This window comes from Pseudomonas sp. NFPP04 (assembly GCF_900113815.1).
GTDB classification, from domain to species: Bacteria; Pseudomonadota; Gammaproteobacteria; order Pseudomonadales; family Pseudomonadaceae; genus Aquipseudomonas; species Aquipseudomonas extremorientalis.
Genome location: NZ_FOQS01000006.1, coordinates 172245 through 229915, shown reverse-complemented (window position 1 = coordinate 229915; position 57671 = coordinate 172245). Strand labels below are relative to the sequence as shown.

Sequence of the window (57671 nt, the reverse complement as noted above, 5' to 3'; positions counted from 1 at the left end):
GCCGGAGCCGGCGATGAATAAAGTCCAGCGACTGCGCAGCCAGGCCCGGGTGTTCTGGAGCGGCCTGGCCCTGCGCGAAAAGCGCATGCTCGGTGGCGCCGGCCTGGTCCTGGCCAGCTTGTTGACCTGGCTGGCGCTGGTGCAACCCGCGTTGAAGAAGATCGATTACTGGCAGACCGAAACCCCCAAGCTGCGCGCTCAGGCCGCCGCCTTGCAAGTGTTGTTGCAGGACGTCGCCGCGCCCAGTCCGGGCGACGAAGCCGCGCTGCGCCAGGCCCTGGACAGTGCCGGTCTGCAGGGGCATTACCAGTTGCAGGCGCTCGAACCCGCTGGGTGGCGCCTGACCTTGGACAACGCCCCGGCCGATGCGGTGGTGGGCTGGCTGCTGGGCAATGCCCGTTCGTTTTCCCTGGAGGTGTCCGAGGCGCATTTGCAGCGCGTGCTCGATACCGTCGACAACTCGGCCGGCACTGTGTCCGGGACCGTTCGCATGGATCAGGCGCTTGGCGCTAAGGAAGCTTCATGAAGTGGTCAGTCCCCCCTTTCCGTATGGTCGCGCCGTTGCTGGTGCTGGCCCTGAGTGCGTGCAGCAACCAGGACGCGTCCAAGCCGCTGCTGGTGGACAGCGAACTCGGCCAGCCCCTGGCGGGCACCCGTCGCAGTGGCGAGACCGTTCTCGACCGCCAGAGCCAACCCGCCCCCAAAGCGCCGGTACAGCACCGCGTCACCAACAGTGCTCGCGGCCATGCCCCGGCAACCGTCAAGGCCCGCAACCCGCTGGGTGACCAACCGGTGCAGCTCAACTTTGTCGACGCCGACATCCAGGCCGTGGTGCGCGCACTCTCCCGCGCCACCGGCCAACAATTCCTGGTCGACCCGCGTGTGAAGGGCAACCTCACCCTGGTCAGCGAAGGCCAGGTGCCGGCGCATCAGGCCTACGACATGCTGTTGGCGGCGCTGCGCATGCAGGGCTTCAGCGTGGTCGATGTGGGCGGCGTCGCCCAGGTGGTGCCCGAGGCCGATGCCAAGCTGCTCGGCGGGCCGATCTACAGCGCTGGCAGCAGTGGCATGCAGACCCGCACCTTCCGTCTGCAATACGAAAACGCCGTCAACCTGATCCCGGTGCTGCGCCCCATCGTGTCGCCGAACAACCCGATCAATGCCTACCCCGGCAACAACAGCATCGTCATCACCGACTACGCGGAAAACCTGGCGCGGGTGGCGCAGATCATCAACGGTATCGACACCCCCAGTGCCATCGACACCGATGTGGTGATGGTGCAGAACGGCATCGCCGTGGACATCGCCGCCATGGTCTCCGAGCTGCTGGACACCCAGGGCGCCGACCAGACCCAGAAAATCAACGTGGTCGGCGACCCGCGCTCCAACTCGATCATCATCCGCTCCGGCAGCCCGGAGCGGACGGAACTGGCGCGCAACCTCATCTATAAACTCGACAACGCCCAGAGCAACCCCAGCAATATGCACGTGGTGTACCTGCGCAACGCCCAGGCGGGCAAGTTGGCCCAGTCACTGCGCGGCTTGCTCACCGGCGAGAGCGATTCCGGCGTGAGCGACGATGCCCGGGGCAAGCTCAGCGCCATGGGCGGCAATGGCAAGAACACCGCCCAAGGCGCGAGCAATGCGCAAAACAGCAGCGGCACGCCCACCGGCAGCGGCGTGCAGTCGGGTTATGGCCAGGCCACCGGCTCGACCACCGGCACCAACGGCACCCCCAAGGACCAGGACACCGCGTTCAGTGCCGGCGGCGTGACGATCCAGGCCGACGCCACCACCAACACCCTGCTGATCTCCGCGCCGGACCCGTTGTACCGCAACCTGCGCGAAGTCATCGACATGCTCGACCAGCGCCGTGCCCAGGTGGTGATCGAAAGCCTAATCGTGGAAGTCGGCGAGGACGATGCCACCGAGTTTGGCGTGCAGTGGCAGGCCGGCAACCTGGGGGGCAAGGGTGGGTTTGGTGGCGTGAACCTCGGCGGTAGCGGCGTGAATGGTAAGCCCAATAGCCCCACCAGTATTGATGTGCTGCCCAAGGGGCTGAATGTGGGGGTGGTCAATGGCACGGTTGATATTCCCGGCATCGGCAAGGTGCTCGACCTCAAGGTGTTGGCCCGTGCGTTGAAGAGCAAGGGCGGCACCAACATATTGTCCACGCCCAACCTGCTGACCCTGGACAACGAAGCGGCGAGCATTTTCGTGGGCCAGACCATTCCGTTTGTCACCGGCAGTTATGTGACCGGCGGCGGGGGCACCAGCAACAACCCGTTCCAGACCGTGCAGCGTGAAGAGGTGGGGCTCAAGTTGAACGTGCGGCCGCAGATTTCCGAAGGCGGCACCGTGAAGCTGGATATCTACCAGGAGGTCAGCACCGTGGATGCGCGGGCGTCGGTGGAGGCGGGTACGGTGACCAACAAGCGCGCGATCGATACCAGTATTTTGCTGGATGACGGGCAAATCATGGTGCTCGGTGGGTTGCTGCAGGATGGGTATAGCCAGAGCAATGATGCGGTGCCGTGGTTATCGGATATTCCGGGGTTGGGGGCGTTGTTTCGCAATGAGAAGCGCAGTGTGAACAAGACTAACCTGATGGTGTTTTTGCGGCCCTACATTATTCGGGACAGTGGGGCGGGGCGCAGTATTACGTTGAATCGGTATGAGTTTATGCGCAGGGCGCAAGGGGGGTTGCAGCCGGAGCACAGTTGGGCGATGCCGGATGTGCAGGCGCCGCAGTTGCCTTCTGTGGACAAGGCGATTCCTGGTTCTGGGGGGAGACGGTGATTGAGTACATATCCGTTGCTGCGGTAACGGCGGCTTATGGTTCCGCTCTTACAGCGGGTCACTTTTGGAAGGACCCAAAAGTAACCAAAAGGTCCTCGCCCCACCACTCGGCACCTCGCCTAGGCTCGGTGTGCCGTAACGAAGGCTTGAATCCGTGGGCCGCCGCAATGGGCCATCCATGGCCCAGTGCGGCTAACCCGGCGTCCTGCCGGGTTACCCACGGATTCAAGCCTGCGTTCGGCCAGCGTGGTTTTACGGGGCGCCGAAGAGCAAGATCAAGAGCGACTCGCTGCGCATCGTGGATACGTTTTTTGTTCTGTGTCGCCGCCTTACTGTGGCGAGCGGGCTTGCCCCGCGTTGGGCTGCGAAGCAGCCCTAATACCAGTGAGCGCGCCGCGTGCATTCTGGTTTCCCACGTCATCGTTAACAACCATCGCGGGCAAGCCCGGCTCAGGGGGAACGCGCACGCCTCAACGATCCGGTCGGCTACCAGGCCGCCGCGCTTTGCTTTTGATTTTGATCTGAGGCGCCCCGTCAAACACGCTGGCCGGAATTCGGCAGGGATTTGGGGGGTAAACCGGCAGGGATGCCGGTTTAGCCGCCCCGCGCCATGGATGGCGCGTGGCGGCGGCCCCCCAAATCACTGTCGGATTACGGGCACACCGAGCCTGAGCGAGGTGCCGAGTGTTGGGGCAAGAGCGTTTTGCTTACTTTTGCGCTCTTCAAAAGTGAGCCGCCGTAAGGGCGGAACCCTAAGTAGCCGTTACCGCAGCAACGGATATGTACACCTACAAACAGGGCCAAAACCATGAGCCTATTGCCCTACGCCTGGGCCAAATCCCAACGCATCCTCCTGCGCCCCAGCGACCAGGGCATGCTGCTGACGGTCTGCCCCTCAACCCCCGGCTGGTCCATCAGCGAAGTCCACCGCCAATTCGGCCAAACCCACCTCGAACAGGTCCGCGACGACGAACTCGACGGCCTGCTCACCAGCGCGTACGCCGACACCGGCAGCGCCGCCGCCGTCGTCGGCGCCGCCGAAAACGAGGTCGACCTCGACCGCCTGATGCAAGACATGCCCGAAATCACCGACCTGCTGGACACCCAGGACGGCGCCCCGGTGATCCGCATGATCAACGCCTTGCTCACCCAGGCCGCCCGCGACGAAGCCAGCGACATCCATATCGAACCCTACGAAACCCATTCCGTAGTGCGCTACCGTGTCGACGGCACCCTGCGTGACGTGGTCTCGCCACGCAAGGCATTGCATGGCGCGCTGGTCTCGCGGATCAAGATCATGGCCCAACTCGATATCGCCGAAAAACGCCTGCCCCAGGACGGCCGTATCGCCCTGCGCGTGGCCGGGCGGCCCATCGATATTCGCGTGTCTACGGTGCCCACCGGCCATGGCGAAAGGGTGGTCATGCGCCTGCTGGACAAACAGGCCGGGCGCCTGCAGTTGGAAACCCTGGGCATGGAGCCGCAGCTGCTGGCACGCCTGGATACGCTGATCCGCCAGCCCCACGGCATCGTGCTGGTCACCGGGCCCACCGGCAGTGGCAAGACCACCAGCCTGTACGCCGCCCTGGCGCGGCTGGATGCGAGCACCAGCAATATCCTCACCGTGGAAGACCCGGTGGAATACGACCTGCCGGGTATCAGCCAGATCCAGGTCAACGCCAAGATCGACATGACCTTCGGCCTGGCCCTGCGTGCGATCCTGCGCCAGGACCCGGACATCATCATGATCGGCGAAATCCGTGACCTGGAGACCGCACAAATCGCCGTGCAGGCTTCGCTCACCGGTCACCTGGTGCTGGCGACCCTGCACACCAACGATGCGGTGTCGGCGGTCAACCGCCTGATCGATATGGGGGTGGAGCCGTTCCTGCTGGCGTCGTCCCTGTTGGGGGTGTTGGCCCAGCGCCTGGTACGGCGCCTGTGCCCGCACTGCAAGCAGGAAGACCCCGCCGCGCCCGGCACCTGGCGCCCGGTCGGCTGCGCGCAATGCAACCAGGTCGGCTACAGCGGACGTACCGGGATCCATGAGTTGTTCTGTGTCGACGATGCGGTACGCAGCCTGATTCATGAGGGCGCCAACGAGCAGGACCTGCGCCTGGCCGCGCGCCGCGCCGGGATGTTGAGCATGCGTGAAGACGGTGAACGCTGGGTGCGCAGCGGTGCCACCGCCCCCGAAGAAATCCTGCGTGTGACACGGGACGCCTGATGAATCGCTATCGCTATGAAGCCGCCGATAGCAGCGGCAAAGTCGAGGCCGGGCATGTGGAGGCCGACAGCCAGAGCGCAGCCTTTGCCAACCTGCGCAGTCGCGGTTTGACCGCGTTGCTGGTGCAGATCGAAGGCAATCAGCAGGCCGCGACGGGCAGCAGCCTGTTCAGCGCCAAACTGTCGGACAACGACCTGGCCTGGGCCACGCGGCAACTGGCGAGCCTGCTGGGTGCGAGCCTGCCGTTGGAAGCCGCGCTGAGTGCCACGGTGGAGCAGGCCGAGAAAAAGCATATCGCCCAGACCCTGGCCGCCGTGCGCGCCGATGTGCGGGGCGGCATGCGCCTGGCGGATGCGTTGGCGGCGCGACCTCGGGATTTTCCGTCGATCTACCGCGCGCTGATTGCGGCGGGGGAGGAGTCCGGTGACCTGGCCCAGGTGATGGAGCGTTTGGCCGACTACATCGAGGAGCGCAACAACCTGCGTGGCAAGATCCTCACCGCGTTTATCTACCCCGGTGTGGTGGGGCTGGTGTCCATCGGCATTGTGATTTTCTTGCTGAGCTACGTGGTGCCCCAGGTGGTCAGCGCGTTCTCCCAGGCCCGCCAGGACCTGCCGGGGCTTACCCTGGCGATGCTCAACGCAAGTGACTTCATCCGCGCCTGGGGCTGGCTGTGTCTTGCCGGGATCGTCGGCGGTTTCTGGAGCTGGCGCCTGTACCTGCGCAATCCGGTAGCGCGGCTGAATTGGCACAGCCGCGTGCTGCGCCTGCCATTGATCGGGCGTTTTGTACTGGGGTTGAACACGGCACGATTCGCCTCGACCCTGGCGATTCTCGGCGGTGCCGGGGTGCCGTTGCTGCGTGCCCTGGAGGCCGCGCGGCAAACCTTGTCCAACGACCGGCTCGACCAGTGCGTCAGCGATGCCACCGCCAAGGTGCGCGAGGGCGTCAACCTGGCCCCGGCGCTGGCGGTGGAAAAGGTCTTCCCGCCGGTGCTGATCCACTTGATCGCCAGCGGCGAGAAAACCGGCTCGCTGCCGCCCATGCTGGAGCGCGCGGCGCAGACACTGTCGCGGGATATCGAACGGCGTGCCATGGGCATGACCGCGTTGCTGGAGCCGCTGATGATCGTGGTGATGGGGGCCGTGGTGCTGGTGATCGTCATGGCGGTGTTGCTGCCGATCATCGAGATCAACCAACTGGTCACCTGACCGCACCTGCTCCCGTCCAACCTCGGGTTCCTCGTTCCGTCACATTCCGACAGCCCATGCCGCCTCCAGCCATACGCGCTGAAACCTGACTGTCACCTGCGCCCAAAGCGCTCGGAATCATGACTGGAACACCCGAGAATCTTTTTAAAAATCAAGGTGTTCCTCCCGAGGTTTTTTCCTATAAACGTCATCGGAAACTGCGAATTTCTGTCCCATGGTTTTAACCCCTGGCCACCCCCCTGAACACGGCTCGGGACCGAAGCCATGGCGTCATGCAAGAGCCCTCTACCCCAAACGTACAAACACGACGAAAGGAGATTCTTCATGTTTAAGCGCAACGTTCTCGCGGTATCCATGACCCTCGCTGCACTGTGCTCGGCCCAGGCTGCAATGGCTGACATCAACGGCGGCGGCGCAACCCTGCCACAAGCGCTGTACCAGACGTCTGGCGTGTTGACCGCAGGTTTTGCCCCGTACATCGGTGTGGGCAGCGGCAATGGCAAGGCAGCTTTCCTGACCAACGACTACACCAAGTTGAAGGCTGGCGTTTCCAACCTGAACGTGCACTGGGCGGGCAGCGATTCCAAGCTGAGCGCTACTGAACTGTCGACGTATGCGTCGGCCAAGCAACCTGCCTGGGGCAAGCTGATCCAAGTGCCATCGGTGGGTACTTCGGTTGCCATCCCGTTCAACAAAAGCGGGACTGCGGCCGTTGACTTGAGCATCAACGAGCTGTGCGGTGTCTTCTCCGGCCGTATCGCCGACTGGAGCGGTATCACAGGTTCGGGTCGCAGTGGCGCCATCAAAGTGGTTTACCGCAGCGAAAGCAGTGGCACCACCGAACTGTTCACGCGCTTCCTGAATGCCAAGTGCGCTGAAACCGGCACCTTCAATGTCACCACCACCTTCGGCACCAGCTACACCGGTGGTTTGCCTGCCGGCGCGGTTTCCGCAACTGGCAGCCAAGGCGTGATGACCACCCTGGCCGGTACCGACGGCGGTATCACCTATATGAGCCCTGACTTCGCCGCCCCGACCCTGGCCGGTCTGGATGACGCAACTAAAGTCGCTCGCGTGGGCAAGGACGTGGTCAACGGTGTGGCGGTCCAGGGTGTATCGCCGAAAGCGAGCAACGTATCCGCTGCCATCAATGCCGTGCCGTTGCCTGCTGTCGCTGACCGTGGCAACCCTGACGCTTGGGTTCCCGTGTTCGGCAAAGCCAACACCGCGGGTGTGGTGCCTTACCCAACGTCGGGCTACCCGATCCTGGGCTTCACCAACGTGATCTTCAGCCAGTGCTACGCCGATGCCACCCAGACCACCCAAGTGCGTGACTTCTTCACCAAGCACTACGGTTCGTCTGCCAACAACGACGCAGCGATCGAAGCCAACGCGTTCGTGCCACTGCCAAACAACTGGAAAATCGCTATTCGCGGTAGCTTCCTGACCGCCACCAATGCCCTGAGCATCGGCAACACCAACGTCTGCAACGGCATCGGTCGTCCGCTGTAACCCACGCTTTCAAAGACCCGCAACACCTGATCAGCAACGGCCTGCGCCGTTGCTGATTTTTGCGTTTGTGCTGTTCACCGCCGCGCCGACAGCGTCATGTGAACTTTGCATGACAGAAGTTCAGTCGTGTCCCTCGCCAACCGCCTAATCCTCATACGTGAGCCTGTCCTGCTCCCTGCGTAATAACAAAGAAGGAAGATTCCCGATGGTCCGCTGCAAATCGCCGGTCAACCTGAAAGCCCCCGAGACCGTTCTGTGTCTCAAGCCTTTGGCCCATGCCATTGCCTTATTGATGGTGGCGGGTAACGCCCAGGCAGCCACGGCGTTCAGTTCCGGCTGGTTTGCCGACAAGGGCGCGTCCCAGGCGGCCACGGCAGCGCGTACCGGTGCCGGCCAGGTGCCGGGGATTCCTTCATTGAACCAGCAGGCGCGGGTCAAGCAGCAGTTGGCGCGCTCCATCAGTACCTTGAACACCAGTGTCGCGGCCATTGCGGCCCAGCAGGCCGCGCAAGCGGCAGGGCGCCAGGCGGCGTTCGGTCAGGTCTCGGCGATTCCCGATGGCCTGGGCAAGGGCGGCCTGCAGGTCGACAACAGCCTGACCCAGGGTTGGACCCACGCCAAGAACCCGACCCAGAGCCAGTCCGGCGGCAAGACCACGGTGACCATCGAGCAGACCGCCGACAAGGCGATCCTCAACTGGGAGACGTTCAACGTCGGGCGCAACACCACCGTGGACTTCCAGCAGCAGGCCAGTTGGGCGGTGCTCAACCGCGTCAACGATCCCAATGCGCGCCCCAGTGAGATCCAGGGCCAGATCAATGGCGCCGGTACGGTGATGATCATGAACCGCAACGGCGTGGTGTTCGGCGGCACCAGCCAGGTCAACGTGCGCAACCTGGTGGCGGCCGCCGCGAACATCACCGACGAGCAGTTCACCCAACGCGGCCTCTACGTCGATGCCAACGGCACCCAGCCGACCTTCACCGATGCGGCAGGCAAGGTTCAGGTGCAGCGCGGTGCGTTGATCCAGACCCACAATCCGGCCACCTCCACCGACGCCGGCGGCTATGCCTTGCTGCTCGGTACCGAAGTGGAAAACGCCGGCACCGTCATCACCGCCAAGGGCCAGACCACCCTGGCCGCCGGCGACAGTTTCTACATCCGCAAGGGTGTCGGCACCACGGGCAACGACCGCTCCACCACGCGTGGCAATGAGGTGGCGACCAGCCTCAACCCTGGCAGCAGCGCAGGTAAAGTCACCAACAGCGGCCTGATCATGGCCTCCACCGGCGATATCACCCTCACCGGCCACCAGGTGCAGCAAAACGGCGTGGCGCTGGCCAGCACCTCGGTGGACACTCGCGGCACGATTCATCTGCTCAACGCTGCCAGCGACAGCACCGGTAGCGTGACCCTGGGCGAGGGCAGCACCACCGCGATCTTGCTGGACGCCAGTGGCAGCACCGCCCTCAACAGCCAGAAAGACAACGGGCTGGTCAAACTCGACGGAACACCCGCCAACCTGATCACCGGCCGGTTCAACCACCTCAGCGCCGTGGCTGACCGTACCGACCAATCACGCGTCGAGATCGTCAGCGGTGGCTCCGTGGACTTCCAGAAGGGTTCGATCACCCTGGCCACCGGCGGCCAGGTGGCGGTCAGCGCTACCGGGCGCAGCCTGGTGCGCGATGGCGCGATGATCGACGTCTCAGGCGCGGTCGGCGTCAAGGTGTCGATGGCATCCAACACGATCAAGATCAACGTGCAGGGTAACGAGCAGCGCGATGCTCCGGTGAACCGTGACGGCGGGCAACTGATCAACAACGATGTGTGGGTCGACCTGCGCGAGCTGGTGTTTGTACCGGCAGGCACCAACGGTTACGCGACGGATCGCTGGTACACCGCCGGCGGCTTGCTGGAAGTGGGCGGTTACCTCGGTACTCAAGGACATTCGGTCGGCGAATGGATGGCCCAGGGCGGCACGGTGACCTTTACCGGCAAGGATGTGGTCACTCAGACGGGCGCGCAGATCAACCTGTCCGGCGGCACCGTGGACGTGCAGGCCGGTTACATCCAGCAGACCTGGCTCAAGGGGCCCAATGGCCGCTTGTATGAATTGTCCAAGGCGCCCGGCGACATTCTCTATTCGGGGTTCTACAAGGGCTATGAAGACACCAGCGCGCGCTGGGGCCAGACCGAGTATTACTACAACCCGCTGATCGCGCCGCAACGCCGCTACGAGGCCGGCTACACCGTAGGCCGCGACGCCGGCAAACTGGTGGTCGGCACCACCAGTGCGGTGTTGGAAGGTCAGTTGATCAGTGATGTGTTCCAGGGCGATCGGCAGACCCAGGCGCCCAACATCAACCTCGACGGCTACCAGCAATCCAAGAAGGCCATGGCCCAGCGGGCGCAGTTGATCATCGGCCAGTACATTCCGATCTACAACAAGACCACCGGCACGCTGCGCTATGCCCTGAGCGGCACCGCCGACCAGGTGCTGATCGATAGCAATACCCGGAAAATCGCCGATGGCCTGGACCTCACCACGGCGCTGCCAGCCGATCGCCAGGGCCAGATGGTGCTCGACAGCGACCCGCTCAACGGTTACCAACTGGGCGCGATCAAGGTGGGCGCCAAGCAGCAGATCACGGTGAATGGTGCGCTCAAGGTGGCAGACGGCGGCGACATCACCTTGTTCGGGCCGGGGGTCGATATCAACGCCAATCTCACCGCCCGGGGGGGCAGTATCAACGCGGGCAACATCCTCACTCAGGTCAACCTCAACGCGGGCAACACCGTCGGCGATGTGATCCTCGCGGGCAGCGGACGGGTCGATGTGGCGACCGGCGTCAAGCTGGACGCCGCCGGACGCTGGAACAACCTGGCGCTGGACCCGAGCCTTGGTGAAGGCGTGGCCTATGTGAACGGCGGCAAGGTGTCGCTGCGCAGCACCGGCAACCTGAACCTGGCGTCAGGCAGCGTGGTGGAGGCGTCTTCCGGCGCCACGCTCGGCGTGGATGGCAAGCTCATCGGCGGCAAGGGCGGTGACGTGACCTTGGGGGCACTGGGCAGCCTGGGGCTGGAGGGCGAGATTCGCGGTTATGGTGTCAATGGCGGCGGCACCCTGGCGTTGCAGGCCCGCAAGGTACAGATCGGCAACAGCACCGGGGCGCCTGACGCCGGCACCGTGCAACTGGCGCAAGACTTCTTCAACAAGGGCTTCTCGGCCTATGACATCACCGGCAACGAGGGCCTGCTGGTCACTGATGGCACCCAGGTGGATGTCACCACGCCGGTGTATCGCCTTGGCGAGCAGACGTCCGCTGCGCCAACGGGAGGCGACCCTGCCACGGTATTGGAGCGCTGGACCCCTGCGCTGTATCAGCAAGACGCTGCCAAAGGCGTGCTGACCCAGCGCCGTGGCGCCAGCCTGAGCCTGACTGCCGGTCGGCAGGAATCCACGGCGGCCGAACTGGCTACCACGGCCCTGACAGTGGGCCGGGGCGCGGTGATCAACGTCGACCCGGGCCAGAGCATCAACCTGCGCAGCGTCGGCCAGTTGACGGTCAACGGCACGCTCAATGCCTGGGGCGGCAGCGTCAATCTGGGAGGCCTGACCGCTGTCGGTTCCGAGGTGGCCAATGCCGCCGGGCATAACCGCTCGATCTGGGTCGGCGACCACGCGGTGATCGATGTGGCAGCCCGGGCGATCAGTGCCGCGGACAATCGCGGGCGCCTCTACGGCCAGGTCGGCCAGGGTGGCAGGATCAGCCTCGGCGGCGAAATTGACCTGGCCACCGGCATTGCCAAGGCCAGCGACCTGTTTGTGGTGGTGCGCGACGGCGCGCGCCTGGACGCTTCCGGTGCCCAGGCGATGCTCGACATTCCGGGCCAGGGCCGGGTGCAGGTGGCCAGCAATGGCGGCAGCATCAGCGTTGCGTCCAACAATGGCCTGTATCTGGATGGCAGCTTGGTCGCCCGGGCCGGCGGTGCCGCGGCGGCGGGCGGCAGTTTATCGCTGGCACTGGAAACGCCTTACTACCTCAAGGCGGCGGTCACCGACCCGATGCTCAAGGTGCGTGAACTGGTGCTCAGCCAGTCCCATCAAGCCAGCCCCCTCCCGGACACCCTCGAGTACGGCCATGGCCGCCTCGGTGTGGACCAGGTCACCACCGGCGGCTTTGATAACCTGGCCTTGCTCAGCAACGGCGTGTTGAGCTTCGACGGTGATGTGTCGCTGAACATGGGGCAAAGCCTGCGCCTGTACAGCGGCGCCATGGGCCTTGCCGAAAACGCCGCCGCCAACGCTCGCATCAACCTGTCTGCGCCTTATCTGCTGCTGGCCGGCATCCTTGCGCCGCTGGACCCCAGCAAGGACCAGTACCTGCATCCGGTGCTGGCGTCCAACCTGTCGCAACGTGCCAGCCAGGCGCTGTTCCAGGCCAGTGGCAATCTGATCGACGTGCGCGGCAATGTGCTGTTCGGCAACCAGAGTGACCTGACGCTGAGCGATGCCAGCAAGCAGAGCATCGATCGCCGTGGCTTCGATGATGTGCAGTTGAGCAGCCAGGGTGACCTGCGCTTCCTGGCCGGTGCCGGGGCGGACGTGATCGCGCAGGGCATCAGTACTCAGTTGATGACCAAAGGCGATATGACGCTGCGCGCCGCGCAGTTGTACCCGGCGACGGACGTTGGCGCACGGGTGCTGGCCGGTTTTATCGATGCCTTCTCTGGCTTCAAGTACGACCCGACCCGTACCTTGACGATCGCGCGCACGGGGACTGCTGATGCCGCCATGCCGTACTCGGCGTTTGGCCGCTTGCAACTGGGCGGCCCGACGATCAAGCAGGGCGGGGTGGTGCGTGCGCCCCTGGGCCTGATCGAAATCGGCAACCTCGGGGCCAGCCGCGTCGAGCTGCTGCCCGGCAGCCTGACCTCGGTGAGTGGCAAGGGATTGGTGTTGCCCTACGGCGGCACGGTAGACGGCCAGGTCTACAAATACAACGGCAAGACTGTGACGTTCCTTGGGCAGGGGGCGTTGCCTAACGCGAACGGCAGCCTGAATGTCGGGATGGTCCTGGGTGGCGAATCGGTGGTGGTGCAGCCTGACGCTACCGTGGACCTTTCCGGTGGCGGCGAGCTGCTTGGGGCCGGGTTTATTTCCGGGCGCGGCGGATCTACCGATGCGCGCTACAACCCCCTGGTGCAATTCGGGGCAACCGGCGGTTTTGTGTTGCCGGGGCTGGGCACCAACCCGGTCTACGCGATTGTGCCGGGCGCGCAACCGGGCTATGCCCCGGTGGGGCCGGAGGGCGGGGCGACCGACCCGTTGATTGGCCAGCAGATCACGATCGGTGCCGGTGTGCCGGGGCTGACAGCGGGCACCTACACCTTGATGCCGTCCACTTATGCCCTGATGCCGGGGGCCTTCCGCCTGGAAATCAACGGCTTGGCGGGGCTCGGCAGCGAAGGCACGACCCAGTTGCTGCGCAACGGCTCATGGTCCACTGCGGGGCGCTTGTCCATCGCCAATACCGGCATCGGCAACAGTACGGCGAGCCAGGTGATCCTCACCGCCGCCGACACCCTGCGCCGATATTCCCAATACAACGAGACCCGTTATGCGCAATTCGCCGTGGCCGACGCGGCCCGCCTCGGGGTGCCGCGTGCGCTGTTGCCGGTGGATGCCAAGACCCTGCAACTGAACCTCAGCCCGGGGGCGGGTGCCAATGCCTTTTCGTTCAAGGGTATCGGTCGCTTCGAGGCTGCCGACGGCGGTTACGGTGGCACCGTGGCGTTGACCAATGGCAACAGGAGCACGGGCAAGGACATTGAGATCGTCGCGGCAGGCAAGGGCGCAACCCCGGGTTTCAGCGGCATCAGCGTCGAGGCCGAGAGCCTCAACGCGCTCGGCGCGGCGCGTCTGTTGATCGGTGGCCTGACCGTGGTGACCTACGGTCAGGGCGGCAACTACATCAACCTGGCCAACGGAGCCTTGAGCAACATCAACCTGCGCGAAGGCGCGAACCTGGCGGCGCCGGAAGTGTTGCTGGTGTCCTCTACCGGCAAGGTAACCGTCGAACAGGGGGCCTCGATCAACACCATCGGTCGCGGCAAGGCCAGTTATGACGCACGTGACGGCTTTGTGTACAACATGCCCAATATGCTGGCGGTGTCCAACGGCCTGCTCAACGTGGTCGCAGCAACGCCGATGGCAGGTGTGACCAGCGGCGGGATCGAGCTGGGGGCTTGCACTGGCACGCTGTGCAGCGGCCAGACCGCTTTGTATTCCGAAGGCACACTCGTTGCCTTGACCGACAGCACCCTGCAGATGGGGGCGGACGTGCGTTATGGCACCCGTCACCTGAACCTGGGCGTATCCAGCATCAACGTCGGCAGCCCCGAAGCCTTGGCCGCCGCCGCTGCCGGCAATCGCCTGCCGGCGGGCATGACCCTCACCCAGCAAGTCCTGGAGCGCCTGCTGCGGGGGGACACCCAATTTGGCGCGCCGGCCCTGGAAACCCTGCAACTGTCGGCACGCGACAGCTTCAACTTCTATGGCACCACGACCCTGGACACTTATGACTCGGCGACCGGCAAGTCGATGCTGAGCAACCTGATGCTGTCCACGCCGGCTATTTATGGTGCGGGCGGCGCCAACGATGTAGCCACCATCCATACCGCCAACCTGATCTGGCAGGGGGCCGCGACACCGCCCGTGGCGGCAGTGACTGACGGTGCCGGCAGCGGCAGCGGGCGCCTGGATATCCATGCCGAGCGCATCGAGTTCGGCTATGGGGATTTTGCCCAGCCAAGCACCACCCAGTCCTTTGACCGCCTGGCCCTGGGCTTTGCCAACGTCAACCTGAACGCCAGCCAGCGCATCACCGCCAACCATAAGGGCAGCCTCTCGGTGTATCAGCGTCAGGGCGCCTATGACGCGATCAAGGGCTTTGCCTACAACGGCGGCAACCTGAATATCCTCACACCGTTGATGAGCGGTGAAGCCGGCTCAGTCAACCGGATCACAGCCGGTGGCGCGATTGATGTGCGCGCCTCGGCGGGGCCGGTGGGCGAAGCGAAGGGCATTGGCGGCGAGTTGTCCTTGCAGGGTGACAGCATCCGCCTGGCCAGCGCGGTGGTATTGCCCAGCGGCAAGCTCACCCTGGGCGCCCGTGGCGATGTGGTGTTGACTGATGCGGCCTTGATCGATGTGGCCGGCCGGGCCATTGCTTTCAACGACCTGCCTAAATACAGCGCTGGCGGCGAGGTCCTGCTGGAAAGCCGTGCGGGCAACGTGCTGCAGGCGGTCGGTTCGACCATCGACCTGTCGGCGCAGCACAACCAGGCGGGCCGGCTGCGGGTGGTGGCCGTAGAGGGCGCGGCGGGCACCGTCGACCTGGCGGGCAGGATCGTCGCTGGCAGCAGCGGCGACTACGATGCCGGCGGTACGCGGGTGCCTTACCTGGCGGGCGCGGTGGAGATCCAGGCCCAGCGGCTGGGCACAAGCGGCACATTGAATGAACAGTTCGCCGCCCTCAATCAACGCCTCAATCAAGGCCAGGTGTATGGCTCGCGCAGCTTTCAGCTCAAGCAAGGCGATCTGATCATCGGCAGCGATGTGAAGGCCAACAGCGTCAACGTTTCGCTAGACAATGGCAGCCTGCGCGTTACCGGCCTGGTAGACGCCAGCGGCGAGCGCGTCGGCAGCATCAACCTGGCCGCCAGGAACGGCCTGGTCCTGGACGGTACGGCGGTGCTCGATGCCCATGGCACGCAAGTGCGCGTGGACAGTTATGGCAAGGTCATCGACGCGCCGAACCGCGCCACCGTTGTGCTCGGCTCCGGCCAGGGCCAGTTGACCCTGGCCGATGGCGTGCGCATCGACCTGCGCCATGGCACGGGGGCAGGGGCCGGTAATGACGGACGCAGTCTCGGCACCCTGGAGCTCAACGCGCCCCGTCTGGGCGGCAATGACATTGCCATCGATGCCAGTGGGCGCCTGACCATCACCGGCGCACGTTCCATCGCGCTCAATGGCATGGTCACCTACGACGATGCCCCGACCAGGACCGATGCCACCCCGAACGGACGTCCGTACCAGGCGATCGACCAAGCCTACCTCGACGGCAAGCACGCACTGAGCACGGCGTTCATCAATGCTGCGCTCGGCAATACCAACCTGCTGCAGAACAAACTGGCAGGCCTGAATAACGCCACCTACGGCGATGTTTTCCACCTGCGGCCTGGTGTGGAGATTATCAGCAAGACGCCCGACGGCGACCTGGTGGTACAGGGCGACCTGGATTTGTCCGGCTATCGCTACGCCAGCCTCAAGTCGACCCAACCTACCGAGGCCGGCAGCCTGACCCTGCGCGCCGGTGGCGACTTGAATATCTACGGCAGCATCAACGACGGCTTTGCGCCGCCGCCGCAAACCGATGATGACAATGGCTGGGTCCTGCGGGCAGGTATCGACTACACCGGCGGCACGGTGGTGGTGCCGGGCAGTGGTGTGACCCTGGCGGATGGCACCCTGTTTCCAGGCGGCGTGACGCTCAATTTCGATGTGCCGACGCAGCCGCTGTTCCTGCCTGCTGGCACGCGGTTGCCCGTCGCGGCAACGCTCAGCCAGTCCTTGGTGCTGCCTGCCGGGACGGTGTTGGCCGCCGACGTGCGGGACGCATCGGGCAATGTGCTGTTCGCCGCGGGCACGCTGCTGGTTCAGAGCCAGACCCTCGCCGCCGGCAGCACGCTGGACGCCGGCACCTTGTTGGGCAGTGCGGCCAACGTCAACGGGCTGATCTGGCCCAAGGGAGTGCCTTTGGCTACCAGCCTCAAGCTGGCAGGCAGTAAAGTCTTGCCCCGTGGCGCGCTGTTGCCGTCGGGTACCGATGTCAAGTTGCCGGACGGTGCGGCGTCGGTACAGCTGCGTGTCGCCGATGCCGGTCGCCAGGGCAAGAACTGGGCGATTGCGCCGATGCTGGAGGAAGGCTCGCAAGCGTGGTCGATTCGGCTGTTGGCCGGCGCGGACACCGGCGCGGCGGACAGTCGCCTGCTGCAACCGCACCCGGTCACCGGCAACCTTCGGTTGGCCGACAGTCACTATGGGATGTACGGGCAGGGTGCGCTGGTCTGGACCGAGCAGGGCTCTTTGGATGTCTATGGCGACAACAGCATGGTGGGCAAGCCCATCGATGTGAATGATGGCTACGCCTACCCCGGCATTTGTGACGATATGCCGGAATACTGCTCGTCCGAGGGCGATGCCTACACCTTGCTGGCGGGCGGCAGCACGCGTTTCAGTGTCATCCGCACCGGCGCTGCGGACTTGGATTTGCTGGCAGCCGGCAACCTGAGCATGGAGTCGTTGTACGGTGTCTACACCGCCGGCAGCTCCTCCACGGGCACCTCGGCTGGCGACCCGTATAACCTCAAGCGTGCCCTTGGCGGCAATGGCAAGGTCCTGGGTAACGTCGGCGGTAACGAAAAGTGGGTCAACGGTGGCCCCGACAGCCTGTACCGCGCCTGGTACCCGGACACGGGCGGCAATGTGCTGGTCAAAGTGGGGGGCGACCTGACAGGCAATATCACCAGCCCTGCGCAGAATGGCGTTGCGCGTCCTGTGCCTGTCGACCTGGGGCTGGATTCAGCCAATGTCGGCAATTGGCTGTGGCGACAGGGTAATAACCTGGAGGGTAGCCAGGCACAAGCGACCGCCTGGTGGATCAATTTCGGTTCTTACGTCGCTAACGTGCGTTCGGACCAGATGGTCGGTTTTACCGGGTTCGGCACCCTGGGTGGCGGCAACCTCACGGTTGATGTGGGGGGCAATGCGGGAATCATCAGTGCGCTGTCGTCAACCGCCCAGAACGTCAGCCCACGCAGCCAAGGCCTCGTTCTGGCGGTCGGCGGTACAGGGCGGGTCGCCGCCGATGGCAGTGTGCAACTGAGCGGTGGTGGCGACTTGAACCTGCGGGTGGGCGATGCGCTGAACCCCGCCAGTCAGGTCACCGTCGATCACCTCAATGGCTCGTTGGTGAACCTGCGCGGCCACGTACAGGTGACGGGCGGCAGCCTGGGCAGCCTGACCTTGCGTTATGGCAACCAGTCCAGGGACCAGAGCCCCAGCGAAGTGCGCGCCTACGACCCGCTGCGCTCCACCTCGGCCATGGCGGCCGGCGGCTTGAGCCTGCTGCCAGGGGATTCGACCTTCAGCCTGGCTACCCGGGGCGACCTGGTCCTCCAGGATGTCGCCGATCCAGGCCGCGTACCGCAGATGAATGCCTTGGCCTACGCAAAGGAAGGCGTCAACGGGGTAGGACAGAGCTGGTTCAGCCTGTGGACCGACCGTACGGCAGTCGATCTGTTCTCCTCCGGCGGTAACCTCACACCACTGACCCAGACGCTGGAAACCGATATGGCGGCGGTCTACCCCGCCACATTGCGTGCGGTCGCCGCCAGCGGCAGCCTGTACTACGGCCGTGCGTCGACGAGTAACCCGAATGTGCCGCAGCCATTGCAGGCGCTGGTGCTGGCACCGTCGGCCAACGGTCAACTGGAATTGCTGGCGGGCGATTCGATCTACGGCGGCGACTTGACCATCAGCCGTTCCAGCGCAAGTCCGCAAAGCCTGGCGACGATCCAGCGTCCGGCGTTCCTGGGCTTCATCAACAGCTTGCCGGTCGCAGGCAGCGGCAATCTTTCCAGTGATGGCAACATCGCACGCCTGGGGCTTCACCCGCTGTTCGCGTTTGGCCCTGACACCGCGAGCATGGCATGGGGCGGCGCCTTGGAACCGGCGCGTTTCTATGCGCTCAGCGGTGACCTGCTGGGGGTCAACAGTGGACGGGCGCTCAGTCTCTATGGGGCAAACGATCCACGCTTCGGTCAGACCTACTACGAAGGTGCAGGCCCGGTCTGGATGCTCGCCGGGCGCGATATCGTCAGCAGCGGCACCCGCTTGAATGGTGCCCTTGGCGGGGACGTGAGCACCGGTGAATACACGTTCACCGGTAACCTGTTCGTGCACACGGGGGCGACTGATATCTCCATTGCCAGCGCCGGGCGCGACATCCTCTACAGCAGTTTCAATGTCGCGGGCCCCGGGACCCTTGAGCTGACGGCCGGGCGCACTATCCAGATGGACGATCAGGTGGGCGTGAACAGTCTGGGCGCCGTGGCGGCCGGCGACAACCGAGCGGGTGCCAGCATCGCCCTGCAAGCCGGTGTCGGGCCCAAGGGGCCGGACTACCGTCGGTTTGTCGAGGCTTACTTGAACCCCGCCAACCTGGCGCTGCCGGGTGAGTCGATCCAGGGCAGCAAGGTCGCTAAGACCTACGAGAGAGAATTGCTCGCCTGGCTGGTCGAGCGCTTCGGGTTTACCGGAGACGCCGAACAGGCCCGCACTTACTACGCGGCGCTCCCCGCCGAGCAACAACGGGTGTTCGCCCGCGACGTGTACTTCGCCGAGCTCAAGGCCGCCGGCCGTGAGTACAACACCGCTGGCAGCGTGCGCCAGGGCAGCTACCTGCGTGGCCGCGCGGCGATTGCGGCGCTGTTCCCGGACAAGGACGTGGCCGGCAACCCGATCACCTACAAAGGCGACATCACGATGTTCGGTGGCGCGGGCGTGCACACCAACTTCGGGGGGGCCATCCAGATGCTCACGCCGGGCGGCAGCCAGACCTTCGGTATCGAAGGCGCGGCGCCACCGTCGACGGCGGGGGTGATCACCCAGGGCGCGGGGGATATCCAGCTGTATTCCCTGGGCAGCATCCTGCTGGGCCAGAGCCGCATCATGACCACCTTCGGCGGCTCGATCATGGGCTGGACCAGCGAAGGCGACATCAACGCCGGGCGCGGTTCCAAGACCACCGTGGTGTACACGCCGCCCAAGCGTGTGTATGACAACTGGGGCAACGTCGGCCTGTCGCCGTCGGTGCCGAGTACCGGTGCGGGGATCGCCACGCTCAACCCGATCCCGGAAGTGCCGTCGGGGGACATCGACCTGATCGCACCGCTGGGCACCATCGATGCCGGCGAGGCGGGCATTCGTGTGTCCGGCAACGTCAACATTGCCGCCTTGCGCGTGGTGAACGCGGCGAATATCCAGAGCCAGGGCAAGTCGTCCGGGGTGCCGGTGTCTGCTGCGGTCAACACCAACGCCATGACGTCGGCCAGCGCGGCCGGTGCGGCGGCGTCCCAGGCCGCGCAAGACGCGGCGCGCAGCCAGCAGGCGGCCGCCAAACAGGGCAGGCCGTCGATCATGACCGTGGAAGTGTTGAGCCTGGGCACCGAACCGTTGCCGCAGGAGCCTGCGCCGGCGCAGAAAACCTCCGGCTACAACCCCAACAGCCCGGTGCAGGTGCTGGGCGCCGGGCCGCTGAGCGAACAGGCGCGAGCGCGGCTGACGGATGAGGAGCGCAAGCAGATCAGTTTGTAAGGCTTTGGAAGGGACCTCTCGATGTACCGTTCGGGGCGATCAATGATCGCCCCTTTTTTTGCGCCGGTTACGGGTTGTCCTTGAGGGTCTTGAACGACTCGATGCGTTTGATCAGCCGCGTATTTTTCGCCGAGTCGGCATTGCCGAACAGGAACGAGAAGTCCGACGCCAGCCCGGATTTGCCGGCAATCGCCGCGTACTGGTGGCAGTCATTGCAGTTGTCTGTCTGCACGTAGGTTTCCATCGTGGTGTTGGCGACCACGACACTCTGGTCGCTGACAAACGGCCCATAGGACAGCGGCACCTTCACGTTCGGCCCAGGGCCTGGATCGTTGGGGGCGTTGGGCGTCTTGGACCACAGCACGTTCACCAGTTTGTAGTACTGGAACACCGACTGGCCCTGGGTCTGCTGGGCGAAGGTCTGCTGCACCGCCGTGTTCAGCGCCTGCATGTCCTGGGGCGTGGCGTTGAGCCGGGTGGCCTGCACCGGCTGGTCCAGGGGCGTGCAGTCGGGCGGCGTGTGGGTGGCGTCGCACTGCACGCGGGCGACGTTTGGCGCGCAGGCATTGCCGGTGCACTCGGGGTTGTTGAAGCTGTAGCCCTGGGGTGGGGCGGCGCCGCCATCGGGCACGTTGTCGATCTGCTCGAAGGTGGTCCAGATGAAGTTCGGCTGGGTCTGGGTCTTGTTGATGATATGCAGCCCTACCAGGCCTATCACTTCCTGGGTGCATTGCAGCGTGTCCGGGCGTTGCAGCCAGGCCACGGTGGTCAGGTAGCGCCCGTACAGGTCGGGCTTGTTGGTGAGCACGCGCCAGGCCGCCTTGAGTTCCAGGGCACCCAGTTCCTCCTGGGGCAGCGCCTTGGCCGGCAGCTCGCGCACCGGCTTGCCGGCCGGCAGTGACAGGCCGGCGGGGTGTCGGTTGTCGCTGTTTTGCGCCACGATCAGCTGGTTGGCGGCGTCGTACAAACCGTTGTCGACGATGTAGTCGAACTCGGCCTTGCCCACCTTGCGTTCGAAAAACACCAGGTTGCCCGACTGGTCCGTGAGCCAGCCGCCGGACGCTTCCATGATCGAATCCGGCAGGGTCACCTGGGTGCCGCTGGACAGGTGGAAGCGGTGCTTGCGGTTGATCGCGCTTTCCGAGGTGGCGGTGATGAATTTACGCGCCCCCGTGGCAAACGCCTTGAGGTTGCCGGTGGCGGTGCAATGGGACGGCACCAGGGTTTCCACGCCCCAGCCGGACGGCTTGGCCGCGCCGGGCAGGAAGATTTCGCTGGCATCCTTGTAGCTGGCCCACACCGGGGCATTGCTCATCGGTTGGCCGGGGGTTGGCGGCACGCCGAACTGGGCCGCGCTGCTTTGGGTGTCCGGCTCACCGGCCAGGCTTGGGTTGGCCGGCCAGCCGGGATTGACCGGCCAGTTCATGGCGATGAACAACTGCCAGCCGAAACAATTGAGAAAAGCCTGCTCGGTGCCGAAATTGTTCACCGGCAGGAAGCCGCCGCTGGTGGGATCGAACACCAGCTGGCTGACGCAGCTCTGGGCGTCCGAGGCGGCATTGGCCGGTGTGGGGGCCAGCAGTGGGAGAAGGGTGCAGGTGATTGCGCAGGCAATACGCAAGCGTGCCCGGCGCAGCGGGCGAAGCCATCCGTTCATGATCGCATTCCTTGCTCAAGACTCAAGGGGCGGCCGCCCAGGCCAGGCATGGGCGGCCGGGAGGCACTCAGGCGCTGGGCACCAGGGCCAGGCCGCTTTCCCAGGGGTGCTCGGAGGCACTCGGGTTGGCCGCTTCGCTGGGGTTCAGCGCACGCACACTGACCAGCCCCGGCGCCGCGTTGCTGCTGACGGTGATGGTCATGATGTAGCCCTGGGTGCCGCCGCCGTCGGTCTGGCCGGGAATCGCCGAGGCATCCGGCAGGAACTGCGTGACCTGGGCCGTGATGCCCGGGTTGGAGAACTGCACCCGTGCATCCGCCGCCGTGGTGTTCGGGTCGGCGCCTTGTACCACCAATACGAACTGGCCTGAGCTGCCGGGGGCAAAGCTGGCCGGCAAGTCGCTGGGGGATTGGCCGTAGAACAGGTCAATCGGCAGCAACTGCACGGGCCAGGGTTGCGCATCGGTGGTGTTGGCCGCCACGCAGGCACACTCCTTGGGCTGGGCCGTGAGCGGCGCAGGGGTCACGCTGAGGGCCACGTTCAGTTCGTTGGCGATCACCCACACGTAGTCGATCGGCGTGCCGTTGATGGTGATCTCATTGATCGAAAACCCCGCGCTGGCCGGCACCTCGAAGACCGCCTGGAGAATCTGGTCGGAGTTGTTCGGGCCGGTGCCGGCGGTGCCACGGGTAACGCGCCAGTAGCTGCTGACATCCTGGCCTTGCGGGCCTTTCCAGGTGCTGAAGGACTTGGGTTGCTGCAGGTACAGGCCGATAGGGTTGGTCAACGAGATCAGGTTGTTGACCGCCGCCTGGTTCGCGGAGAACCCGATATGCGGGTCGGAGTTGCGGTAGTTCTGCCCGTATTGCGCGCAGCAGATCAGGCTCTGCTGGTTCTGGCTGCTGGTGAGTGGCCGCAGGATGGTGGCCGCCGCCGCCAGGTAGATCTCGGCACTCAGGGTATTGGGGCCGGAAGTCAGGTGCATCGCGCCGCCCGACACGCCCGGTATGCGCACGGTGCCGCTATTCCATTTGTTCACGGTGTCGTAGGCGGGCTGGCCGGTGGTGGGGTCGAGTACCGGTTCGCCGGCCTTGCCGGTCGGGCCGTCGGCGGTGTAGCGCAGGTACAGGTCTTCGAGTTTCACCTGCGGGTCGACATACGCCTGGTACAGGCCCAGCACGGCACCCGGGTCGATGTTCCACATGGTCAGGAAATACGCCGGGTTCTCGCTGGTGAACATGATGCTGCGCATGTTGCCGTCGGGGTCGCGGGTGATCGACCATTCGCAGTATTCGTCCAGCCAGCCCCGTGGGCCCGAGGGCGAAAAGTCGGCGTAGGGGCCGTTCCAGTTGATGGATTTGCACAGCACGCTGGGGATCTGCAATTGGGTGGCCTTGGGGTCCGGGTACAGCGAATAGAGGGTGTCGTTGAGGGTGATCTGGCCGTGGTCGGTCAGTTGCATCACCTGGTCCAGGGTCATGGCCTTGCCGCCCAGTTGCGGGACCACGGCAGCGCCCTCGTTATAGAAAAACGTCCACAGCCGATTGGGGAAGGGCTGCCAGGTGATGGTCTTTGGCGTCAGCGTGCCGTAGCCGCTCTCCAGCGGGTTGTAATAGCCCGAGCGCGGTGCATCGTTGAGGTTAGACCAGGGGTTGCCGATGATCGACATCTGGGTCCAGCCGGTGACGTTGTTGTTCCAGTCGGTTTCGAACGTCGGCAGCTGGTCCTCCAGGCCCAGCTTGTTGTAGTCCTTGGGCGCTTGTTCGGCGGGGGAGGTGAATTGGGTGAAGGGTGTGCTCATGTCGGTTCTCCAGCATCAGTGTTGGTGGAGCAGCAACCGGCGCCCGGAGCGGGGCCGGCAGAGGTTTGGCGCGGGTCGTCCCACACCAGTTCGGCGATAAAGCCAGGCAGCGGCGCGTATGCATCGGCCGTCAATACCTGGCCACTATCGGAGTGGGTCACGACCAGCGATAACTGCGCTGTGTCGGTCGGTTTGAGCTTGAGTACCCGGGCATTGCGCGCAGCGTTCAGCGCCCGCGACACGCCCTGGGTGACGCAGCGGCCCTTGTCGTCGACCAGGCCCATGCCGATGCGGCTGAAGCGCCCGACGTAATGCGGGTTATCGGCGCGGGCGTGTTGCGCGGTGGCGTCGGGCTGGTTGAGGAAGACGTCGATCAGGTAGGTGTCGTGGGTGCAGCGCACATGGTCGAACACCACCCACGGACCGCTGCCTGCCGCCTGGGACTGACGGCAGCACACAGCCTTGGCCGCGCCGAACTGCGGGGCGACTGGCGTGCCATAGTCGTAGCCGATGTGCCGGCTGTCCTGGGCCATGTCGCCGAGGGTGGTGTAGCGCCAGGCGTCGGCGCTGGTGAAGGTCACGTCATCGGCCTGATGCCCGGCGAAGGGTTGCAACAGGCATTGGGTGGTGTACTGCGCCGCCGGGTTGGCGCGGATCCAGACCTCCAGCATGCGGTCGATGTTGGCGTGATAGGAGCAGAACACCGGGTCGAAGGCGGTGTAGGCGTTGTCGGCCATGTCGCCGCCGATCCAGCCGTGATAGTTGTCGTGGGGCTGCTCGTAGAGTCCGTCGAAATTCAGCGCACGGTTGGGGTAAAGGTTGTCCGGTTGCGGCGGGTCGAAGGCCGTGATGTTGGCCCATGGATAGCCTGGCACACCCTGGGGCTGGCTGAAGGTGGTGAACGCCAGCGCATCGACCACCTGCTGCTGGAAGATCCGGCTCATGCCATACAGTTGGGTGCGCTCGAACCGAAAGTCTTCGCCCTGGGTGTAGAACAGCGGATTGCGCTGCACGTACAGGCAGTCGACACCTTCGACCGGCGCGGTGGCGCAGACCTTGGAGCAGCCATCCTTGGCCGCCGCATAACGCAACGGGTTACGCCGCACCTCACCGGTATGCGGGTGCACGTAGGTTTCATCGAGGAACGCCTGGGGCAAGCCGGCCTGGGGGCTGCCGTCGACACTGGCGTCTGCGGCCATCCAGTCCCAGTAGGGGATCGCGCAGTCGATCAGCGCTTCCAGGTACAGCAGGTAAGCGCGGTGCCACAGGGCGAAGGCTTCCTGGTAATGCAGGCACCAGTTGGTGTGGATGTAGGCATAGCGCTGCCAGGGCGAGCCGCTGTCGGGGTCGCCGATGTGCATTACGTCATCCAGCTTGGCGCGGTACAGGTTCAGTGCTTCGGCGCTCAGGGAGCGGATGTCCTGGCGCACACGCTTGACCGGGTGTGGCAATGCCGGTGGCGGAATGCGCTCGGCCAGGTCAAACGGCGAGATGCTGTCCAGGCGCCAACCCTGGTTGACCCAAAGGCGGAAGGTTTCCAGGGCATCCATCGGCCAGAACTGTTGCTGATCGGTGGTCAGCGGCATGTTGCGCGAGGCCAGGTGCTGGTAGATGGTTTGCGACCAGGTCTTGACCGAGGCCGGGTCTTCCAGGAACACCTCGTAGGCGTTCATGCAACCGACCCAGGTGGCGGCGACGGCGGCGCGCTGGGGGGCGGGTATCCAGTAGGGGGCGCTGAACAGCGCCTTGATATCACCGGTCCATGTCGGTTTCGCGACTATCATAAGATCCCTCTCATGCCGCCTTCAGGCCAGGTGTTGGCCGGGCTGCTAAGCTGGAACGATGTTAACTAGCCACTGCGCAGGATTTGTGCAAATTGGCCCGTCTTTGCGACGTATTCATTGCATTTTTTCAAGGACGATTCGGAACCGATGACAGACGCCATGGATTTGAAGATCCTGGGCAAGTTGCAGAAGGATTGCGACCAGAGCCTGGAGTTGTTGAGCGACAGCGTGGGGCTGTCTTCCACCAGTTGTTATCGGCGGATTCGCCGCATGGAGAGCGTGGGGATCATCAAGGCCAAGGTAGCGGTGCTGGATGAACGCAAATTGGGTATTCAGGTGACGGCGTTTTTCCTGATCAAGCTGGACAGGGATAGCCAGGATATTGACCGCAAGATGCAGCACATCCTTTCGACTCATCCGGAGATTCAGGATTGTTACCTGATGACGGGGGAGTTTGATTTTGTGATGGTGGCGAAGTTTCGGGATGCTGCGGAGTACACCGAGTATATCTATCGGTTTCTGGAGACTTATCGGGATATTCCGATTCGGACTTATTCTTCTACGTTGGTGGTTAGGACGGTTAAGAAGTCTTATGAGTTGCCGTTGCAGGGGGTTGGGTTTTGTTCTCGGAGTTGAGTACATATCCGTTTCTTCGGTAACGGCTACTTATGGTTCCGCTCTTACAGCGGCTCACTTTTGGAAAGGCCGGAAGCCGGCCCAGCCAAAAGTAAGCAAAAGGCCTTCACCCCAACACTCGGCACCTCGCCTAGGTTCGGCCAGCGTGTTTGACGGGGCGATCCCAGATCAAAAGCAAGAGCGCGGCGGCCTTAGAGCCGACCGGATTGTATGGCCGGTACTCGGTCAAAGTGTGGGAGGGGGCTTGCCCCCGATGGCAGTGGGTCAGTCACTGATGAGTTGGCTGACACACCGCCATCGGGGGCAAGCCCCCTCCCACAGGTTGATCTTCATGTATCAGTTGAAGGGTGGTTTGCTCTGGCTCTGGCTCTGGCTTTTGATCTGCTTTTGATTTTGATGTTAGGCGGCCCCCAAATCCCTGTCGGATTACGGGCACACCGAGCCTAAGCGAGGTGCCGAGTGTTGGGGCAAGAGCGTTTTGCTTACTTTTGACTGGGCCGGCATTCCGGCTTTTCAAAAGTGAGCCGCCGAAGGGCGGAACCCTAAGTAGCCGTTGCCGCAGCAATGGATATGCCCCGAAAAAAATGCCCCCCACCCAATCCCAAATGAAGCTTTCATGACAAAAGTTCGGTAGCCCATGGCCACTCCCGTCTCCTCTGTGTAACGCGCTTGAGCCCACCAGAAAGGTGAGCTTTTCAGCCGCAAGCAGGATGCCAGGAGTGGGGCGATGGGAACTATGGAACGTTACTCGAAAGTGGGCATGCAGGAGCTCGACCAGCGCCTGTCGAAGATCGTCGAGGCGGCGCGCAAGAAGCCGGTGTCGGTCTATCGCTACGGCGCACCCTGGGTCTGGATCGTCTCCCAGGATGACTGGCAGGGCGCCCGCAAGGAAGTCTCAAGCTACATCCCGGCAGGCCATTCCCTGGTGTTGCTGCGCCCGCAGATCGACGAAGTGCTCGACCAGCACCGTGACTGGCTCACCGCCGAACCCGCGATGTCGATCCCGGCGCAGACCGTGCTGCAGATCCTGCTGCTGCAGCTGCTGTATTCGGTGCCCAGCGAGCAGCAACTGCATGAACAACTGAACTACAACCTGCTGTTCCGCTGGTTCGTCGGCCTGGACCTCAACCAGAAGGTCTGGAGCGTTCACGTCCTGACTCGCGACATCGCCACGCTGCTGAACAACCCGCGTGCGGTGCAACTCATCCAGAAAATCATTGGTGACGTGTTTTGTGGCGCCTTGCTGCATATGCCGGAGTTCTCGTTGAACTTCGCCCTGTTGCACACCTGGCTGGCACGCCACGGCAACACCGCGATCACCAGCAATTGAGCAGGCCGTACGCCGGGCATTCGGCGACGGTGCAAACAATCAGACAGTCAGGGGGCGGTGTGGAGCATCTGTTCAAATTAACGCTGGCGCTGTGTTGCGTGACGCTGGGGAGCCTGGCGCAACCGGTGTTGGCCGAGGAAGAGGCGGCGGCGCGCAGGGTCGACGTCAATGAGTACTTCGTGCGCGGCAATACCGTGCTCGATGCGGCGACGATCGAGGAGGCGGTGTACCCGTTCCTGGGGCCGCAAAAGACCCTGGACGATATCGAGGGTGCCCGCGACGCATTGCAGAAGATCTACAAGGCGCGTGGCTACCAGTCGGTGTTTGTCGAGCTGCCGGAGCAGAAGGTCGATGACGGCATCGTCTACCTGCAAGTAAGCGAAACCAAGGTTGGCCGCGTACGGGTGGTCGGCGCCAAGCACTATTCACCGGTGGAAATCCGCGAGCAGGTGCCGGCCCTGGAGGAGGGCGCGGTGCCGGACTTTGCCACGGTGCAAACCCAGTTGGCCGGCCTCAATCGCAGTGCCGGGCGCCAGGTCACGCCGCTGGTGCGCGAAGGCCAGCGCCCGGGCACGATGGATGTGGACCTGCAGGTGGAAGACCAGAACCCCTGGCACGCCACCCTCGGCCTGAACAACGACTACAGCGCCGACACCGAGAAGCTGCGTTCGGTCGCCACGCTGGGTTACGACAACCTCTGGCAGCTGGGCCACAGCATTTCCCTGACCTACTTCACCGCGCCCCAGGACACCGACAACGCCAAGGTCTGGTCCGGCTCCTACAGCGCGCCGTTGAGTGAGCGCTGGACCTTGCAGTTCTCGGGTTACCAGTCCGACAGCAACATCGCCACCATCGGCGGCAGTAACGTGTTGGGCAAGGGCCATTCCTACGGCGTGTCGGCCATCTACAACCTGCCGGCGGCGGGTAATTGGGCCCATTCGTTCTCGTTCGGCGTGGACTTCAAGGACTTCGACGAGCAGATGAAATTCGGCTCCAGCAGCGACCAGGTGCCGCTCAAGTACGCACCGTTCACCTTGGGTTACAACGGCTTTCGCTACACCGAACAATCCCAGTTGGGCCTGGGCCTGAACCTGGTGGTGGGCACCCGCGCGTTCTTTGGCTACGGCAGCGATGCCGAAGAGTTCGACTACAAGCGCTACAAGGCCAGCGCCAGTTTCGCCGTGCTCAAGGGCGACCTGAATTACACCTACACCTTTGCCAACGATTGGCAGTCGGCGACCAAGGGTGGCTTCCAGCTCGCGTCGGGGCCGCTGGTTTCCAACGAGCAGTATTCCGCCGGCGGCGCCACCTCGGTGCGCGGTTACCTGGCCGCGGAGCGCACCGGGGATGAGGGCTACTTGCTCTCCCAGGAGCTGCGCACGCCGTCCCTGGCCAGGTTCCTCGGCAGTTATGTGCAGGAGTGGCGCTTTTATGCGTTCGCCGAAGGCGCGCGCATGCGCCTGCACGACCCGCTGCCCGAGCAAGAAGACGAATACAGCCTGGCCAGTGTCGGCCTGGGCACCCGCGCCAGTTTGAGCAAATGGTTGTCCGGCAGCCTGGATTGGGGCTACCCGCTGCTCGATGGACCGAACACCCAGAAACAGGACTCGCGACTGCACTTCAGTGTGCAGGCGACTTTCTGACTTTTTCTTCCGGAGACTTCACCCATGCAACGCCTATTCCTGAGCCTGTTGATCTGCCTGGGCTTCGCGCTCCCGGCCACCGCCCATGCCTGGTGGCAGGACGACTGGCACTACCGCAAACAGATTTCGGTAGACACCACCGCCCAAGGCGCCGCGATCAGCCAGGCCCTGGGTCGCACTGCACTGCTGGTGCGCCTGCACACCGGCAACTTCACGTTTGACGGGGTCAAGGACGACGGTTCTGACCTGCGTTTTGTGAGCGCCGACGACAAGACCGTGTTCAACCACCAGATCGAAAGCTTCGACCCACTGATGGGCATGGCGCTGATCTGGGTCGATGTGCCCAAGGTCGAAGGCGGCCAGCGCCAGGACCTGTGGATGTACTACGGCAACCAGAAGGCCCCGGCCACGGCCAATGGGCAACTGACCTTCGACCCGAACTACACCGCGCTCTACCACTTTGACGGGGCCAATGGCACCCCGGCCCGGGACACCACGGCCTACGCCAACACCGCGTTGAACGCCACCGGCGCGAGCATCGACGGCGTGATCGGCCGCGCCTTGCAGTTGAGCGGCCAAGCGTTGATGTTGCCGGCCAGCCCCTCGTTACAGCAGGCGGCGGGCGGCGCGTTCACGTTCAGCGCCTGGTTGCGCCTGGACCAGGCCAGCGGCGAGCAAGCGGTGCTGGCCCGTCGCGACGGCGGCCATAGTCTGTTGCTGGGCCTGAACCAGGGCATGCCGTTCGTGGACGTCGACGGCCAGCGCGCCGTCTCCACTCAACCGCTGAACCCTGGTCAATGGCAGCACCTGGCGTTCACCGCCGAGGGCGATAAGGTCACGCTGTATGTGAATGGCCGCGAAACCGCGACCCTGGCGCAGGCCTTGCCGGCGTTCAATTCTCAGATAGCCATCGGCGCCGACCTTCCGGAAGCCGGCAGCACCCACCTGCCATTCGCCGGTGCCATCGATGAGCTGCGCCTGTCCAAGGTGGCACGCCCGGCTGCGCTGTTGCTGGCCGATGCCAGCGCCCAGGGCGCCGAGTCGAAGCTGGTGGCCTACGGGGTGGATGAAGAACAATCCGGCTTCGGTTTCGGCAGCCTGGGCTTTTTGCTCAACGCCGTACCGGTGGATGCCTGGGTGATCATCCTGGTGCTGGTGGCGATGATGTTCCAGTCGTGGGTCATCATGCTGCGCAAGAACCGCCAGGTCAGCCGTGTAAGCAGTGCCAACGAGGTCTTCCGCGAGCACTTCGCGCAGATCGGCACCCGCCTGGAGATGTATGCCGACGACGCCCTGTTGGGTGAGCGCCTGACTCATTCTTCGCTGTGGCGCCTGTACCTGGTGGCGGTCAAGGAGATCCGCACCCGCCGTGCCCAGGGCGCCGATACCTCGTCGGTGTCGGCGGCCACCATCGAAGCCATTCGTTGCTCCATGGATGGTGTACGTACCCGCGAGAACCAAGCGCTCAGTTCCAGACTCTCGACCCTGTCCAACGCCATCGCCGGCGGCCCGTACATCGGCCTGCTCGGCACGGTGCTGGGGATCATGGTGGTGTTCCTCGGCACGGCGATGGCCGGTGACGTGAACATCAACGCGATCGCCCCTGGCATGGCGGCGGCGTTGCTGGCGACGGCCATGGGCCTGTTCGTGGCGATCCCCGCGCTGTTTGGCTACAACCGCCTGATCACGCGCAACAAGGAAGTCAGTGCGGACATGCGCGTGTTCGTCGACGAGTTCATCACTCGCCTGGCGGAGATGCACGGCGAGAGCCAGCACAGTGAAGCCGCGCACCGCCGCGAACATCACGCATCGGTTCCGGCCTGAGGAGAATCGCCATGGCTTCCGTAAATGCCTCCCACGACGATGACGATGACGCGGCCGTCGACAGCATCAACATCACGCCCCTGGTGGACGTGCTCATGGTGGTGCTGGTGATGTTTATCCTCACCGCTACCGCCCAGGTGTCCGGTATTCAGATTCACCTGCCCAAGGCCAGCGCCTCGGTGTCGTTGTCGCAGGCCAAGACCAAGGCCATCTCCGTGAATGACGGCGGCCAGGTGTTCCTCGACGCCTATCCGGTGACTCTCGGCGAGCTGGAAGAGCGCCTGCGCATCGAGAAAGCACTGAACCCGGACTTCCCGGTGATCGTGCGCGGCGATGCGATGGTGCAGTACCAGAAAGTGATCGAAGTGCTCGACCTGCTGCGCCGGCTCGAGCTGTCCCAGGTCGGGCTGGTCACCGGCAAACCGAGCCAGGGCTGAGTCATGACTGCACAGATCCCGATCGCGCCACCGCCTGTGAAAAACACGCCGCCGTTGCGCCCGTTGAAGTGGGGCGCCGGCCTGTTGCTGGGCGCCGTCGCCGCCTGGTTCTTGTGGCAGTGGGCCAACGACATGAGCGGCGTGCGCCGTGAAGCGCCGAAGGTGCCGACGATTATCCCGTTGCCGCCGCCACCACCGCCACCGCCGGAAAAACCCAAGGAGCCCGAGCCCCAGGTCGAAGAAAAAGTCCCGGAACCGGTGCCGAGCCCCGAGCCCGAAGAGGTCAAGCCGGTCGAGGAAGCGCCGCCTTCGCCTGACGAGGATTTGGCCAACCCGATGCAGATCGATGGCGACGCCCAGTCCGGCAATGACGGTTTCAACATCGGTGCCGGCAAGGGCGGCGGTATGGCCGGCAGCGGTGGCGGCGGGCTGGGGACCGGCACCTACAAGCAGTACCTGGCCGGCACTTATCAACGGCTGATGCGCGAGGATCCTGAGCTGCGCAAGAAGGCCTTCTCGATACAGATAGACCTGTGGCTGGGCGCCGATGGCCAGGTCACCAAGGCGCTGGTGGCCAAGTCCAGCGGGGATGCCGAGACCGATGCGCAGATGCTCGCCTTGATCCAGGCGCCGCGTGCCACACAAAAACCACCGGCGTCGCTGACGCTGCCCATGCGCCTGTCCCTCAAGGGCCGGCGCCCGGATTGATTGAATCCTTTTTTCCAACGGTTTTTACAGGAGTTGCGTACACATGATTTCCCCCGTGAATCGACTGACCCTGGCGGTCGGCATGGTCATCGCGACCCTGGTCGGCCAGGCGGCTGCGGCCCCGGTTGCGCCCTCGGAAAACGTCACCATCAACCTGATCCGCCTGCTGGTGCAGCAGGGCGTGCTGAGCCAGGACACCGCCAACGGGCTGATCGCCCAGGCCGAAAAAGAAGCCCGGCAGGCGCGCCAGGCGAATGCCGCGCCGGTGGTGGCCGCAGGCCCGGCCGCAGCCCCCGGCGATGTGCGGGTGCAATACGTGCCGCAGGCGGTGAAGGATCAGATTCGTGACCAGGTCAAGGCCGAGGTCATGGCCACCGCCAAGCAGGAAAACTGGGCGCAGCCCAATACTTTCCCGGACTGGATCTCGCGCATCAGCTTTGACGGGGATATCCGCCTGCGGGATGAGTCGCGCTACTTCTCGGGCAACAACAGCAACGAGATCGTCGACTACGCCAAGCTCAATGAAAGTGGCCCGTACGACACCAACAAAGACACCAACACCAAGCTGCCACCGCTGCTCAACACCACCAAGGACCGCGAAAACCTGTTCCGCCTGCGCGCTCGCCTGGGCATGAAAGCGGTACTGTCGCCGGACTGGACCGCTGGCATTCGGGTGGGCACCGGCTCCGACAACAACCCGGTGTCCACCACCCAAACCCTGGGCGGTGGCTTTGGCAAGAAGGACATCTGGCTCGACCAGGGTTACCTGAGCTGGAAGGCCAGCCCGGACGTGACCCTTACCGCCGGGCGTTTCGCCAACCCGTTCTATTCCACCGACATGATGTATTCGGGCGACCTGAACTTCGACGGTATCGCCGCCAACTTCAACCACGCGCTGAACAGTGAGTGGGGCCTGTTCGGCACCCTGGGCGCGTTCCCGGTGGAGTACACCTCCGACTCGGCCAGCAGCAACGGTTTCGACAAGGAAGACAGCGATACCAAATGGCTGTTTGGCGGGCAGATCGGCGCCAACTGGAAGATCAACCGCGAAAACAGCCTCAAGGGCGCGTTGGCGTACTACCACTTCGACGATATCGAAGGGAAGCGCTCCGGCGCTTGCCAGCCCTGGTCCGGCCAGCCGGCCTGTGACAGCGACGGTTCACGCCTGGCCTTCATGCAAAAGGGCAACAGCGTGTTCCTGCTACGCGACATCACCCCCAACCCGGCGACGCCCGGCCTGACCCCGCAGCCGCAGTTCGTGGGCCTGGCGTCCAAGTTCGACGTGCTCGACCTCAACCTGGCCTGGGATGCCGAGCTGCCGAGCGACTTCAAACTGCGCACCCAGGGCAATTACATCCACAACCTGGCCTACGACAAGGGCGAAATGCTCAAGCGCAGCGAAGGCCAGATCGTCAACAACATCAACAGCAACGGTCAGTTTGAAAGTGGCGGCAATGCGTTGATGGTTTCGTTCACCCTCGGCAGCGCGCTGGAAATGCGCAAGCGTGGCGACTGGAACGTACTGGCCGGCTACAAGTACATCCAGCCTGACGCCTTGCCCGACGGCTTCAACGATTCGTCGTTCCACCTGGGCGGCACCAACGCCAAGGGCTACTTCATTGGCGCCAACTACGGCATCGAAAAGAACATCTACGCCAGTGCGCGTTGGTTGAGTGCGTCCGAAGTGTATGGCGCGCCGTTCGAGGTGGATGTGATGCAACTGGAACTCAACACGCGCTTTTGATGCGCAGGGAGATGCCACATGAACACGCGAATCTGCGGGTTGTTACTGCTGCTGGTCGCTACCGGCGCTACGGCTGAAGGCATGGAGGAACGCCTGCGCACGCAACTGCGCAGCACCACCCAGCAATTGCAGGCCTTGCAAAGCGAACAGGCCCAGGCCAGCGCCGCGCGCCTTGCCGCTGAAAACCAGGCCAGGCAAGCCCAGGCGCAAATCAAGCAACTGACGGCCGAGTTGGACAAGGCTCGCGGCGTGGCCGAGCAATTGGCCGGCCAGCAACAGAGCCTGCACAGCCAGGCGCAGGCCCAGATGGCGGCCAGCAATGAGCAGATCGGCAAGTTCAAGAAAGCCTATGACGAACTGCTGGTGCTGGCCAAGGGCAAAGAGGCTGAGCGTGCACGCTTGCAGGCACAACTGAGCGAACGTGACACACAAGTGCAGCAATGTTCAGTCAAGAATCAGCAGATGTACGGCGTGGCCCAGCAGTTACTCGCGGCCTACGAAAAAATCGACGTGGCCGAGGTGATGAGTATCCGCCAGCCGTTCGCCAGCAGCGCCCGGGTCAAGTTCGAGGAACTGGCCCAGGGCTTTGGCGACGATTTGTACAAGAGCCGTTTCGACGCACCCCAGGCAACCGCCAATCATTGATAGACAGGGAAGAGATCTCCATGAGCGAATTGATCACCAGCGTCACCCCCCAGAGCCTCACCGAGTTGCTGCAGGAAGCCGGCTACCGGGTCAACCAGACTGAGCAAAATGGCATCGTGCAATTGCTCAGCGCCAGCCAGGGCATCGGCTTTGCGGTGCGCTTCGGTAACCCGGCGGCGGAGCAGGGCGGCTATGTGGATTTCACTTACAGCTGCGCGCTGCGGATCCAGGGCGAGCTGCCCGAAGGCCTGGCCCAGGTGTGGAACGCTTCGCGGCGCTTTGCGCGTTTGTCCGTGCAGGGCGAATTCCTGTTGATGGAAATGGACGTGGTGGTAGCGGGCGTGGGCGCTACGCACCTGCGTAGCCAGCTGGAGTTGTGGGACCGCCTGTTGCAGGAATTTATCGTCTACCTGCGTGAGTACAGCCAGCAGGCCGCGCAGTTGCAGGCTGAAACCGAGGCACCGGTATTGTGAAGAAACCAACCCTGATGGTCGGCGCGGGTGCGCTGGCTTTACTGGTGGTGGCGGTGGGCTTGAGCCTGCGACCGGGCAGCGACCCGGTGGCGGCGCAGCAACCGGCACCGGTGATCAGCCCTGTATCGGCTGGGCCGGCGGTGGCCCGCCTGGGCAATCAGCAGATCGACCTGACGGAGCTGAAAACCGTGCTGGCCAGCCTGCCTGCCGAGTCCCGTGAGCAATTGCGCGGCAACCGTGGCGCGCTGGAAACCTGGATTCGCTCACGCCTGGCGCAAAAGGCTGTGCTTGAACAAGCCGATGCCCAGGGCTGGCGCCAGCGCCCCGACGTGGAGCAGCAGACCCGTGCGGCCACTGAGCAGATCGTGTTTCGCGACTACATGCTCTCGGTCAGCCAGGTGCCGGCCGATTACCCCAGCGCGGCGGAGTTGCAGCAGGCCTACGACAGCGGCAAGGCCCAGTGGGTAACGCCGCCGTTGTATCGCGTGAGCCAGATTTTCCTGGCGACCAATGACCCGCAAACCGTCGATAACGTGCGCCGCCAGGCCCAGGAGCTGAGCCGCCGCGCCCAGGCCGCACCGGGTGATTTCGCCGCCCTGGCCACCCAATATTCCCAGGACGCCGACTCCGCCACGCGCGGCGGCGACTCGGGCATGCAGCCGTTGCAGCAACTGGTGCCGGAAGTGCGCAGTGCGGTGTCGCGCCTCAAGGTCGGTGCCGTGTCGGACGTGGTGCAGAGCGCGGCGGGGTTCCATGTGCTCAAGCTCACCGGCCAGCAACCGGCGCGCACCGCGACCCTCGACGAACTGCGTGAACGCCTGACCCAGGCCCTGCGTGCACAACGCCAGGAACAGATCGCCAAGGCTTACCTCGAAGGCATGCTCAATACCGCCACCCTGAGTATCGACGGCGCCGAGTTGAACAAAGTGCTGGAGTAGTACGCGTCAACCCGCATTGGATGCACAGACTGACAAGACAGGGAGTCTCCCATGGCATTTCTAGAACCGTCTGCCCCTCAGGGGCCGTCCGCTTATCGTGCGCCAGCCGAAGGCCGCAGCAGTTGGCAGGCCCTGGCCCATGAGATCGACCCGGAAGTGGCGCGCTATTTCCTGGTAAGTGCACGCTGCGGCTGTTTCATGCAGGCGGCGCGCAGTTTGAATATCAAGGCCACGCTGTTGCGCAAGCGTCTGGCGCAGTTGGAGGAACACCTGCGGCATTCGCTGTTCAGCTACCAGGGCAATGGCTTGGTGCTCAGTCGCGATGGCCAGCAGCTGCAGGCGCAGCTGATTGCCCTGGCCCATGAACGACGCCTGCCTGTGACGGAGCAGCCGCTGATTCGGCTGGCCGTGGCCGAGCCGATCCTGCATGACATCCTTGGGCGCGATCTGATCGCGTTGCTGCGCCGCAATGCCAGCGTGCGCCTGGAGATCATCTCCATCGACAGTCAGTTGTCGTTGCAGGCGGTAGAGGTGGATGTGGTGCTGTGGCTGTCGGACGCCGACGGGCCGGTGCCGGGTCCGAGCTTTGCCACTGAGCCACCCCGAGCCTTGGCGCGCTTGCAGTATCTGCCGCATATCGCCAAGCGTTATTCGCGGTTGACCACGCGGCCGGACAGTGTGGAGGACCTCGACGATTACATGCTGGTGCAATGGCAGCCGGATGCGCAGGTGGGGGCTTTGCAGGCGTGGAACCAAGTGGTGCAGCAGCGCCTGGCGGCAGTGGTGCAGGTGCAGGCGTATTCGCTGATGCTGGAGATGATCCGTTGTGGCGCGTGCATTGGGTTGCTGCCGCAGTACATGAGCAGCTTTGACCGGGGGCTGGTGGCGTTGCCGGGGTTATTGGCCGAGAGCATGCAGCGCCAGGTGTGGTTGGCGGTGAATGCGCAGGTGCGGGATGAGGAGGCGGTGCGGATGATTGTGGAACTGATCGTTGGCACCTTTGAAGGTCGGCGGGAGTGGTTTGACTGACAGATTTCTCTTAGGCCACCCAATCCCACTGTGGCGAGCGGGCTTGCCCCGCGTTGGGCTGCGTAGCAGCCCCAGTGAAGGCACTGAGGTATTCCTGAAAGAACTCAGCGTCGGGTTTTGGGGCTGCTGCGCAGCCCAACGCGGGGCAAGCCCGCTCGCCACAAAATCCAGTTGTCACCGATGCACCGAGGCGTGCGTATCGCAGGCAAGCTCCCACAGGAAAAGCAGACTGACGGTCGCCGCCATTGCGCGACTGGGATAACTGCGCCAGTCTTGGTGGCCTCATTCCCTGGGTCCAAGCACGCTGCGATGCAAGCCACACGTCTGACACTCATTTGCCATGCCCTCACGTCCCTGCAGAAACAGGGGCGTTTCTGCGATGACGAGCCGGTGGCGATGGATTGGCAGGGCGCGGCCGACTCCCTCGCCGGGCGTTACGGGAAAACGCCGCGTTTACTCTGCGCTCCCGAGCTGCGTACTCGACAGACGGCTGGCTTGTTCGGCAATGACGCTGTGATCGAAGACGCCCTGCGCGATGCTGATTTCGGCCAGTGGAAAGGCCAGGCCATCAACCAGCTCAGTAGTGATGAGTTGAATACCTGGCTCACCGACAGCACCTTCGCGCCCCAGGGTGGAGAGTCAGTCGATGAAGTCTGTACACGTGTAGCGCAGTGGCTGAAAACCCTCGAAACCCAACCCGGCCATATCGTCGCCATCACCCACCCCTTTGTGATCCGCGCCGCGTTGTTGCAGGTGATGCAGTTCCCGCTGTCGATGTTCTACCGTATCGACGTCGAACCGTTGTCCGCCACCGAGCTACGCTTCAACAACGTCTGGCGCCTGCGCCTGGAAACTCACGCCTGAGCGCCTGAACATGGCAAAATCCACGCCCCGCACTGAGAGCAACCCATGAAACGCATCCTGATCATCGGCATTGGCGCCGGCAACCCTGACTACATCACGATGCAGGCCGTGAAGGCGCTCAACCGCACCGACGTGTTTTTCCTGATGGACAAGGGCCAGAGCAAAGACAAGTTGATCGACCTGCGTCGCGAGATCTGCGAGACCTACATCACCGAGCCGGGCTATCGCTTCGTGGAGGCCGAGTGCCCCGAGCGCGTGCGCGGCGATATCGACTACACCACCGCCGTGCAGGACCTGAACCGCGACAAGCAGCAGACCTTCGAACGCATGATCAACGAAGAAATGGCTGACGGTGAAGTAGGTGCTTTCCTGGCCTGGGGCGACCCGGCGTTATACGACAGTACCATCCGCATTTTGCAGGCGATTCTGGCCAGTGGCCGTTGCGCCTTTGAGTTCGAGGTGATCCCCGGTATCACCAGCGTGCAGGCGCTGGCCGCGCAGCACAAAGTGGCGCTGAACCGTATCGGCAAGTCGGTCGAGATCACCACCGGGCGCCGTCTGGCGGCGGGGCAGGCGAGTGATGCCGACACCCTGGTGGTGATGCTCGATGCGGAAGACTCCTACCGCACCGTGGCCGATCAAGGCCTGGACATCTACTGGGGCGCCTACCTGGGCACGCCGGATGAAATCCTTATCAGCGGCAGGGTCAGTGAAGTGGCAGAAGAAATCGAACGGGTGCGCAAGGCGGCGCGCCTGGAAAATGGCTGGATCATGGACACTTATCTGCTGCGCAAACCCTGAGGTCACGTCCCATGCTCAAACTGTTTGCCCTGGCACTGACCCTGGTGGTCGGCGTCGCTCATGCCGACGATACGCTGCACACCGACTTGCCGTTGTCGTACCTGGAACAGACCCAGGGCGATGCGCGCAACCAGCCGCTGGTGATTTTCCTGCACGGTTTCGGCAGTGACGAAGAGGATTTGTTCGGCATCAAGGACGCGTTGCCGTCCACCTGGACTTACCTGTCGGCCCGCGCGCCGATGCCGGTGGACCCCCACGGCTATCGCTGGTTTACCAAGACGCCCGGTGACGGCGAATACGATGGCGAGACCGCCGACCTGCAACGCAGCGCCAGGCTGATCGAAGAGTTTGTCGGTAAAGCCACCGTCAAATACCACACCCAGCCGGATCGGGTGTTCCTGGTGGGCTTCAGTCAGGGCGCGATCATGTCTTACGAGGTGGGGTTGCGTCGGCCGGAACTGCTGCGTGGGATCGCGGCGTTGAGTGGCAGCGTGTTGCCGGTGCTCAAGGCTGAGCTGAAGCCGGATGCGTCACTGGGCAAGCTGGCGATTTTCATTGGCCACGGCACTTTGGACCAGGCGCTGCCTTATGCGTCGGCCACTCGGGCGAATGAGGTGTTGACGGGGTTGGGATTGAAGCCGGAGTTCCACGGGTATCCGGGCATGCCGCATACCATCAGTGAAACGGAAGTGCAGGACCTGAAAGCCTGGCTGGAAAAGAGCCTGAATTAAAAGCGGTCAAAGATTGTGGGAGGGGGCTTGCTCCCCCCCCACATGTGGATCGGGTTGTCTGGAAGACTGTTATTTCCCGCCGGTAATCTGCCTCACCAGCGCGGCATGCCCCTTTGCGTCATCGGCCCGCGAGATTGCCTGGATCACCAGCAGGTGGTTGCCCGAACCGCCCAGGAACGTGGAGTTCAGCGTCTTGCCGCCGCCCTGGGTGGCGGTACTGTCCACCTGGCGCAGGCCCAGACCCTTGAAGGTCAGCTTCTTCTCGCTCTGTTTCTTGAAGTCCGGCAGGGCGGCGCTCTGGTCCTTGACGAAGCCGGCTACGGCGCCGTCCAGGAATTTCGCGTCGTTATCCCCAATAGTTACCCCATCGTTGCGCACGGTTTCGGCGACGATCACCACGCTTTTCGTGGTCTGGTTGGCATACATCGTGCCTTGGGTATCGGCAGTGCCATCCTCGGCCTTGCCTGCCGGCAGGGTGTCGGCGGCGTAGGCCTTGGGCAAGTTGAAGGTGAACTTGCCGCCCAGGGTGGAGATGGTTTGCGTGGTCGGCTTGGACGCGGCAAACACGCTGCCGGCGGTCAGCGCGAGGGCCAGCAGGACGGCGGTCTTGGTGAAAGTGGCCATGAAGCGCTCCAGGGGATGAACGAAATTGCGGCGTATTCTGTCAGAAAAATCGCAATCTCGTTCATTGGCAGCCTCACAGCTTGTCGGACTCTTCCTCAAGTCGATCCATCTCAAACAGCCGCGCCAGTTCTGCCCGTGCCTCCTGGGCGGTCTGCATCACCTTGGCCGCGTCGTCGTACACCGCGTGTTGCGCGGCCAGCACTTGCAGGTCGTGGTTCTTGAAGCGGGTGATGCGCGCATCGGCCTGGGCCTGGCTCAAGCCGAGGCCCACCAGGGTGCGGCGGCTCATTTCCAGGCTGGAATAGAAGGTCTCGCGAACCGGCGAGGCGTCCAGGTCGACCAGGCGGTGCACGTGCTGGCGGTTACGTGCACGGGCGATGATCTGCATGTGCGGGTAGAGGTTGCGCACCAACTCGGCGGTCTTGATATTGATCTCAGGGTCGTCCATGGCGATCACGAAGAACTCCGCCTGGTCGACCTTGGCCGCGTGCAGGATCTCGGGGCGTTGCGGGTCGCCGTAGAATACCGGCATGCCGCCGAAGCTGCGGGTCAGCTCAATGGTTTCCACCGAGGTGTCCAGGGCGATGAACGAGATGTTCTGTGCCCGCAGGATCCGCGCCACGATCTGGCCCATACGGCCCATGCCGGCGATCACCACGCGTGGCGCATCGCTTTCGATGGTGCGATATTCCTCGGGCACTTCCACCGGCTTGGCCTTGGGCTTGAACAGCTTCGGGCACACCAGCAGCAACAGCGGCGTCACCGCCATGGACAGGGTGATGGTCAATACCAGTACGTCGTAGAGGTGCGGTTCGAACAGGCCCTGGTCGCGGCCGATCTTGAACACCACGAAGGCAAATTCACCCCCGGCCGCCAGCACCACGCCCAGACGCAGGGCGCTTTCGCGATTGAGGTCACCCACCATGCGGCCCACGGCATACAGCAGCGGCAATTTCAGGCCTATCAACAGCAGCGTCAGGCCAATCACCACCAGCGGCGAGCTGAGCAACAGGCTGAGGTTGGCGCCCATGCCCACGCTGATGAAGAACAGCCCCAGCAGCAGGCCCTTGAATGGCTCGATCTGCGATTCCAGTTCGTGGCGGTACTCCGAGTCCGCCAGCAGCAGGCCGGCGAGGAAGGCGCCGAGGGCCATGGACACGCCCACCAATTCCATCAACCACGCCGTACCAATCACCACCAGCAGCGCGGTGGCGGTGGATACTTCACGCAGACCGGTCTTGGCCACGATGCGAAACACCGGTCGCAACAGGTAGCGTCCGCCGATGATCACCACGGCGATGCTGCCGAGGATCTGCAGTACGTGTTGCAGGCCCTGGGCCTCGGTGGTCGGGTGATCGCTGCCGGCCAGCAGCGGCACCATGGCGATCAGCGGGATCGCGGCGATGTCCTGGAACAGCAGGATGGCAAAGGCCAGGCGACCGTGGGGCTGGTTCAGCTCCTTGCGCTCGGCCAGGCTTTGCAGGCCGAAGGCAGTAGACGACAGCGCCAGGCCCAGGCCCAGCACGATAGCGCTGTTCCACGACTGGCCAAACAGCCACAACGCCACCACGCCCATTACCAGGCCGGTGAGCAGCACCTGCGCCAGGCCGACGCCGAACACCGCCTTGCGCATCACCCACAGACGCTTGGGTGACAGTTCCAGGCCGATGATGAACAGCAGCAACACCACACCCAGCTCGGAGAACTGCGCGACGCTTTGCGGGTTGCCGATCAGGCCGAGCACCGAGGGGCCGATGATCACACCGGCGAACAGATAGCCCAGCACCGCGCCCAGTTGCAGGCGTTTGGCCAGGGGCACGGTCAGCACGGCGGCGAGCAGGAACACCACGGCTGCTTGTAACAGGTTGCCTTCATGGGGCATTGGGAACTCCAGGATCTTCAAAACCAATCAACAGGCGGGTATTAGAGCGCTTTTTACATATGGATAATTGTGTTTTTGCGGCGCAGGAGGGGGAACACGCAGTATTTTTCAAGGTTCCGAGCGCTTCGCGTGTTGTATGCCTTTGATCCGCCGATGTGCGTTGTTGCTGATCGGTGGAGACAAGACAGGGCGACACCGATGGTATGAGGAACACGTCCCGATGGCAGAAAAGCTATATGACGTGCATTTGGAAACATTGCAAAAGCCCGGCACGTGCAGGGCTTTGTGTTATCTGGTTATTAATCGCCTTGCATGACCGCAACTTGCCCGACCGGTGCGAGGTTCACTGGCCGGCGATACAACCCTACTGCCAACCGGGCGCCTTTTCCCCCAGCGGTACGGCGATGAGCCTCGTCCTTTGTTACTATCGCCGTCCCTTGTCGCCAGGAGTCACTGCCCCATGCAGCACCAGTGGGATGAAATGCACCGCACCCGCAAGCCCACCTTCGTACTGTGCGGCGAGCCTCAGGGCGACGTGCTCAATCTCTATGTTCACGGTTATTCGGCGTTCTTCAATCGGCAACAACTGGGTGGCTTCAAGGAGCAGTTGGCGAGTATCGAAGGTTCGACCAACCTGATGCTGTTCTGGCCGGCCGGGCATTTCCTGGAAAATCTGTTTGCACCCTTCAAGGAGGTGATCGGCGCAGTGCTGGGCGGCGGCAGCCTGGGCGCGGCGACCGTCGGGGTGGGCAAGGCGATCGCCTATTTTCTCGATCACTACAAAAGCGTCGAGGCGCGGGTGGACGAAGTCGCCAAAAGCCTGTTGCCGGAACTGGCCAACTACCTGCACGGTGAATCCCTTGATGTACGGCGTATCAACCTGATCGGCCATTCCCTGGGTGCGCGGATCCTGGTCAAGAGCTTGCTCGCCAGCCCCGAAACCGCCCGTGAGCTGCCGTTGGACAACCTGTTGTTGATGGGCGGGGCGATCTGCACGTCGAGCCCGTGGGACGTGGTGTCGGCGCCGCTCAAGGGGCGAGTGATCAACTGCCACTCCAGCAAGGACTGGGCCTTGGCCATAAAGCCGGACACCGAACGCTGTATCGGCCGTTATGCAATCCCGGTGACACCGGCGCTCAAGGCCAAGGTCACCAACGTGCACCTGGCGACTTTCGATCACGCCGCCTATTGGCCGCAGTTGCAGACGGTGGTGCAGTACACCGACCTGCTGCATGAACGGCGCGGCATGATCCGCTCTGACCAGCGCAGTGCTGAAGTGCGTTTTGCCGAGGAGGACATCGATTTGTTCCCGGCGCTGGTGCAGGCCCGGCCGGAAGAGTTGAAGTTCCTTGCCGAATTGATGGCGCAAAAGCGCAGTGCATCGATAGACGCCACGGTGCGCGAGCCGCTCAAGTTGGCTGTTGAGCTGCAACGCATGGGCGGCGATACCTTCATGAACCTGGCCCGTGGGCATGGCGTGGGTTACCGCCAGATCGCCGAAGATGTGGCGCAGCGGCTGGGGATCAAGTTCGACGAGCCGCTCGATACTGTCGCGCTGGCCGACCTCGAAGCCCGGGTTGCCGAGAAGCTTATCGAACGGTACAAGGACAAACTCAGCAACGCGGACCGCCAGGTATTCGACGCAGAACTCAAGGCTGCCGCGCAAAAGGAGCAGGGCTTGTTCAGCCGTTTTGACGTAGGCCGTTCGGCTGCCACCGCGTTGAGCGGCACGGCGTTGGCCGGGCTCACCGGTTTTATCCTGCGCCGTGGCGCGGCCACGGCAATCCCGGTGGTGGGCCAGGCGTTGGCGGCGGCGATGCTGGTGGTGAGCGGCATGCGAGCATTTTCCGGCCCGGCGTATTCGATCACCACGTTGGCCGTGCTGGTGATCGGCGTGATTCGCCAGCGCATGGAGCGTGAAGCGCTGAACCAGGAGATGGACCTGGTGGTGCAGGTGGTGGAGGCATTCGACCTGCCACGGGACACGGTGATGCGCACGGTCGTGTCCGACTGATAAGCTGCATCCTTGTCTTGTATGTTTGCCTGGGATACCGCGTGAAATTCAGCCTGCCGAAAATTGCTACCGCCCCGTTCTGCCCGCCGGAAGTGGCCGGCTCCGTCGCCGTTGACCCCAAGGCCTCGTTCTTCAAGCGCATGTTGATGTTCGCCGGCCCTGGCTTGCTGGTCTCCATCGGCTATATGGACCCGGGCAATTGGGCCACGGCCATCGAGGCCGGTTCGCGCTACGGCTACAGCCTGTTGTTCGTGGTGTTGCTGGCCAGCCTGGCCGGGATGGCGGTGCAGTGCCTGTGCTCGCGGCTGGGCATCGCCACCGGCAAAGACCTGGCGCAGCTGTGCCGTGAGCGCTACAGCAAGGGTTCCGCTCGTACCCAATGGGTGCTGGCGGAAATCTCCATCATCGCCACCGACCTTGCCGAAGTGTTGGGCTGTGCCCTGGCATTCCACTTGCTGCTGGGGGTATCGCTGACCACCGGCATTGTGATCACCGCCTTTGACACGCTGTTGGTCCTGGCCCTGCAAAACCGGGGTTTCAGGCGCCTGGAAGCGATCATGCTGGCGCTGGTGGCGACCATCGGCGTGTGTTTCTTTATCGAACTGGTGCTGATCAAGCCGTACTGGCCGGACGTGTTCGGTGGTTTCGCCCCGTCACTCTCGGCCATCAGCGACGCGGCGCCGCTGTATCTGGCCATAGGTATCCTCGGGGCCACCGTAATGCCCCATAACCTCTACCTGCACAGCTCCATCGTGCAAACCCGCCTGATCGGCAAGGACCTCGCCAGCAAAGTGGATGCGGTCAAGCTGGCGCGTATCGACACCATCGGTTCATTGGCCCTGGCGCTGCTGGTCAACGCCGCGATCCTGATTCTCGCCGCCGCCGCTTTCCACAAGACCGGCCACACTGAAGTGGTCGAAATCCAGGACGCCTACCACCTGCTCGACCCGCTGGTGGGCGGTGCCTTTGCCAGCATCTTGTTCGGTATTGCGCTGTTGGCGTCCGGGCAAAGCTCTACCTTTACCGGCACCATCGCTGGGCAGGTGATCATGGAGGGCTACCTCAACCTGCGCATCCCCTGCTGGCAACGTCGTCTTATCACCCGTGGGTTGGCGCTGATTCCGGCGTTTGTGGGGGTATGGCTGATGGGCGACGATGCCATCGGCAAATTGCTGATCCTCAGCCAGGTGGTCCTCAGTCTGCAGTTGCCGTTCGCGCTGTATCCGTTGATCCGCATGACCGGCGATAAACAGCTGATGGGGCCATTCGTGAATCGGCTACCAACGCGGTTGCTGGCGTGGTTTCTGTTTGCGCTGATCAGTGGGGCGAATGCCTGGTTGATTGGGCAGTGGGTGTTTGGTTGAGGTGGTGCTGTCGTCGAGATGAGTTAGACCAGGATCGCCAAGGACGTGTATTGGGCGATGCCTGGATCGGCCGTCAATAGCCTCATGGGTTCGCTCATGGCTGTCGCTACGATGAGCCGATCAAAAGGGTCCTTGTGATGGTGTTCGAGATCCTTGACCGCGATGGCATGTTCCGAGGTGACGGGCAGCTCGACAAATCCGCTTTCCAGGCAGTACTCACGGATTTCATCCAGATCGACAGCGAGTTTCCCCAGGCCGACCTTGATTGCCATCTCCCAGAATGTCGCAGCGCTGATGTAGACCTCTGCGGCATTCTCAATCAGCTTCCTGGCTTTGCCGGATAGCCTGGGGTCTTCCGTCAGGGTCCAAAGCAGAATGTGGGTGTCCAACAGCACTCTCATGCAGGCTTGCCTTCGAAGGCATCCAGCAGATCGTCAGGCAAAGGTGCGTCGAAGTCTTCGGGAATGATGAACCTGCCTTTCATGGCACCGATTCTGCGACCCTTGGATTTCCCCATGGGCACAAGCTGTGCCATCGCACGTCCATGTTTGGCTATGGTGATGACCTTGCCCACAGCGGCCTCATCCACCAGTTTTGACAGATTGTTTTTCGCTTCGCCCAAAGGAACCGTGATCATGTGGTTATCCCCATATTTTGGCCAAATATAGCCAAAACTGGGTGCGCTATCAAAGACGGCCAGACCACTGGCGGACGCGGCACGCTCAGATCGCGATGGTTTGTGATACGTGACTTTCATGGCAGTTCTCTAAAGGAAGATATCGCAAAAGTCTGCCGTATAAGGCTTGGCCAGAAGAATACTGGCCCGGAAAAACAGAATGGAACTACTTCCTCCTGTAAGAAAATTCCTGATGTGGCGATGTTTCTCCCGAGCCTCTTTGCTCACCGATCCCAATACGGCACCCCCCCAAAACACTCCACAAAATAATCAATCACCGTCCGCACCTTCAGCGACAAGCGCCGGCTGCCCGGCCACAGTGCCGCAATCTGCTGCGGTTCCAGGGTTGTCGCCACTTCATAGTCGGTCAGCACCGCCTGCAACGTGCCTGCGCGCAAGCCTTCGCCGATCAACCAGGAGGGAAACACCACCAGCCCCAGCCCTTGCTCGGCGGCATGGGTCAAGGTGTCGGCATGGTTGCCGGTGATCGGGCCCTTGACGCTGTAGGGCGTCCAGTCGCCCTGGCCCTTGCGAAAGAACCAGCGCTGCTGGCCGGTGATGCCTTTGTAGGCCAGGCATTGATGGTTGCTCAGCTCGTCGGGGTGCTGCGGGGTGCCATGCCGGGCCAGGTAGGCGGGGCTGGCGGCGATGCGAAAGCGTTGGGGCGCGAAGATGCGGGCCTGCATGCTGGAATCGTTGAGCACGCCGATGCGGAACAGCAGGTCGGTACCGTCCTGCAGTGGGTCGACGTAGGTGTCGGTCTGCTGGATGTCCAGTTGCAGCTTCGGATAGCGTCTGCACAATTCGCCCAGCCACGGTGACAGGTGACGCTGGCCGAATACCATGGGTGCATTGATGCGCACCAGGCCGCTGGGCTCGCTTTCCTGTTCCTGCAACGCCTGGCCGGCGGCTTCCAGTTGTTCCAGCATCAACCGCGCATGCCGCCCCAGCAGCCGACCGGCTTCGGTGGGGCTGACCGCGCGGGTGTGACGGTACAGCAACTGTTGGCCAAGAGCCTGTTCCATCAGCTGTATCTGCCGGGAGATAGAGGAGGGTGCCAGGCCTTCGCGGCGAGCCACTTCGGAGAAGCTGCCCAGGTCCAGAACGGCCACGAACAGGCGCAGCGCCTTGAAACTCAATTCATTCAAGCCTTGCATCATGTCTCCAGGCTGTGCGTTTTGCGCAAAGGTGTTGTCGATATGCTCCCATTTATCGCACAGCACGGCCACCGGATAATGCGCGCCTTGTTTCCTTTCTTGAGCGCGGGTGATGTATGCAAGCAAGTTCCATCGAGGGTGTGGCGCAAGCCAGGCCGAAAAAAAACATCTTGAGGTTGCTGTTGCTGCCGCTGGTGATCCTGGCCGGCATGGGCCTGTCGGTAGAAGCCGGGTTGCTCGGCCCGCTGGGTGTGCAGGTCGGCCACTTGTGGGCGACCCTGAGCATTTTCGGGGTGGGCTCGGCGATCCTGTATCTGCTGCTGTTGTTCAGTGGCCCGCAAAAGGGCCCGGCGCTCTCCGAACTGCCGCGCTGGCAGCTGATCGGCGGTTTCCTGGGACCGATCTACGTGGTCGTGCTGACCCTGGCCACGCCGCATATCGGTATTGCGATGACCATGATCGCGATTTTGTCCGGGCAGGTCGGCAAGAGCGTGCTGATCGACCATTTCGGCTGGTTCGGCTCGGCGCGCAAGCGGGTCAATTGCGAACGCTGGATTGCTCTGGCGCTGATTGTGGTGGCACTTGTTCTGATTGCACGAGGTTAAGGCGATGAATCTGATTCTGTTACTGGTAGTGGTGGTCGCCGCAGGTGCGGTGTTGAGCGTGCAAGCGGCGATCAACGGTCGCCTGGGCCAGGCGGTGGGGGTGTTGCGTGGCAGCCTGGTGACCTTCTCGGTGGGGGCGATTGTCACCGCGTTAATGATTTTCTTCTTTGAACCCGTCCAGGCGGTGAGCCTGCTGGACGTGCCGAAATGGCAACTGACCGGTGCGTTGTTCGGTGTGGTGTACATGATGGTGATGGTCGGCGCGGTGCCGGTGGTCGGCACGGCCGTTGCCACCGTCGCGGTGATCGTCGGCCAATTGGGCATGGGCATGCTGATCGACAACTTCGGCTGGCTGGGCAACCCGGCCATCGAGCTGTCGAGCGGCCGCATCGTGGCGATGGCCTGCCTGGCGTTGGCGCTGGTGTTCATGTATCGCAGCAATACCCGCACCGACTGATGGCTTGAACCAACGAAGGCGGGCCGCAGTCACTGCTTAAGGTGTCGGCGTCCGCCGCACCGGGACGACCATGAAGAAGGAGTCTGACCATGCCAGATAAAACCTGTGCCTGCCCACACTGCAAATGCGTGCTGGGACCTGATGCGGTCATGAAGGACGGCAAGGGCTATTGCTGCCAGGGCTGTGCCGAGCACCATGCCCATGGTGAGCCGTGTGCGGCTGCGACGGGGTGTGAATGTGCCAAGTCTGCCAAAGGCTAGCGGTGTTTGAACCGGTGGGAGCATGCGTGCTCCCACACGGTTTGCGGGCCGCAAAAATCACTCGGATTGTCGTGCGGCGGTGATTACCATAGCGACTCTCCTTCGAATGATGTGCATCCCATGGCCCTGGCCGCGCCGCCTGACCTCAGTGATCCTGCCGTTCCCGTGCAACCTTTGGCGCGCACCTATCCGCGTGGGCTCTACATTGAGCCCCACAGCCACGACTGGGGCCAGTTGCTCTATGCCATGAGCGGCGTGATGTGGGTCGACACCCCGCAGGAAGCGCTGGTGGTGCCGCCACAGCGTGCCGTATGGCTGCCGCCCGGCGTGGAGCATGGTATCCGCGTGGTCTCGGACTTGCAGATGCGCAATATCTACCTGCGCCCGGCCCTGGCGGCAACGCTGGACAGCCAGGTGCAGGTGATCGAAGTCGGTGGGTTGTTGCGCGAGCTGATCGTCACGTTGGTGGACGAGGGCGACAACGGTGAGGTGGCTTACTACGACGCGCTGGTCAGCCTGGCCTTGCTGGAGCTGCAACGGGCGCGTCGCTCGCCGATTCGCATCGCCATGCCGGTGGAGGCCGACCGCCGGCTGATCAATGCCTGTCAGGCGGTCATGGCTGCGCCGTCCCTGGAGATCCCTTTCGAGCAGCATGCCGAAACCGCCGGCGCCAGCGTGCGCACCCTGGCGCGGCTGTTCCAGACCCACCTGGGCATGGGCTTTGCCGAATGGCGCCGCCAGGTGCAACTGGCCACGGCGGTGGCAGAGTTGATCCAGGGCCAGTCGGTCAGCGCCATCGCGCGTTCCCTGGGGTATTCGCCCAGCAGTTTCAGCGACATGTTCCGGCGTGAACTCGGTGTGGCGCCCTCGCAATACGTGGGCTGAGGGGTTGGCCGAAATCCTGAAGCACTTGGCCGATGCTTCAGGCTGGTGCTCTCTACACTGAGCGCATCCACCCACAAGGCGCTGCCCCATGAACTACCTCATTTCCCTGGCCATCGGCCTGTTTGTCGGCGTGATCTACGGCGCCCTCGACTTCCGCTCGCCCGCACCGCCGGCCATCGCCCTGATCGGCCTGATGGGCATGTTGCTGGGTGAAAAGCTCTGGCCCATGGGGCGGCAGCTGGTGGGCACCTGGTTCTCCTGATCTCTTTTTCTCTTCGATGGATATTGGCCATGAAAGCACTGCAATTTACTGCCACCGGCGACCTCAACAACCTGTGCTTTGTCGACGTCGCCACCCCGGTGCCGGCCGTGGGTGAAGTGCTGGTCCAGATCAGGGCTGCGGGCCTCAACCCCAGCGACGTCAAAAACGTGCTCGGTCGTTTTCCCTATACCACCTTGCCGCGCATCCCCGGCCGTGATTTCGCCGGGGTTGTGGTTGAAGGTCCGCAGGCGCTGGTCGGCCAGGAAGTGTGGGGCACCGGCCGTGACCTGGGCTTTTTTGCCGACGGCTCCCATGCCCAGTACCTCACCGTGTCGGCCAAGGGCGTGGCACATAAGCCTACCCACCTGAGTTTCGCCCAGGCCGCGAGCCTTGGTGTGCCGTACACCACCGCCTGGGATGCACTGGAGCGCAGTGGCGTGACCCAGGGCACACGCCTGCTGGTGATCGGCGCCAATGGCGCGGTGGGCAGTGCGACCCTGGCCCTGGCGAAGATCCGTGGCGCCCAGGTGCTGGCCGCCGTACGTCGCCCGGAACAGGTTGAAGTCTTGCAGAGCCAGGGCTTCGCCGCGATTGTCCTGGGCAAGCCGGAAGACCTGGGCGCGCACGTCAACGCCGTGTTCAAGGGCGGTGCGGATGTGATCTTCGACACCACCGGTTTCTGGCTGCCCGCCGCCGTGGCAGGCCTGGCACCGTTCGGCCGCATCGCCATTATCGCCGCACCGGTGGACGGCCATGTACAACTGCCGGCCCTGGCGTTGTACCGCAAGGGCGGTTCGGTGGTGGGGATCAATTCGTTGCTCTACAACTGCGAGCAGTGCGCGGTGATGCTGGAGCAGTTCGGGCGGTTCTTCGATGAAGGCTTGTTGCCGCTGCCCACCGGCCTGCGTGAAGTCGCGCTGGCCGATGGGGTGCAGTGCTTCGAAGAGGTGAACCAGGGCAGCGCAGACAAGCTCATCTTCCTGCCCTGATCCTGGCGGTCATGCCTCGGGAACACCTTTTTCCCAGGCCGACCAGTTGTTGAGGATCGCCTGTACCAGCGGGTTGCCCGTGCGGTACAGGTTCTCCAGCGCCGGGACAAAACCGCCCTGGTCCGCGTACTTCAACAGGTTATCCACTTCGCTGTAGCCCGGGTACGGCCGGTCGAAATCCGAACCGGCCCGCACCACCGCCAGGCGCTGGATGTCCACCAAACCTTCGCGGCTGGCGCGCAGCAGCGCTTCATAGGTGGAGTTGTCTTCCTGCTGCGTGGTGCAGTATTCGCCTTTGTTGTCGGTCAGCAGCTTGGTCCACACCTCGGCGCGCTCGCTCAAACGCGTGCCGGAGAACCAGGTGTTGCCCGCCAGGGTGTCGCAGCGCGTAACTTGTGGCGGCTGGTTGGCCGGGGCGGCCGGGTAGTGTTTGCGCCAGGCGCTGGATTCCTTGCTTTCCGTCAGCTCGACCTTCTGTGACAGGGCAAACGCCTTGGCCTGCAATTTGGGGTTCAGCTCAAACACTTCGGTCTTGTAGTCCAGCGGTGGTTTTTCGTTGGGGCCCTTTGTGTTGATGCCGAGATAGCCGGTCGGCCAATCCTTCGGCGCATCCCGTGAATCCAGCTCCCATTGGGTGCCGAATTCCACCAGGTAATGCGCCCACGCGGCGGTGCCGATCGTGCCGTGCTTGGGGCTGATACCGGCGATCCCGGCGATCAGGAAATAGCTTTGGCGCAGGTCGAACTTGGGCGAAAGGGCCAATGCCAGGGTGGAAGCCGCGGCGTTGGTCTGGCCCATGCCGGTGACCAGCAGGCACACATCCCGGGTATTGCAGCGGATCACCGGATATTCGGCGGACAGGCCCGGTACGCGCACTTCCTGCTTGAGTTCCAGGCGGTCGATCCAGGTTTGCGCCTCAGGGGCGAACATGGTGATCAGCATCACCTTGGGCTTGATCGGCGCGGGTGCATCGGCCAGCACCACCTGGGGCAGAAAGGCCAGGCCAGCGGCCATTGAGAGACGGGTCAATGCGTTCATCTAAAGCTCCTTGATCAGAATTGATAGCCCACGCCGGCGTAGTAACCCCAACCGTCCGAGCGGGCGCGGAAATTGCCTTCGCCGAAATTCAACTCGCTGCCGTCTTCCCAGTTGCCGCCGTTATGAAAGTAACGGCCGACCAGGGTGAAGCGCAGATGGGTAAACGAATACAGCAGCACGTTGGTGGCCACCAGCGAGTTGGCGGTGCGCGCCGGATTGTCCTTGTGCAGGTCCGAGCCAAAATCGTAGTTGGTAAAGCCGATGTAGGTCAGTGAAGCACCGTTATCGAATTTGCCGATCGGCACGATGTACTTCATTTGCGCACGGTAGCCGTCCCAGGAATATTCGTTGCTGGCGCCATAGTTTTCCCACTGGTAACGCCCGTAGAAGTTGGCCGACAGGTTGACCCGCGAGTGGGTGTCGATATCGGTGCCCAGGCCGCTGTACAGCGTATTGGCGCGGTTGGCCTTGTTGCTGCCGTGGTCGTAGATCCAGTCGAAGGCCACGTACCATTCCTTGAACGGCCCGATGGCCAGGCTGCGGCCCGCCAGGTAGTCGATGGAAATCCGCGGCTCATGCTCCATGAACACCGGCGAGCCATGGTCCCACACGCCCTTGTCATTACTGTTACCGATGGTGAGGATCTTCGGCACGTCGATATAGCCGTACAACTCGAAAGGCCCCTTGCGGCCGAAGTACTCGTACTCCAGGTACACGTCATCCTGCGGCTTGGGGCCGAAGCTGATGTCTTTGCTGCCGATCAGCGTCAGGTCCTGGTTGAACCAATCCGACAGGTACACGCCTTTTTTCGCCGGGTTGGCTTCCGGGCTGAGGGTTTCGCCCTGTGCTGAGTCATCGACGGGTTTTTCCTGCGCCAAAAGGGGCGCGCTGAGTAGTCCCGTAACGGCGGTCAGTAGCAAGGAAACACCAAAGCAGGTAGGACGCCTTGAGGTGGAATGCATTGAAAATCCCTATTCGTACGCGGTTTGAACCCGATTCTTCGGGTAGAGGTGAACTTGGTCGCCAAGTTCGTACCGCAAACGTTTGCACAGGCTGTACCAACTTTGCTCAATCGATTGATCAGCTTGGAAAAAAACAGGATTAGTCGACCTTTTGGTCAGAATTGACCGGGTGTCATTTTTCGATGCGGTGGACCAGGTGCGTCGCGGTTTCCCGTCGATAGTCACTCGGCGTCTGGTTCATCTCGATGCGAAAGTGCCGGTTGAAATTCGACAGGTTGGCGTAGCCCACTTCAAAGCAGATGTCCGCCACCGACATATCGCTTTGCAGCAACAGCCGACAGGCGCGCTGCACCCGGAACTTGCGCATCAGGTCGATAAAGCCGTGGCCGGTGTTGCGCTTGAAGAAGCGCGAAAAGCCCGGTTCGCTCATCTCCAACTGTTGTGCGATCACCGACAGGCGCACGTCGCCGGTCAGCTCGCGCATCAAATAGTCGAATGCCTTGTTGATGCGTTCGGCGCTGCGTGCATCCAGGGTCGGCGCGTAGCAGGGGCTGGCCAGGGCCTTGGCCTGCTGGGGCGGGGCGTTTTTCAGGGTGTCGAGCAATTGCAGGAACAGGATCAAGCGTTGCAGGCCCTGGGCGTTGCCGATGGCTTCCATCAGGTGGGCGGCCTGCAGCGCCGTGTCCCCGGTGAACTCCAGGCCACGGCGAGCCTGTTCGAACAACGGCTGCAGGTCGCCCAGCTCCGGCAGGGTGTTGCGCAGGGCGAGGAGGGCGGCGCCGTCGAATTGCAGCACCACGTCGCGGCCGCTCAGGTATTCGCCGGGGGCCAGTTCGCCGATCCAGTCGTGGGGCAGGTCGGGGCCGATCAGTGCGACATGCCCGGCGCTGAATGCACCGATGTAGTCGCCCGCTACGAGTTTGCCGCTGCCTTGGCGGATCAGGTGGATTTCGAATTCGGGGTGGTGGTTCCAACGCGCCAGGTCGTAGGGGTAGTCGTGTTCGAACCAGCGGAAACAGTGGTCCGGCTCGGGCAGGATCACTTCCAGTTCGGCGGGGCGGTGCTCGAACAGTGTGGCACGGCTGATGGGCATGAGCGGACTTCTTGGGGTTCTTGTAATCGCTTCAAAATACGCGCCTCGGGCGTTCAGGCGCTACCCCCGCTTGCGTCCGGCACTGGTACTTTTTTAACTCGCACGCCCGGGTTAAAAAAGTACCAGTCGAGCATCCGCCACGGGTTTGTGAGGGCCTGGCCAAGCTGCTGTAATCGGCGCTCAACAACAAAAACAACAGGTGGAAACCGCCATGTTCAAGCTCCCGCAAGTGTTGTTCCTGCTGTCCGGCCTGGCGCTGGCCATGCCCAGCCACGCCGCCGACACCGTCACCATCGCCACGGTCAACAACAGCGACATGATCCGCATGCAGCGCCTGTCCAAAGTGTTCGAAGCCCAGCACCCGGACATCACGCTCAACTGGGTGGTGCTGGAAGAAAACGTGCTGCGCCAGCGCCTCACCACCGACATCGCTACCCAGGGTGGGCAATTCGATGTGCTGACCATCGGCACCTACGAAACCCCGCTCTGGGGCGCCAAGCACTGGCTGGAACCCTTGGCCCAGCTGCCGGCCGATTACGATGTCGACGATATCTTCCCCTCGGTACGCCAGGGCCTGTCGGTCGACAACACCCTCTATGCCTTGCCGTTCTACGGCGAAAGCACTGTCACCTACTACCGCACCGACCTGTTCCAGCAGGCGGGCCTGAGCATGCCGGCGCACCCCACCTGGACCCAGCTCGGTGAGTTCGCTTCCAAGCTCACCGCCAAGGACAAGGGCCAATACGGCATGTGCCTGCGCGGCAAGGCCGGCTGGGGCGAGAACATCGCCTTGCTCAGCACCATGGCCAACGCCTTTGGCGCGCGCTGGTTCGACGAGCAGTGGAAGCCCGAGCTGACCAGCCCCGAGTGGACCGCGGCCGCCAACTTCTATGTCAACACCCTCAAACAGTACGGCCCGCCGGGCGTGTCCAGCAATGGCTTCAACGAAACCCTGGCGCTGTTCAATAGCGGCAAATGTGCAATCTGGGTCGATGCCAGCGTCGCCGGCTCCTTCACCACCGATAAAAGCCAGAGCAAAGTGGCCGACAGCGTAGGCTTTGCTGCCGCGCCCACCGAGGTCACCGATAAAGGTTCGTCCTGGCTCTACGCCTGGTCCCTGGCGATCCCGGCCACTTCCAAACACAAGGACGCCGCCAAGGCCTTTATCAGTTGGGCGACGTCCAAGGACTACATCCAACTGGTGGCCGACAAAGAAGGCATCACCAACGTGCCGCCAGGCACCCGCCAGTCCACCTACAACGAGGCGTATCTGCAGGCGGCCCCGTTTGCCCGGGTGACCCTGGAGATGATGAAACACGCCGACCCCGCGCATCCGTCCGTCAAGCCGGTGCCGTACGTGGGTATCCAGTACGTGACCATCCCCGAGTTCCAGGCCATCGGCACCTCGGTCGGCAAGCTGTTCTCGGCGGCGCTGACCGGTGGCATGTCGGTTGACCAGGCCTTGCTGCAAGCGCAGTCCACCACCGAGCGCGAGATGAAACGCGCCGGCTATCCGAAGTAACTTTTGACGGGACCTACTGATGAAACGACTGGAAGGTAAAAGCGCGCTGATCACCGGATCGGCGCGCGGTATCGGCCGCGCCTTCGCCCAGGCCTACATCGAAGAGGGCGCTACAGTCGCCATCGCCGATATCAACCTGCAACGGGCCCAGGCCACGGCTGCCGAGCTGGGCCCGCAGGCCTACGCCGTGGCCATGGACGTCACCGACCAGGCCTCTATCGACGGCGCGATTGCCGCCGTGGTGGCCCAGGCCGGCAAGCTGGATATCCTGGTCAACAACGCTGCGCTGTTCGACTTGGCACCCATCGTCGACATCACCCGCGACAGCTACGAGCGGCTGTTCTCGATCAACGTCGCCGGTACGCTGTTCACCCTGCAAGCCGCGGCGCGGCAGATGATCCGCCAGGGCCATGGCGGCAAGATCATCAACATGGCCAGCCAGGCCGGACGGCGCGGCGAGCCACTGGTGGCGATCTACTGCGCGACCAAGGCGGCGGTGATCAGTCTGACGCAATCGGCTGGGTTGAACCTGATCAGGCAGGGCATCAACGTCAATGCCATTGCGCCGGGTGTGGTGGACGGCGAGCACTGGGACGGGGTGGATGCGCTGTTTGCCAGGCATGAAGGGCTGGCTCCGGGAGAGAAGAAGAAGCGGGTAGGGGCCGAGGTACCCTTTGGACGGATGGGCACGGCGCAGGACCTGACCGGAATGGCGATCTTCCTGGCGTCAAAAGAGGCCGACTACGTGGTGGCGCAGACCTACAATGTCGATGGCGGCAACTGGATGAACTAGGGCCCAATGTGGGAGGGGGCAAGCCCCCTCCCAAAGTTGAGCCTCTTTGTTCGTTGATTCGGGGCTAGTCCGCAAAACTGCGGTCGAAGAAGTAAATCTCTCCAGGCTTCAGGTTCTCCACCGTCGCCTGGGGCCTGCCGCCTTCACCCTGCTTCTTGCGCCCGGTCTCGCGCAGATACCCTGCCTCCGTCAGCTTCAACAAACGCTGGCGAATACTGGTCTTCAACACCGGCCGCGCCAGCACCAGGGAGAAAATCGTGGTCGCGTCCGGTGCGCTGAATTCATTGCCCAGAAACATCAGCGGCAAGTTGCTGTACAACGACTTGGAAAACAAACGGTCCTGCACCGCTGCCACAATGCTGTTGTGATCGAACGGCAACTTGATGCCGCCACTCGCCACCGCTGTCAGCGAATACCAGCCCTGGTGCTCACCCAGCGTCACGTCCTCGTTCACGATCGCCAGGTAATAGGTGGACGACGACCAGCAGCGCGGATCGCGAAACGCATCCCCCACCGTCCCCACCTGTTCGCTCCAGGCCAGGTCCAGCCCGACCTTGTCACTCGCCCGCAAGCGCTCCACCGCAGCCTGGAGGCTCAGGTCCTGCACGCCGCCATTTACCACCACGCCCGGCAGCGCCCAGTGCCCGGCGAAGGGCTCGGCGTCGCGCTGGTTCAGCAGCAGTTTCAGCTCGCCAGAGAGGCGGCAGTAAGAAAGCACGCACAGGTCGACGGTATGGAGGTAGGCGCTACGGGGCATGTGATGTCCTTCTAAACAGCAGTGCGGCACAGTCTAACGGATCGAACAGATATGTCATGTACTGAGTCCAGGATAGATACGCAAATGTTTGTTGCAATGAAAGTACATGACGTGTACTTTTGTTTCCAGGCCACAGGAGAACCACCATGACCCTCGCGACAACCGCCATTGCCTCATTCGACGTCGACGCCCAGAAGAGCTTCACGCCGCTGTGCCCCAACGAGTTGCCGGTGGCCGGCGGTGACCGGATCGGCGCCGAGCTCAACTACATGGCCAGCCTTGCCGGCCATCGTGTCGGCAGTAAGGACGCCCACACCCCGCACGCGCCCTGGGTGGTGGCGCAGCACAGCGACATGCTGCAACCCACCGGCCTGGCCCATGCCGATGTCACTTGGGTCAGCCACTGTGTACCCGGCACCGAGGGCTTCACCCTGCTGGATGAGTTGCCCACGCCTTATGACTACGACTACTTCATCTGGAAAGGCGTCGAACCCGACCTGCATCCCTACGGCGCCTGCTACCACGACCTGCACGACAAGCTGTCCACCGGCGTCATCGAGTATTTGAAAGCCCAAGGCGTGGTTCGCGTGATCGTCGGCGGCCTGGCCCTGGATTACTGCGTCAAGACCACCGCGTTGCAGTTGCTCAAGGCCGGCCTGGAAGTGGTGCTGCACTTGCCGGCGTGCCGAGGCATCAGCGAGGAGGGCGGTGTACAGGCGGTCAATGAGTTGCTCAAGGCCGGTGCCGCTATCAGCCGCACCCGCGAAGAACTGGCCGCAATGGCCACGCGTTAAGGAGAGACACCATGGAAAGTACATACGACTACGAATCCCCGGTGATCCAGGGGTTGCTCGACACCGATTACTACACCTTCACCATGATGCAGGCGGTGTTGCACCAGTACCCCAACGTTGATGTGGAGTACAACTTCATCGTCCGCTCCAGGGAAAAGCTCGGCCACCTGATTCCTGAAATCCGTGCCGAACTGGAGAAACTCGCCAGCCTGCGGATGCGCGAAGGCGAGTTGCGCTTCCTGTTCAACCCACGTTTTCGCGAATACCTCACCCCGGATTACGAGCGCTTCCTTGG

45 protein-coding genes and 1 pseudogene (2 of these 46 cut by a window edge) are annotated in these 57671 nt (G+C 63.2%); 34 read left to right on the top strand and 12 right to left on the bottom strand.

The window, feature by feature from the left end:
- The 7 genes from gspL to BM017_RS15400 form a co-directional block, all read left to right on the top strand.
- Nucleotides 1-21, top strand: the 3' end of a protein-coding gene (gene gspL / locus BM017_RS15435) for a type II secretion system protein GspL (protein WP_092245893.1). 1038 nt of this gene lie to the left of the window's left edge; the window shows 21 of its 1059 coding nt (coding positions 1039-1059); its start codon lies beyond the left edge, outside the window; the stop codon is at nucleotides 19-21.
- Nucleotides 14-526 (top strand): type II secretion system protein GspM, encoded by a 513-nt coding sequence (gene gspM, locus BM017_RS15430; RefSeq protein ID WP_092245890.1) that lies wholly within the window; start codon nucleotides 14-16, stop codon nucleotides 524-526. The genes gspL and gspM overlap by 8 nt, the downstream gene beginning before the upstream one ends.
- Nucleotides 523-2799 carry a type II secretion system secretin GspD gene (gspD, locus tag BM017_RS15425; RefSeq protein WP_092245887.1) on the top strand — a complete coding sequence of 759 codons (2277 nt, stop codon included), beginning with the start codon at nucleotides 523-525 and terminating at the stop codon, nucleotides 2797-2799. The genes gspM and gspD overlap by 4 nt, the downstream gene beginning before the upstream one ends.
- A gap of 808 nt (nucleotides 2800-3607) precedes the next feature.
- Nucleotides 3608-5026 (top strand): type II secretion system ATPase GspE, encoded by a 1419-nt coding sequence (gspE, locus tag BM017_RS15415; protein ID WP_092245884.1) that lies wholly within the window; start codon nucleotides 3608-3610, stop codon nucleotides 5024-5026.
- The gene (gspF, locus tag BM017_RS15410) at nucleotides 5026-6237 is read left to right on the top strand and encodes a type II secretion system inner membrane protein GspF (RefSeq protein ID WP_058427213.1); all 1212 of its coding nucleotides are present in this window, start codon (nucleotides 5026-5028) and stop codon (nucleotides 6235-6237) included. The genes gspE and gspF overlap by 1 nt, the downstream gene beginning before the upstream one ends.
- A 324-nt stretch (nucleotides 6238-6561) precedes the next feature.
- Complete coding sequence (locus BM017_RS15405; RefSeq protein ID WP_071491222.1) at nucleotides 6562-7749, top strand: substrate-binding domain-containing protein; 1188 nt, start codon at nucleotides 6562-6564, stop codon at nucleotides 7747-7749.
- A 205-nt stretch (nucleotides 7750-7954) separates the two neighbouring features.
- The gene (locus BM017_RS15400; protein ID WP_092245881.1) at nucleotides 7955-20197 is read left to right on the top strand and encodes a filamentous haemagglutinin family protein; all 12243 of its coding nucleotides are present in this window, start codon (nucleotides 7955-7957) and stop codon (nucleotides 20195-20197) included.
- A 67-nt stretch (nucleotides 20198-20264) separates the two neighbouring features.
- Here BM017_RS15400 and BM017_RS15395 read toward each other — a convergent pair whose 3' ends face one another.
- From BM017_RS15395 to BM017_RS15385, 3 genes are all read right to left on the bottom strand, one after another.
- Nucleotides 20265-21854 carry a hypothetical protein gene (locus tag BM017_RS15395; protein WP_092245879.1) on the bottom strand — a complete coding sequence of 530 codons (1590 nt, stop codon included), beginning with the start codon at nucleotides 21852-21854 and terminating at the stop codon, nucleotides 20265-20267.
- 67 nt (nucleotides 21855-21921) lie between these two features.
- Nucleotides 21922-23655, bottom strand: a complete 1734-nt coding sequence (locus BM017_RS15390) for a hypothetical protein (RefSeq protein ID WP_092245876.1) — start codon at nucleotides 23653-23655, stop codon at nucleotides 21922-21924.
- A complete protein-coding gene (locus BM017_RS15385) occupies nucleotides 23652-25439 on the bottom strand; it encodes a tyrosinase family protein (protein WP_092245873.1) in 1788 nt (595 codons plus the stop codon). Before BM017_RS15385 ends, BM017_RS15390 begins: the two co-directional genes overlap by 4 nt.
- Nucleotides 25440-25598: 159 nt before the next feature.
- On the opposite strand from BM017_RS15385, the gene BM017_RS15380 reads away from it, so the two are divergent.
- The 14 genes from BM017_RS15380 (at nucleotide 25599) to BM017_RS15310 (ending at nucleotide 39242) form a co-directional block, all read left to right on the top strand.
- Entirely contained in the window at nucleotides 25599-26075 is a 477-nt protein-coding gene (locus BM017_RS15380; protein ID WP_071491274.1) for an Lrp/AsnC family transcriptional regulator, read from the top strand.
- 736 nt (nucleotides 26076-26811) lie between these two features.
- The gene (locus BM017_RS15370) at nucleotides 26812-27405 is read left to right on the top strand and encodes a transposase (RefSeq protein WP_071495338.1); all 594 of its coding nucleotides are present in this window, start codon (nucleotides 26812-26814) and stop codon (nucleotides 27403-27405) included.
- Nucleotides 27406-27464: 59 nt separating this feature from the next.
- Complete coding sequence (locus BM017_RS15365) at nucleotides 27465-29048, top strand: ShlB/FhaC/HecB family hemolysin secretion/activation protein (protein WP_092245867.1); 1584 nt, start codon at nucleotides 27465-27467, stop codon at nucleotides 29046-29048.
- 24 nt (nucleotides 29049-29072) lie between these two features.
- Complete coding sequence (locus BM017_RS15360; protein WP_092245864.1) at nucleotides 29073-30872, top strand: DUF2341 domain-containing protein; 1800 nt, start codon at nucleotides 29073-29075, stop codon at nucleotides 30870-30872.
- 11 nt (nucleotides 30873-30883) lie between these two features.
- The gene (locus BM017_RS15355) at nucleotides 30884-31309 is read left to right on the top strand and encodes an ExbD/TolR family protein (RefSeq protein ID WP_010564254.1); all 426 of its coding nucleotides are present in this window, start codon (nucleotides 30884-30886) and stop codon (nucleotides 31307-31309) included.
- 3 nt (nucleotides 31310-31312) lie between these two features.
- A complete protein-coding gene (locus tag BM017_RS15350) occupies nucleotides 31313-32017 on the top strand; it encodes an energy transducer TonB family protein (protein ID WP_092245862.1) in 705 nt (234 codons plus the stop codon).
- Nucleotides 32018-32060: 43 nt separating this feature from the next.
- Nucleotides 32061-33761, top strand: coding sequence for a putative porin (locus tag BM017_RS15345; protein WP_092245859.1), 1701 nt, complete (start codon nucleotides 32061-32063; stop codon nucleotides 33759-33761).
- A gap of 18 nt (nucleotides 33762-33779) precedes the next feature.
- Nucleotides 33780-34406 (top strand): DNA repair protein, encoded by a 627-nt coding sequence (locus tag BM017_RS15340; protein WP_092245856.1) that lies wholly within the window; start codon nucleotides 33780-33782, stop codon nucleotides 34404-34406.
- A gap of 20 nt (nucleotides 34407-34426) precedes the next feature.
- Nucleotides 34427-34879 (top strand): YbjN domain-containing protein, encoded by a 453-nt coding sequence (locus BM017_RS15335; protein ID WP_170856083.1) that lies wholly within the window; start codon nucleotides 34427-34429, stop codon nucleotides 34877-34879.
- Nucleotides 34876-35817 (top strand): peptidylprolyl isomerase, encoded by a 942-nt coding sequence (locus BM017_RS15330; RefSeq protein WP_092245853.1) that lies wholly within the window; start codon nucleotides 34876-34878, stop codon nucleotides 35815-35817. The genes BM017_RS15335 and BM017_RS15330 overlap by 4 nt, the downstream gene beginning before the upstream one ends.
- Nucleotides 35818-35868: 51 nt before the next feature.
- Entirely contained in the window at nucleotides 35869-36846 is a 978-nt protein-coding gene (locus BM017_RS15325; RefSeq protein ID WP_092245850.1) for a LysR family transcriptional regulator, read from the top strand.
- Nucleotides 36847-37155: 309 nt separating this feature from the next.
- Nucleotides 37156-37710 carry a histidine phosphatase family protein gene (locus BM017_RS15320; RefSeq protein WP_092245847.1) on the top strand — a complete coding sequence of 185 codons (555 nt, stop codon included), beginning with the start codon at nucleotides 37156-37158 and terminating at the stop codon, nucleotides 37708-37710.
- Between the two features lie 45 nt (nucleotides 37711-37755).
- Nucleotides 37756-38511, top strand: coding sequence for a precorrin-6A synthase (deacetylating) (cobF, locus tag BM017_RS15315; RefSeq protein WP_092245844.1), 756 nt, complete (start codon nucleotides 37756-37758; stop codon nucleotides 38509-38511).
- Nucleotides 38512-38522: 11 nt separating this feature from the next.
- Nucleotides 38523-39242: an alpha/beta hydrolase gene (locus BM017_RS15310; protein WP_092245842.1), complete on the top strand. Its 720-nt coding sequence runs from the start codon at nucleotides 38523-38525 to the stop codon at nucleotides 39240-39242.
- A 69-nt stretch (nucleotides 39243-39311) separates the two neighbouring features.
- Here BM017_RS15310 and BM017_RS15305 read toward each other — a convergent pair whose 3' ends face one another.
- Both BM017_RS15305 and BM017_RS15300 read right to left on the bottom strand, forming a co-directional pair.
- Nucleotides 39312-39866: a DcrB/PsbP domain-containing protein gene (locus BM017_RS15305; protein WP_092245839.1), complete on the bottom strand. Its 555-nt coding sequence runs from the start codon at nucleotides 39864-39866 to the stop codon at nucleotides 39312-39314.
- 73 nt (nucleotides 39867-39939) lie between these two features.
- Nucleotides 39940-41748 (bottom strand): monovalent cation:proton antiporter-2 (CPA2) family protein, encoded by a 1809-nt coding sequence (locus BM017_RS15300; protein WP_071491240.1) that lies wholly within the window; start codon nucleotides 41746-41748, stop codon nucleotides 39940-39942.
- Nucleotides 41749-41865: 117 nt separating this feature from the next.
- Here BM017_RS15300 and BM017_RS29365 point away from each other — a divergent pair.
- The 3 genes and pseudogenes from BM017_RS29365 to BM017_RS15285 all read left to right on the top strand — a co-directional run.
- Nucleotides 41866-42064 (top strand): annotated as a pseudogene (locus tag BM017_RS29365) (type II toxin-antitoxin system RelE/ParE family toxin); the annotation flags it as partial.
- 144 nt (nucleotides 42065-42208) lie between these two features.
- Nucleotides 42209-43762: a DUF726 domain-containing protein gene (locus BM017_RS15290; protein ID WP_092245836.1), complete on the top strand. Its 1554-nt coding sequence runs from the start codon at nucleotides 42209-42211 to the stop codon at nucleotides 43760-43762.
- Nucleotides 43763-43803: 41 nt separating this feature from the next.
- The gene (locus BM017_RS15285; protein ID WP_092245833.1) at nucleotides 43804-45126 is read left to right on the top strand and encodes an Nramp family divalent metal transporter; all 1323 of its coding nucleotides are present in this window, start codon (nucleotides 43804-43806) and stop codon (nucleotides 45124-45126) included.
- Between the two features lie 23 nt (nucleotides 45127-45149).
- Here the strand turns inward: BM017_RS15285 and BM017_RS15280 are convergent, their stop codons facing one another.
- The 3 genes from BM017_RS15280 to BM017_RS15270 all read right to left on the bottom strand — a co-directional run bounded on the left by BM017_RS15280 (nucleotide 45150) and on the right by BM017_RS15270 (nucleotide 46959).
- A complete protein-coding gene (locus BM017_RS15280) occupies nucleotides 45150-45527 on the bottom strand; it encodes a type II toxin-antitoxin system VapC family toxin (protein ID WP_092245829.1) in 378 nt (125 codons plus the stop codon).
- A complete protein-coding gene (locus tag BM017_RS15275; protein ID WP_256575635.1) occupies nucleotides 45524-45883 on the bottom strand; it encodes a type II toxin-antitoxin system Phd/YefM family antitoxin in 360 nt (119 codons plus the stop codon). The genes BM017_RS15280 and BM017_RS15275 overlap by 4 nt, the downstream gene beginning before the upstream one ends.
- Before the next feature lie 143 nt (nucleotides 45884-46026).
- Entirely contained in the window at nucleotides 46027-46959 is a 933-nt protein-coding gene (locus tag BM017_RS15270) for a LysR family transcriptional regulator (RefSeq protein WP_092246176.1), read from the bottom strand.
- Nucleotides 46960-47075: 116 nt separating this feature from the next.
- Here BM017_RS15270 and BM017_RS15265 point away from each other — a divergent pair, with 116 nt between their 5' ends.
- The 6 genes from BM017_RS15265 to BM017_RS15240 all read left to right on the top strand — a co-directional run bounded on the left by BM017_RS15265 (nucleotide 47076) and on the right by BM017_RS15240 (nucleotide 50417).
- Nucleotides 47076-47564, top strand: a complete 489-nt coding sequence (locus tag BM017_RS15265; protein WP_092245823.1) for a DMT family transporter — start codon at nucleotides 47076-47078, stop codon at nucleotides 47562-47564.
- A 4-nt stretch (nucleotides 47565-47568) separates the two neighbouring features.
- On the top strand, nucleotides 47569-48021 hold the full coding sequence (locus BM017_RS15260) for a DMT family transporter (RefSeq protein WP_092245820.1): 453 nt from the start codon (nucleotides 47569-47571) through the stop codon (nucleotides 48019-48021).
- Between the two features lie 89 nt (nucleotides 48022-48110).
- A complete protein-coding gene (locus tag BM017_RS15255; protein ID WP_081049255.1) occupies nucleotides 48111-48281 on the top strand; it encodes a metallothionein in 171 nt (56 codons plus the stop codon).
- Nucleotides 48282-48401: 120 nt separating this feature from the next.
- Nucleotides 48402-49166 (top strand): AraC family transcriptional regulator, encoded by a 765-nt coding sequence (locus BM017_RS15250; RefSeq protein ID WP_092245816.1) that lies wholly within the window; start codon nucleotides 48402-48404, stop codon nucleotides 49164-49166.
- 88 nt (nucleotides 49167-49254) lie between these two features.
- Entirely contained in the window at nucleotides 49255-49428 is a 174-nt protein-coding gene (locus BM017_RS15245) for a DUF1427 family protein (RefSeq protein WP_076955279.1), read from the top strand.
- A gap of 29 nt (nucleotides 49429-49457) precedes the next feature.
- Nucleotides 49458-50417, top strand: coding sequence for a quinone oxidoreductase family protein (locus BM017_RS15240; protein WP_092245813.1), 960 nt, complete (start codon nucleotides 49458-49460; stop codon nucleotides 50415-50417).
- 9 nt (nucleotides 50418-50426) lie between these two features.
- Here BM017_RS15240 and BM017_RS15235 read toward each other — a convergent pair whose 3' ends face one another.
- The 3 genes from BM017_RS15235 to BM017_RS15225 form a co-directional block, all read right to left on the bottom strand.
- Nucleotides 50427-51455, bottom strand: coding sequence for a purine-nucleoside phosphorylase (locus BM017_RS15235; protein WP_092245810.1), 1029 nt, complete (start codon nucleotides 51453-51455; stop codon nucleotides 50427-50429).
- 14 nt (nucleotides 51456-51469) lie between these two features.
- Nucleotides 51470-52417: a nucleoside-specific channel-forming protein Tsx gene (locus BM017_RS15230; RefSeq protein WP_092245807.1), complete on the bottom strand. Its 948-nt coding sequence runs from the start codon at nucleotides 52415-52417 to the stop codon at nucleotides 51470-51472.
- Between the two features lie 172 nt (nucleotides 52418-52589).
- Nucleotides 52590-53510: an AraC family transcriptional regulator gene (locus BM017_RS15225; RefSeq protein ID WP_092245804.1), complete on the bottom strand. Its 921-nt coding sequence runs from the start codon at nucleotides 53508-53510 to the stop codon at nucleotides 52590-52592.
- Between the two features lie 262 nt (nucleotides 53511-53772).
- Here BM017_RS15225 and BM017_RS15220 point away from each other — a divergent pair, with 262 nt between their 5' ends.
- Together BM017_RS15220 and BM017_RS15215 are read left to right on the top strand one after the other, a co-directional pair.
- Nucleotides 53773-55032: an ABC transporter substrate-binding protein gene (locus BM017_RS15220; protein WP_371914390.1), complete on the top strand. Its 1260-nt coding sequence runs from the start codon at nucleotides 53773-53775 to the stop codon at nucleotides 55030-55032.
- Between the two features lie 19 nt (nucleotides 55033-55051).
- Nucleotides 55052-55825, top strand: coding sequence for an L-iditol 2-dehydrogenase (locus tag BM017_RS15215; protein WP_092245798.1), 774 nt, complete (start codon nucleotides 55052-55054; stop codon nucleotides 55823-55825).
- A gap of 64 nt (nucleotides 55826-55889) precedes the next feature.
- Here BM017_RS15215 and BM017_RS15210 read toward each other — a convergent pair whose 3' ends face one another.
- Nucleotides 55890-56582, bottom strand: a complete 693-nt coding sequence (locus BM017_RS15210; protein ID WP_092245795.1) for an NUDIX hydrolase — start codon at nucleotides 56580-56582, stop codon at nucleotides 55890-55892.
- A gap of 146 nt (nucleotides 56583-56728) precedes the next feature.
- Here BM017_RS15210 and BM017_RS15205 point away from each other — a divergent pair, with 146 nt between their 5' ends.
- Together BM017_RS15205 and pncB are read left to right on the top strand one after the other, a co-directional pair.
- On the top strand, nucleotides 56729-57376 hold the full coding sequence (locus tag BM017_RS15205; protein ID WP_071491255.1) for a nicotinamidase: 648 nt from the start codon (nucleotides 56729-56731) through the stop codon (nucleotides 57374-57376).
- Between the two features lie 11 nt (nucleotides 57377-57387).
- On the top strand, nucleotides 57388-57671 hold the start of the coding sequence (gene pncB / locus BM017_RS15200; RefSeq protein ID WP_092245792.1) for a nicotinate phosphoribosyltransferase. The gene runs 934 nt beyond the window's last position; the window shows 284 of its 1218 coding nt (coding positions 1-284); it begins with the start codon at nucleotides 57388-57390; the stop codon falls past the right edge of the window.

Excerpts from the sequence above, each read along its gene's own strand:
- BM017_RS15280 (WP_092245829.1), bottom strand. The coding sequence starts at position 45,527 with ATGAGAGTGCTGTTGGACACCCACATTCTGCTTTGGACCCTGACGGAA.
- BM017_RS15215 (WP_092245798.1), top strand. The coding sequence starts at position 55,052 with ATGAAACGACTGGAAGGTAAAAGCGCGCTGATCACCGGATCGGCGCGC.
- BM017_RS15355 (WP_010564254.1), top strand. The coding sequence starts at position 30,884 with ATGGCTTCCGTAAATGCCTCCCACGACGATGACGATGACGCGGCCGTC.
- BM017_RS15350 (WP_092245862.1), top strand. The coding sequence starts at position 31,313 with ATGACTGCACAGATCCCGATCGCGCCACCGCCTGTGAAAAACACGCCG.
- BM017_RS15270 (WP_092246176.1), bottom strand. The coding sequence starts at position 46,959 with ATGCAAGGCTTGAATGAATTGAGTTTCAAGGCGCTGCGCCTGTTCGTG.
- BM017_RS15205 (WP_071491255.1), top strand. The coding sequence starts at position 56,729 with ATGACCCTCGCGACAACCGCCATTGCCTCATTCGACGTCGACGCCCAG.
- BM017_RS15325 (WP_092245850.1), top strand. The coding sequence starts at position 35,869 with ATGGCATTTCTAGAACCGTCTGCCCCTCAGGGGCCGTCCGCTTATCGT.
- BM017_RS15385 (WP_092245873.1), bottom strand. The coding sequence starts at position 25,439 with ATGATAGTCGCGAAACCGACATGGACCGGTGATATCAAGGCGCTGTTC.
- BM017_RS15320 (WP_092245847.1), top strand. The coding sequence starts at position 37,156 with ATGCAAGCCACACGTCTGACACTCATTTGCCATGCCCTCACGTCCCTG.
- BM017_RS15260 (WP_092245820.1), top strand. The coding sequence starts at position 47,569 with ATGAATCTGATTCTGTTACTGGTAGTGGTGGTCGCCGCAGGTGCGGTG.
- BM017_RS15290 (WP_092245836.1), top strand. The coding sequence starts at position 42,209 with ATGCAGCACCAGTGGGATGAAATGCACCGCACCCGCAAGCCCACCTTC.
- BM017_RS15370 (WP_071495338.1), top strand. The coding sequence starts at position 26,812 with ATGGAACGTTACTCGAAAGTGGGCATGCAGGAGCTCGACCAGCGCCTG.
- BM017_RS15210 (WP_092245795.1), bottom strand. The coding sequence starts at position 56,582 with ATGCCCCGTAGCGCCTACCTCCATACCGTCGACCTGTGCGTGCTTTCT.
- BM017_RS15340 (WP_092245856.1), top strand. The coding sequence starts at position 33,780 with ATGAACACGCGAATCTGCGGGTTGTTACTGCTGCTGGTCGCTACCGGC.
- cobF (WP_092245844.1), top strand. The coding sequence starts at position 37,756 with ATGAAACGCATCCTGATCATCGGCATTGGCGCCGGCAACCCTGACTAC.
- BM017_RS15300 (WP_071491240.1), bottom strand. The coding sequence starts at position 41,748 with ATGCCCCATGAAGGCAACCTGTTACAAGCAGCCGTGGTGTTCCTGCTC.
- BM017_RS15380 (WP_071491274.1), top strand. The coding sequence starts at position 25,599 with ATGGATTTGAAGATCCTGGGCAAGTTGCAGAAGGATTGCGACCAGAGC.
- BM017_RS15345 (WP_092245859.1), top strand. The coding sequence starts at position 32,061 with ATGATTTCCCCCGTGAATCGACTGACCCTGGCGGTCGGCATGGTCATC.
- BM017_RS15275 (WP_256575635.1), bottom strand. The coding sequence starts at position 45,883 with ATGAAAGTCACGTATCACAAACCATCGCGATCTGAGCGTGCCGCGTCC.
- BM017_RS15245 (WP_076955279.1), top strand. The coding sequence starts at position 49,255 with ATGAACTACCTCATTTCCCTGGCCATCGGCCTGTTTGTCGGCGTGATC.
- BM017_RS15310 (WP_092245842.1), top strand. The coding sequence starts at position 38,523 with ATGCTCAAACTGTTTGCCCTGGCACTGACCCTGGTGGTCGGCGTCGCT.
- BM017_RS15395 (WP_092245879.1), bottom strand. The coding sequence starts at position 21,854 with ATGAACGGATGGCTTCGCCCGCTGCGCCGGGCACGCTTGCGTATTGCC.
- BM017_RS15255 (WP_081049255.1), top strand. The coding sequence starts at position 48,111 with ATGCCAGATAAAACCTGTGCCTGCCCACACTGCAAATGCGTGCTGGGA.
- BM017_RS15265 (WP_092245823.1), top strand. The coding sequence starts at position 47,076 with ATGCAAGCAAGTTCCATCGAGGGTGTGGCGCAAGCCAGGCCGAAAAAA.
- BM017_RS15220 (WP_371914390.1), top strand. The coding sequence starts at position 53,773 with ATGCCCAGCCACGCCGCCGACACCGTCACCATCGCCACGGTCAACAAC.
- BM017_RS15250 (WP_092245816.1), top strand. The coding sequence starts at position 48,402 with ATGGCCCTGGCCGCGCCGCCTGACCTCAGTGATCCTGCCGTTCCCGTG.
- BM017_RS15240 (WP_092245813.1), top strand. The coding sequence starts at position 49,458 with ATGAAAGCACTGCAATTTACTGCCACCGGCGACCTCAACAACCTGTGC.
- gspE (WP_092245884.1), top strand. The coding sequence starts at position 3,608 with ATGAGCCTATTGCCCTACGCCTGGGCCAAATCCCAACGCATCCTCCTG.
- BM017_RS15225 (WP_092245804.1), bottom strand. The coding sequence starts at position 53,510 with ATGCCCATCAGCCGTGCCACACTGTTCGAGCACCGCCCCGCCGAACTG.
- BM017_RS15400 (WP_092245881.1), top strand. The coding sequence starts at position 7,955 with ATGGTCCGCTGCAAATCGCCGGTCAACCTGAAAGCCCCCGAGACCGTT.
- gspD (WP_092245887.1), top strand. The coding sequence starts at position 523 with ATGAAGTGGTCAGTCCCCCCTTTCCGTATGGTCGCGCCGTTGCTGGTG.
- gspM (WP_092245890.1), top strand. The coding sequence starts at position 14 with ATGAATAAAGTCCAGCGACTGCGCAGCCAGGCCCGGGTGTTCTGGAGC.
- BM017_RS15230 (WP_092245807.1), bottom strand. The coding sequence starts at position 52,417 with ATGCATTCCACCTCAAGGCGTCCTACCTGCTTTGGTGTTTCCTTGCTA.
- BM017_RS15360 (WP_092245864.1), top strand. The coding sequence starts at position 29,073 with ATGCAACGCCTATTCCTGAGCCTGTTGATCTGCCTGGGCTTCGCGCTC.
- gspF (WP_058427213.1), top strand. The coding sequence starts at position 5,026 with ATGAATCGCTATCGCTATGAAGCCGCCGATAGCAGCGGCAAAGTCGAG.
- BM017_RS15235 (WP_092245810.1), bottom strand. The coding sequence starts at position 51,455 with ATGAACGCATTGACCCGTCTCTCAATGGCCGCTGGCCTGGCCTTTCTG.
- BM017_RS15390 (WP_092245876.1), bottom strand. The coding sequence starts at position 23,655 with ATGAGCACACCCTTCACCCAATTCACCTCCCCCGCCGAACAAGCGCCC.
- BM017_RS15305 (WP_092245839.1), bottom strand. The coding sequence starts at position 39,866 with ATGGCCACTTTCACCAAGACCGCCGTCCTGCTGGCCCTCGCGCTGACC.
- BM017_RS15405 (WP_071491222.1), top strand. The coding sequence starts at position 6,562 with ATGTTTAAGCGCAACGTTCTCGCGGTATCCATGACCCTCGCTGCACTG.
- BM017_RS15335 (WP_170856083.1), top strand. The coding sequence starts at position 34,427 with ATGAGCGAATTGATCACCAGCGTCACCCCCCAGAGCCTCACCGAGTTG.